Annotated in this window: 50 protein-coding genes, 3 tRNA genes and 7 pseudogenes; 26 read left to right on the forward strand and 34 right to left on the reverse strand. The window is 63.3% G+C overall.

Going from position 1 to position 51383, the window contains the following annotated elements:
- Positions 1 to 58 precede the first annotated feature (58 nt).
- Positions 59 to 829 (reverse strand): SH3 domain-containing protein, encoded by a 771-nt coding sequence (locus NMG70_RS25845; RefSeq protein ID WP_436798459.1) that lies wholly within the window; start codon positions 827 to 829, stop codon positions 59 to 61.
- 55 nt (positions 830 to 884) lie between these two features.
- Here NMG70_RS25845 and NMG70_RS25850 point away from each other — a divergent pair, with 55 nt between their 5' ends.
- Entirely contained in the window at positions 885 to 1157 is a 273-nt protein-coding gene (locus NMG70_RS25850; protein WP_254027367.1) for a hypothetical protein, read from the forward strand.
- A gap of 95 nt (positions 1158 to 1252) precedes the next feature.
- Here the strand turns inward: NMG70_RS25850 and NMG70_RS33055 are convergent.
- Both NMG70_RS33055 and NMG70_RS25865 read right to left on the reverse strand, forming a co-directional pair.
- A pseudogene (locus tag NMG70_RS33055) lies at positions 1253 to 2007 on the reverse strand (metallophosphoesterase family protein).
- Positions 2008 to 2078: 71 nt separating this feature from the next.
- The gene (locus NMG70_RS25865) at positions 2079 to 2435 is read right to left on the reverse strand and encodes an ArsR/SmtB family transcription factor (protein ID WP_027151146.1); all 357 of its coding nucleotides are present in this window, start codon (positions 2433 to 2435) and stop codon (positions 2079 to 2081) included.
- A gap of 192 nt (positions 2436 to 2627) precedes the next feature.
- Between NMG70_RS25865 and NMG70_RS25870 the strand changes: the two genes are divergently transcribed.
- Complete coding sequence (locus NMG70_RS25870; RefSeq protein WP_254027144.1) at positions 2628 to 3806, forward strand: MFS transporter; 1179 nt, start codon at positions 2628 to 2630, stop codon at positions 3804 to 3806.
- Positions 3807 to 3914: 108 nt separating this feature from the next.
- Here NMG70_RS25870 and NMG70_RS25875 read toward each other — a convergent pair whose 3' ends face one another.
- Both NMG70_RS25875 and NMG70_RS25880 read right to left on the reverse strand, forming a co-directional pair.
- Positions 3915 to 4568: a dihydrofolate reductase family protein gene (locus NMG70_RS25875; RefSeq protein WP_254027145.1), complete on the reverse strand. Its 654-nt coding sequence runs from the start codon at positions 4566 to 4568 to the stop codon at positions 3915 to 3917.
- A gap of 147 nt (positions 4569 to 4715) precedes the next feature.
- The gene (locus tag NMG70_RS25880) at positions 4716 to 5555 is read right to left on the reverse strand and encodes a protein-L-isoaspartate O-methyltransferase family protein (protein WP_254027146.1); all 840 of its coding nucleotides are present in this window, start codon (positions 5553 to 5555) and stop codon (positions 4716 to 4718) included.
- A gap of 82 nt (positions 5556 to 5637) precedes the next feature.
- Between NMG70_RS25880 and NMG70_RS25885 the strand changes: the two are divergent.
- The 4 genes and pseudogenes from NMG70_RS25885 to NMG70_RS25900 form a co-directional block, all read left to right on the forward strand.
- Positions 5638 to 5788, forward strand: a pseudogene (locus NMG70_RS25885) (manganese-binding transcriptional regulator MntR); the annotation flags it as partial.
- Between the two features lie 81 nt (positions 5789 to 5869).
- Positions 5870 to 6058 (forward strand): hypothetical protein, encoded by a 189-nt coding sequence (locus NMG70_RS25890; RefSeq protein ID WP_077379834.1) that lies wholly within the window; start codon positions 5870 to 5872, stop codon positions 6056 to 6058.
- Positions 6059 to 6260: 202 nt separating this feature from the next.
- A complete protein-coding gene (gene ypfJ / locus NMG70_RS25895) occupies positions 6261 to 7187 on the forward strand; it encodes a KPN_02809 family neutral zinc metallopeptidase (RefSeq protein WP_254027147.1) in 927 nt (308 codons plus the stop codon).
- Positions 7188 to 7415: 228 nt separating this feature from the next.
- A complete protein-coding gene (locus NMG70_RS25900) occupies positions 7416 to 8618 on the forward strand; it encodes a TCR/Tet family MFS transporter (RefSeq protein WP_367185594.1) in 1203 nt (400 codons plus the stop codon).
- A 1-nt stretch (position 8619) separates the two neighbouring features.
- Here the strand turns inward: NMG70_RS25900 and carA are convergent, their stop codons facing one another.
- Positions 8620 to 9837, reverse strand: coding sequence for a glutamine-hydrolyzing carbamoyl-phosphate synthase small subunit (gene carA, locus NMG70_RS25905; protein ID WP_254027149.1), 1218 nt, complete (start codon positions 9835 to 9837; stop codon positions 8620 to 8622).
- A 334-nt stretch (positions 9838 to 10171) separates the two neighbouring features.
- On the opposite strand from carA, the gene NMG70_RS25910 reads away from it, so the two are divergent.
- On the forward strand, positions 10172 to 10621 hold the full coding sequence (locus tag NMG70_RS25910) for a GatB/YqeY domain-containing protein (RefSeq protein WP_254027150.1): 450 nt from the start codon (positions 10172 to 10174) through the stop codon (positions 10619 to 10621).
- Between the two features lie 83 nt (positions 10622 to 10704).
- Here the strand turns inward: NMG70_RS25910 and NMG70_RS25915 are convergent, their stop codons facing one another.
- Entirely contained in the window at positions 10705 to 11160 is a 456-nt protein-coding gene (locus NMG70_RS25915) for a DUF1801 domain-containing protein (RefSeq protein ID WP_254027151.1), read from the reverse strand.
- 171 nt (positions 11161 to 11331) lie between these two features.
- Here NMG70_RS25915 and NMG70_RS25920 point away from each other — a divergent pair, with 171 nt between their 5' ends.
- Positions 11332 to 12222: an arginase family protein gene (locus NMG70_RS25920; RefSeq protein ID WP_254027152.1), complete on the forward strand. Its 891-nt coding sequence runs from the start codon at positions 11332 to 11334 to the stop codon at positions 12220 to 12222.
- A 13-nt stretch (positions 12223 to 12235) separates the two neighbouring features.
- Here NMG70_RS25920 and NMG70_RS25925 read toward each other — a convergent pair.
- The 3 genes and pseudogenes from NMG70_RS25925 to NMG70_RS25935 all read right to left on the reverse strand — a co-directional run bounded on the left by NMG70_RS25925 (position 12236) and on the right by NMG70_RS25935 (position 15918).
- A pseudogene (locus NMG70_RS25925) lies at positions 12236 to 12738 on the reverse strand (DUF1801 domain-containing protein).
- A gap of 178 nt (positions 12739 to 12916) precedes the next feature.
- Positions 12917 to 14098 (reverse strand): MFS transporter, encoded by a 1182-nt coding sequence (locus tag NMG70_RS25930; RefSeq protein ID WP_254027153.1) that lies wholly within the window; start codon positions 14096 to 14098, stop codon positions 12917 to 12919.
- Positions 14099 to 14253: 155 nt separating this feature from the next.
- Positions 14254 to 15918 (reverse strand): Na/Pi cotransporter family protein, encoded by a 1665-nt coding sequence (locus NMG70_RS25935; protein WP_254027154.1) that lies wholly within the window; start codon positions 15916 to 15918, stop codon positions 14254 to 14256.
- Between the two features lie 388 nt (positions 15919 to 16306).
- On the opposite strand from NMG70_RS25935, the gene NMG70_RS25940 reads away from it, so the two are divergent.
- The 7 genes from NMG70_RS25940 to NMG70_RS25970 all read left to right on the forward strand — a co-directional run bounded on the left by NMG70_RS25940 (position 16307) and on the right by NMG70_RS25970 (position 23489).
- Positions 16307 to 16672, forward strand: coding sequence for an RcnB family protein (locus NMG70_RS25940; RefSeq protein WP_254027155.1), 366 nt, complete (start codon positions 16307 to 16309; stop codon positions 16670 to 16672).
- A 156-nt stretch (positions 16673 to 16828) separates the two neighbouring features.
- Positions 16829 to 18820: a DNA primase gene (gene dnaG, locus NMG70_RS25945; protein WP_254027156.1), complete on the forward strand. Its 1992-nt coding sequence runs from the start codon at positions 16829 to 16831 to the stop codon at positions 18818 to 18820.
- Between the two features lie 385 nt (positions 18821 to 19205).
- Positions 19206 to 21227 carry an RNA polymerase sigma factor RpoD gene (rpoD, locus tag NMG70_RS25950; protein ID WP_254027157.1) on the forward strand — a complete coding sequence of 674 codons (2022 nt, stop codon included), beginning with the start codon at positions 19206 to 19208 and terminating at the stop codon, positions 21225 to 21227.
- Positions 21228 to 21434: 207 nt separating this feature from the next.
- Positions 21435 to 21728 (forward strand): GYD domain-containing protein, encoded by a 294-nt coding sequence (locus NMG70_RS25955; RefSeq protein WP_254021178.1) that lies wholly within the window; start codon positions 21435 to 21437, stop codon positions 21726 to 21728.
- A gap of 191 nt (positions 21729 to 21919) precedes the next feature.
- Positions 21920 to 22297: a thiol-disulfide oxidoreductase DCC family protein gene (locus NMG70_RS25960; protein WP_254027158.1), complete on the forward strand. Its 378-nt coding sequence runs from the start codon at positions 21920 to 21922 to the stop codon at positions 22295 to 22297.
- A gap of 120 nt (positions 22298 to 22417) precedes the next feature.
- On the forward strand, positions 22418 to 23089 hold the full coding sequence (locus tag NMG70_RS25965; RefSeq protein WP_254027159.1) for a PadR family transcriptional regulator: 672 nt from the start codon (positions 22418 to 22420) through the stop codon (positions 23087 to 23089).
- Positions 23090 to 23195: 106 nt separating this feature from the next.
- Entirely contained in the window at positions 23196 to 23489 is a 294-nt protein-coding gene (locus NMG70_RS25970) for an HlyU family transcriptional regulator (protein WP_065009209.1), read from the forward strand.
- Between the two features lie 94 nt (positions 23490 to 23583).
- On the opposite strand, the gene NMG70_RS25975 is transcribed toward NMG70_RS25970, so the two are convergent.
- Positions 23584 to 24225 carry an FMN-dependent NADH-azoreductase gene (locus NMG70_RS25975; protein ID WP_254027160.1) on the reverse strand — a complete coding sequence of 214 codons (642 nt, stop codon included), beginning with the start codon at positions 24223 to 24225 and terminating at the stop codon, positions 23584 to 23586.
- 107 nt (positions 24226 to 24332) lie between these two features.
- Between NMG70_RS25975 and NMG70_RS25980 the strand changes: the two genes are divergently transcribed.
- Positions 24333 to 25289 (forward strand): LysR family transcriptional regulator, encoded by a 957-nt coding sequence (locus tag NMG70_RS25980; RefSeq protein ID WP_254027161.1) that lies wholly within the window; start codon positions 24333 to 24335, stop codon positions 25287 to 25289.
- Here NMG70_RS25980 and NMG70_RS25985 read toward each other — a convergent pair.
- Positions 25222 to 25848 (reverse strand): TetR/AcrR family transcriptional regulator, encoded by a 627-nt coding sequence (locus NMG70_RS25985; protein ID WP_254027162.1) that lies wholly within the window; start codon positions 25846 to 25848, stop codon positions 25222 to 25224. The genes NMG70_RS25980 and NMG70_RS25985 overlap by 68 nt on opposite strands.
- A gap of 67 nt (positions 25849 to 25915) precedes the next feature.
- Between NMG70_RS25985 and NMG70_RS25990 the strand changes: the two genes are divergently transcribed.
- The gene (locus NMG70_RS25990; RefSeq protein WP_254027163.1) at positions 25916 to 26338 is read left to right on the forward strand and encodes a VOC family protein; all 423 of its coding nucleotides are present in this window, start codon (positions 25916 to 25918) and stop codon (positions 26336 to 26338) included.
- 103 nt (positions 26339 to 26441) lie between these two features.
- Here NMG70_RS25990 and NMG70_RS25995 read toward each other — a convergent pair whose 3' ends face one another.
- Positions 26442 to 27389: a S1C family serine protease gene (locus tag NMG70_RS25995; protein WP_254027164.1), complete on the reverse strand. Its 948-nt coding sequence runs from the start codon at positions 27387 to 27389 to the stop codon at positions 26442 to 26444.
- 174 nt (positions 27390 to 27563) lie between these two features.
- Here NMG70_RS25995 and NMG70_RS26000 point away from each other — a divergent pair, with 174 nt between their 5' ends.
- Together NMG70_RS26000 and NMG70_RS26005 are read left to right on the forward strand one after the other, a co-directional pair.
- Positions 27564 to 28436, forward strand: a complete 873-nt coding sequence (locus NMG70_RS26000) for a S1C family serine protease (protein ID WP_254027165.1) — start codon at positions 27564 to 27566, stop codon at positions 28434 to 28436.
- Positions 28437 to 28444: 8 nt separating this feature from the next.
- Positions 28445 to 29095 carry a helix-turn-helix transcriptional regulator gene (locus NMG70_RS26005; RefSeq protein WP_254027166.1) on the forward strand — a complete coding sequence of 217 codons (651 nt, stop codon included), beginning with the start codon at positions 28445 to 28447 and terminating at the stop codon, positions 29093 to 29095.
- 7 nt (positions 29096 to 29102) lie between these two features.
- Here the strand turns inward: NMG70_RS26005 and NMG70_RS26010 are convergent, their stop codons facing one another.
- Both NMG70_RS26010 and NMG70_RS26015 read right to left on the reverse strand, forming a co-directional pair.
- On the reverse strand, positions 29103 to 29492 hold the full coding sequence (locus NMG70_RS26010) for a type II toxin-antitoxin system VapC family toxin (protein ID WP_254027167.1): 390 nt from the start codon (positions 29490 to 29492) through the stop codon (positions 29103 to 29105).
- On the reverse strand, positions 29489 to 29755 hold the full coding sequence (locus NMG70_RS26015; protein WP_254027168.1) for a type II toxin-antitoxin system VapB family antitoxin: 267 nt from the start codon (positions 29753 to 29755) through the stop codon (positions 29489 to 29491). The genes NMG70_RS26010 and NMG70_RS26015 overlap by 4 nt, the downstream gene beginning before the upstream one ends.
- A 167-nt stretch (positions 29756 to 29922) precedes the next feature.
- Between NMG70_RS26015 and NMG70_RS26020 the strand changes: the two genes are divergently transcribed.
- Positions 29923 to 30789, forward strand: coding sequence for an SDR family oxidoreductase (locus tag NMG70_RS26020; RefSeq protein WP_254027169.1), 867 nt, complete (start codon positions 29923 to 29925; stop codon positions 30787 to 30789).
- A gap of 356 nt (positions 30790 to 31145) precedes the next feature.
- Here NMG70_RS26020 and NMG70_RS26025 read toward each other — a convergent pair whose 3' ends face one another.
- Positions 31146 to 33095, reverse strand: a complete 1950-nt coding sequence (locus NMG70_RS26025; RefSeq protein ID WP_367185587.1) for an OmpA family protein — start codon at positions 33093 to 33095, stop codon at positions 31146 to 31148.
- 260 nt (positions 33096 to 33355) lie between these two features.
- Between NMG70_RS26025 and NMG70_RS26030 the strand changes: the two genes are divergently transcribed.
- Together NMG70_RS26030 and NMG70_RS26035 are read left to right on the forward strand one after the other, a co-directional pair.
- The gene (locus tag NMG70_RS26030; RefSeq protein WP_254027352.1) at positions 33356 to 33802 is read left to right on the forward strand and encodes a YcgN family cysteine cluster protein; all 447 of its coding nucleotides are present in this window, start codon (positions 33356 to 33358) and stop codon (positions 33800 to 33802) included.
- Positions 33803 to 34060: 258 nt separating this feature from the next.
- Complete coding sequence (locus tag NMG70_RS26035) at positions 34061 to 34423, forward strand: hypothetical protein (RefSeq protein ID WP_254027171.1); 363 nt, start codon at positions 34061 to 34063, stop codon at positions 34421 to 34423.
- 163 nt (positions 34424 to 34586) lie between these two features.
- Here the strand turns inward: NMG70_RS26035 and NMG70_RS26040 are convergent, their stop codons facing one another.
- Complete coding sequence (locus NMG70_RS26040; RefSeq protein WP_254027172.1) at positions 34587 to 35294, reverse strand: SIMPL domain-containing protein; 708 nt, start codon at positions 35292 to 35294, stop codon at positions 34587 to 34589.
- A gap of 236 nt (positions 35295 to 35530) precedes the next feature.
- On the opposite strand from NMG70_RS26040, the gene NMG70_RS26045 reads away from it, so the two are divergent.
- Positions 35531 to 35606: transfer RNA gene (locus NMG70_RS26045), tRNA-Ile, on the forward strand.
- Positions 35607 to 35712: 106 nt separating this feature from the next.
- Here the strand turns inward: NMG70_RS26045 and NMG70_RS26050 are convergent.
- The 6 genes and pseudogenes from NMG70_RS26050 to NMG70_RS26075 form a co-directional block, all read right to left on the reverse strand.
- On the reverse strand, positions 35713 to 36903 hold the full coding sequence (locus NMG70_RS26050; RefSeq protein ID WP_254027173.1) for a site-specific integrase: 1191 nt from the start codon (positions 36901 to 36903) through the stop codon (positions 35713 to 35715).
- 12 nt (positions 36904 to 36915) lie between these two features.
- On the reverse strand, positions 36916 to 37131 hold the full coding sequence (locus tag NMG70_RS26055) for a helix-turn-helix domain-containing protein (RefSeq protein ID WP_254027174.1): 216 nt from the start codon (positions 37129 to 37131) through the stop codon (positions 36916 to 36918).
- A gap of 65 nt (positions 37132 to 37196) precedes the next feature.
- Positions 37197 to 37448: a helix-turn-helix transcriptional regulator gene (locus NMG70_RS26060; RefSeq protein WP_254027175.1), complete on the reverse strand. Its 252-nt coding sequence runs from the start codon at positions 37446 to 37448 to the stop codon at positions 37197 to 37199.
- A gap of 522 nt (positions 37449 to 37970) precedes the next feature.
- Positions 37971 to 38630, reverse strand: a pseudogene (locus tag NMG70_RS26065) (site-specific integrase); the annotation flags it as partial.
- Positions 38631 to 38939: 309 nt separating this feature from the next.
- Positions 38940 to 39251 (reverse strand): annotated as a pseudogene (locus NMG70_RS33355) (twin-arginine translocation signal domain-containing protein); the annotation flags it as partial.
- 576 nt (positions 39252 to 39827) lie between these two features.
- Positions 39828 to 40207, reverse strand: a pseudogene (locus tag NMG70_RS26075) (cytochrome P450); the annotation flags it as partial.
- 110 nt (positions 40208 to 40317) lie between these two features.
- Between NMG70_RS26075 and NMG70_RS26080 the strand changes: the two are divergent.
- A pseudogene (locus NMG70_RS26080) lies at positions 40318 to 40796 on the forward strand (aldehyde dehydrogenase family protein).
- Positions 40797 to 41146: 350 nt separating this feature from the next.
- On the opposite strand, the gene NMG70_RS26085 reads toward NMG70_RS26080, so the two are convergent.
- The 11 genes from NMG70_RS26085 to NMG70_RS26135 form a co-directional block, all read right to left on the reverse strand.
- On the reverse strand, positions 41147 to 42337 hold the full coding sequence (locus NMG70_RS26085) for a tyrosine-type recombinase/integrase (protein ID WP_254027176.1): 1191 nt from the start codon (positions 42335 to 42337) through the stop codon (positions 41147 to 41149).
- 212 nt (positions 42338 to 42549) lie between these two features.
- Positions 42550 to 42625 (reverse strand) — tRNA-Phe (locus NMG70_RS26090).
- A 197-nt stretch (positions 42626 to 42822) separates the two neighbouring features.
- Positions 42823 to 43026 (reverse strand): DNA gyrase inhibitor YacG, encoded by a 204-nt coding sequence (gene yacG, locus NMG70_RS26095; RefSeq protein ID WP_254027177.1) that lies wholly within the window; start codon positions 43024 to 43026, stop codon positions 42823 to 42825.
- Complete coding sequence (locus NMG70_RS26100; protein ID WP_254027178.1) at positions 43023 to 43649, reverse strand: Maf-like protein; 627 nt, start codon at positions 43647 to 43649, stop codon at positions 43023 to 43025. The genes yacG and NMG70_RS26100 overlap by 4 nt, the downstream gene beginning before the upstream one ends.
- A 25-nt stretch (positions 43650 to 43674) precedes the next feature.
- Positions 43675 to 43893, reverse strand: a complete 219-nt coding sequence (gene infA / locus NMG70_RS26105) for a translation initiation factor IF-1 (protein ID WP_006329283.1) — start codon at positions 43891 to 43893, stop codon at positions 43675 to 43677.
- 201 nt (positions 43894 to 44094) lie between these two features.
- Complete coding sequence (locus tag NMG70_RS26110) at positions 44095 to 44559, reverse strand: arsenate-mycothiol transferase ArsC (RefSeq protein ID WP_301555189.1); 465 nt, start codon at positions 44557 to 44559, stop codon at positions 44095 to 44097.
- Position 44560: 1 nt separating this feature from the next.
- Positions 44561 to 45046: a UPF0262 family protein gene (locus NMG70_RS26115; protein WP_254027180.1), complete on the reverse strand. Its 486-nt coding sequence runs from the start codon at positions 45044 to 45046 to the stop codon at positions 44561 to 44563.
- A gap of 5 nt (positions 45047 to 45051) precedes the next feature.
- Positions 45052 to 46344: a histidinol dehydrogenase gene (hisD, locus tag NMG70_RS26120; RefSeq protein ID WP_254027181.1), complete on the reverse strand. Its 1293-nt coding sequence runs from the start codon at positions 46342 to 46344 to the stop codon at positions 45052 to 45054.
- Positions 46345 to 46353: 9 nt separating this feature from the next.
- The gene (locus tag NMG70_RS26125; protein ID WP_254027182.1) at positions 46354 to 46788 is read right to left on the reverse strand and encodes a DUF2948 family protein; all 435 of its coding nucleotides are present in this window, start codon (positions 46786 to 46788) and stop codon (positions 46354 to 46356) included.
- A gap of 366 nt (positions 46789 to 47154) precedes the next feature.
- The gene (murA, locus tag NMG70_RS26130) at positions 47155 to 48447 is read right to left on the reverse strand and encodes a UDP-N-acetylglucosamine 1-carboxyvinyltransferase (RefSeq protein ID WP_254027183.1); all 1293 of its coding nucleotides are present in this window, start codon (positions 48445 to 48447) and stop codon (positions 47155 to 47157) included.
- 129 nt (positions 48448 to 48576) lie between these two features.
- On the reverse strand, positions 48577 to 48765 hold the full coding sequence (locus tag NMG70_RS26135) for a hypothetical protein (RefSeq protein WP_254027184.1): 189 nt from the start codon (positions 48763 to 48765) through the stop codon (positions 48577 to 48579).
- Between the two features lie 193 nt (positions 48766 to 48958).
- On the opposite strand from NMG70_RS26135, the gene NMG70_RS26140 reads away from it, so the two are divergent.
- A tRNA-Thr gene (locus NMG70_RS26140) sits at positions 48959 to 49033 on the forward strand.
- Between the two features lie 189 nt (positions 49034 to 49222).
- On the forward strand, positions 49223 to 50854 hold the full coding sequence (locus tag NMG70_RS26145; protein WP_254027185.1) for a site-specific integrase: 1632 nt from the start codon (positions 49223 to 49225) through the stop codon (positions 50852 to 50854).
- The last annotated feature ends 529 nt before the right edge of the window (positions 50855 to 51383 follow it).

The following is a 51383-nucleotide window of genomic DNA, read 5'->3' on the forward strand; positions in this document are numbered from 1 at the left end:
AGGGCAGTAGGGCCGGTTCGAGCGCCCCTTAAACATATTCCCCTACTCCCCTACTGCCTTATTCCCCTAACCACTGATCCGTGATCTCGAAGCGCTCGGAAACGCCGACACGGATCATGTTCAGGCTGCCCTCGCGGGTGTAGCGGAATTCACCTGATGCGTTCGAGCCGGCGGGCCGACCGGCCTGGAAGCTGATGACGCGGGTGCCGCCATCGGGCCAGGTCACGGTGACCTCGGCTTTGTCGCCCGTGCGGACAACGCCTGCCTTGCAGCTGGTCATCGGCTGGCCGACATGGCGCGCGCAAGGAATCTCGTTGCGGGCACCCAGGGCCGGCGCGGGCCTGCCTGGGGGCTGCAGCCGCGCGACGGTTTGCGCGTTGGCCGGAGGCGCCGCATTGGCGGCGCGCTTGCGGATGGGCTTGTCCGCTGCCGCGGGCGCCTGCGTCTCGCCGGCCGAAGGATTTTCGCTGGCAGCAAGCGCCAGGCGGTAAGCATCCTCGATGGCCGCCCTGCCGATTGCCTCAACGGCAGTCACCGTGGCTTCGCGACCGGTCGCGTCCAGGCGCGCCGTCAGGTCCGGCGGCGGCTGATCTGCAGTTGCCGGGTTCGAGGCCTCGGCTGCAGCGGCCGTGCTTTCGCCGGTCGCTTCGATATCCGCATCCGTAACGGCCGCCGGATTCTCGGGGTTCAGGTAGCGCGCGGGAGCCCATCCCGCCAGTTGCGGGTTGTCAATTTCTGCGACCTTGCACCAACGATAGCCATTGACGTCGTTGCAGCCGAGATTGTTGACGCTCGTGCCATTCGGCAGCCGAGCCTTGATCTTGCCCATCGCCGATGCCGTGGCGCGGACGTTCAGGAGATCGCCCGGAGCGAGGTCGGTCACGATGGAGACGAACGGCGCTTCCTCGGCCCTGGCCGGCAGCAGCGCCGTCAGCAGGAGAGGGGCGGCAATCAGCAGCGTCGTCCGGAGCGTAACTGTGCGCCTCATCATTTTGGCCGTGGGCGATAGAAGCATTTCCGAAGGCGCGGCCAGGCACCGAATCGCCACCGCATTCCAGGACGATTTTATAAGCGACGACATGGCGCTATGTAAGCCGGAAAATGCGGCTGGGGAATGGTGTTCGGTCCACGGCATGCGCAAGCTCAGCCGGGCATGAGCTCGTACCTCGCTCAGCCTGAGGCATGAACGCGTTGCGGGCAGCCGGACATGAATGCGTTGCGTTCAGCCGGGCGGCATGAACTCGTGCCTCGTTCAGCCTGGCATAAATCCGGTGCGCAGCGCGTAGGCCCATTCCGGCCGTCCTGCCTGCTCGGCCTGCCGTGCTGCCGCCTCATGGTCATAGTCGACGGCGATGGCTTCGAAGCGGTCGGGGCGGCCCGGCTCACCCAGTTCGACGATGCCGTAGCGTGCATGCGGAGAGCCTTGCTCGGAGACATGCGCCGGTGGCGTGTCGTCGCCATAAGCGGGGCAGCCGATGCTGCCCGGATTGAAGACCACCGGGCCGTCCGGGATACGGATCAGTTCGCTGCGGTGGCTGTGGCCACACAGCACGATGCGGCAAGCCGGATCGAGCGCGGCCAGCCGCCGCTTGATGGCGACCAGCGGCGCGCGCGCCAGCCGGCCGTCGGTCATTGTATCGGTCAGGTATTTTTCGTCATGGTCGGGTCGGGCATGAAAGGCGGTCACGGCTGGGGCGATCTCCAGCGTGAGCGGCAAGGTCAACAGTGCCTCGCGCTGGGCCGATGTCAGCCGTTCCTGCGCATATCGGTCGGACGGCCACATGGCATCGGGGTGTCGCGGGCGACGCGGCGGTCGTGGTTGCCGCGCACCGTCGGCAGGGCGAGCGCTTCAAGCCGCTCCATGGTTTCGCGCGGCCAGAGCGGGCCGGAGACGCAATCACCGAGATTGACTACAAGATCGGCGCCGCCGCGCTGCCGCAGATCGTCGAGCACGGCGTCCAGGGCGAGGACATTGCCGTGGATATCGGCGAGAACGGCAATGCGCATGGGAAGCTCCGTTGGGTCCACGAATGACTGGTCGGGAAGGGCGGACCTGGCAGGACCCAATTCCTGCAAGGCTATGCGCGGACTTCGATCTCGGAGGCGCCGACCGCGGGCAGAGCTGGGTCGTCGACGGCAGCGGCAATGACGCTATCGAGCAGGCCCGGAAAGCGGGCATTGAGATCGTCGCGGCGCAGCGTGATCAGCCGGCTGGTGCCGACGACCTCGGTTCGGGTGACGCCGGCCTCGCGCAATTTGGCCAGGTGGTAACTGAGATTGGTTTTTGAGCCGAGATCGAGGAACTGGCTGCAATTCAGCGGCACGCCTTCCTTGCTGGCGAGATAGCGCACGATGGCCAGCCGGGTGGGATCGCCGAGCACGGCAAGCACGTTCGGCAGGCTGATCTGGTCGGCGGTGGGGTGGGGCAGCGTCATGCCGGAGAACTAAGCGTAATCGGGGCCGATTTCAACGCATCTCCTTTTGGTGGATGCCCGCAGTTTCCACCTCCCGCTACCTTGTCCTGACATAGAGCTGTCAGCAGGGTTCGGCTATTCTCGGCTGGCCTCATTGACACCATGCCTCATTACGTACAATTGTTCAATAACTTTTGAACTAAGGATTTCACTATGGACACGCGCCTCTTCTGGCTTGCGCTCGGGTCGTTTACGATCGCGACCGAAGGCTTCGTCATCTCCAGCCTGCTGCCCGACATCGCGGGAGATGCCGGCATCTCGGTTCCACTCGCCGGCGCGCTGATCACCGCCTTCGCGCTCGCCTATGCGCTCGGCACACCGATCCTGGCGACGCTGACCGGCGAATGGGACCGGCGACGCGTCATCTTGTGGACGCTGGTGTTTTTCGTGCTGGGCAACCTGGCGGCGGCGCTCAGTTCCTCCTTCGAACTGCTGCTGATCGCGCGCATCATCATGGCGCTGTCGTCCGGCCTGTTTGCGGCGACGGCGCAGGGGACGGCCGTGGCGCTTGTCGATGATCATCACCGCGCCCGCGCCATTGCGGTCGTCGTCGGCGGCACCACGGTCGCGGTGGCGGTCGGCGCACCGCTCGGCGCGCTTGTCGCGACGGTTGCGGGTTGGCGCGGCACGTTCTTTGCCATCGCCGGGCTCGGCGCACTGGCCGGCGCAATCCTGTGGTACCGGCTGCCGCGCGGCATCATCGGCACCAAACTGCCGCTCAGGCAGCGGCTGGCCGCAACGCTTCGCCCCGGCGTGCCATCGATCCTGCTGACTACACTTTTGGCGCTCACCGGCGCCTTCACTGTCTTTGCCTTTGTCGCGCCGCTAGCCATCGAAGGCGGCGGCTTGAGCCCGATCGCGCTGCCCGGCATGCTGCTTGCGTTCGGTGTCGGCGCCGTCATCGGCAACATCGCCGGCGGGCAGGCTGCCGACCGCTTCGGTGCGACGCGCACCGTCAGCTGGTCGCTGGCGCTGAGTGCGGTCATGCTGGTGATGCTTTCGGTCATCCCGGCCTTCCTGCCGCACAGCATCGCCGGGCCGGCGCTGATGGCCATGATGGTGCCGTGGGGCATCGTCGGCTGGGCCTTCCCGCCGGCGCAGGCCAGCCGCATCATCAGGCTGGCGCCCGACGCAGCGCCCATCGTGCTGTCGCTCAACGGTTCGGCGCTCTATCTCGGCGTGGCGCTGGGCGCCGTCGTTGGCGGCGCGGTGCTGCGCTATGGCGCGCCGGCTGATCTCGGCCTGGTCGCAGCGGTGTTCCCGATCCTGGGTCTTGGCGTCATGCTGGCCGGCCACCGGGCCGCCCGGGCGGTGGCCATGCCGGCGGAGTAAAGGGAGATCGCAGAAGCGTGGCGCTGTCCTCATCGCGCTGCCGGGCAGAATTTGGGTTCCTCTCCCCACGCACATCTAGCGGAGCTAGGAACCCAGGTCCTCCCCACACTACTTCCAGGTCCGGCGCCTCTCGATCTCCGCTTCGGATGGCTGTTGCTGGGCGAAGGATCCAGTCTTGATCTCACCGGCGCGTTCATAGCTCGCTATGATGACCCCGGTGGTCGATGCCTGTGAACGGTTCAGCTTGAAAGCCGCCGGGATTGCGCCGCTGCCAAACAGCCGCTTGCCCTTGCCCAGCACCAGCGGGAAGGTCAGCAGGCTGATCTCGTCGATCAGGTCGTTGGCGAGCAAGGTCTGGATCAGCTCGCTCGAACCCTGGATGAGCAGGTCGGGGCCGTCCTCCTGCTTGAGCCGGCGCAGGGTGGCCACGACGGCGTCGCCAAGCGATTGGCTGTTTTGCCACGACAGCGTATCGGGCCGGTGGGTGGCCACATATTTGGTGACGGCGTTAAAACGGTCGGCGATCTGACTGCTCTCCTGGTAGGGCCAATGCGCGGCGAAGATGTCGTAGGTCTTGCGGCCGAGGAGCAGCGCGAAGGGTTTTGCGAAGATCTCACCGATGAAGGCGCCCCCGACGTCATCCCAGTAATGGAACGTCCAGCCACCGAATTCGAAGCCGCCGACCGGGTCTTCTTCCGGCCCGCCAGGCGCCTGCATGACGCCGTCGAGGCTGACGAATGTCGCAGTGATGATCTTCCTCATTGGATTCTCCCTTTTCACTATCTGTGCCGTCGGTGCCGGATTTCGGCCAAAGGACGTGCGAGCGGACGCCGGTCCGAGAGGGCCGGAAAATTTCTGGGCTCCGGCGCATGTCGAGCGGCAAGCACGGGACGCCTCGCCGCGGCGATGTCATTGCGACCGCCTGCCGCCAACATCTTGCGACGAGAACCAGACGTCGCCGATGACGGCGGTGGCGGTGCGGTCCGGTGCCTTGTCGGCCGTCAGCCAGATCTTGCGGCTGCGTGCCGCCTTGTCGCGGTGGATTTTCGTCGAGGGGGTTGCCGCCGAGGCGCCGATGCAAGGGATAAACCATGATCGCATGAACGGATCGCAGGCAAACCCCTTGTCCGTGCGCGTCACCATCACCGCGAGGCCAATGCGCTCGGCCGGACGCCACGGAAAGACCATGCGGCCGCCGGGCTTCAGCGCCTTCAGCCATTCGGCTGGGGGTGCCGCAACGCCGGCATTGACATAGATGATGTCGGACGGTGGCAGGCCGCCGACGACCGCATCGCCATGGATGGCGGTCACATTGCCATAGGCTTCGAGATTCTTGCTCGCACGGTCGGCGAGACTGGAATCCAGTTCAAAGGCGGTGACTGCGCCGCCCGGCGAAACCAGTTTTGCCAGCAGAGCTGTGTAATAGCCGCTGCCGGCGCCGACATGAGTGACGGCCTCGCCGGGTTTTGGCGCCACCTTGCCGATCCACATGGCATGCAGGAACGGCTCGCCATTGTTGATTCCCTTTTCGGCGTCGAGTGACACCAGCACGTTCTGATAGATGTGAACAGGATCGGCGCTCGGCGTTTCTACCTTGCCGTTGCCGGCGACGACCGTCCACGGCCCGGGCCCGAGAAAAGCTTCGCGCGGCACCGCGGCGAACACGTCTTCGAGACGCGGATCGGCCGAACCTGCATTGGCAGCCATCAGTCGTGCGTAGAATTTTCGGGCTTCGGCAATTCTGGTCATGTCGCGTGAGAAAATAGCGCGATTGGCCGAATTGTCGCGCTCGCCCAACGAACACACTCAATGCATGGCCGAGAAAACGCTCCGCCGAAGCGGCGAAGCGCGGCGCAGTGCGCTAGTAAGATTATGTCGAGCTTATCGCCGACCTGATCGAGGACGGCAACGAGGCCCGCCAGGTCGACATCGCTGCGCGGCTCGGCGTCGCCCAGCCGACGGGGGCCAAGATGCTGACGCGGCCGGCAGTCCTGCCGGAACCGCCGCGTTGCCGCTGCGTTTGAGATGGTGCCAGCAATTGGCGCGAGACCGAGGAGGATACTATGGGCGTTGAACAGGCACCGACAGCGAAAGGCAAGCAAGCGGCCAAGGGATTGAAGCAGGCTGCGGCGAAGGACGAACGCAAGACCGAAGCGGATACTGGACGCCCGCTCAAGAAGGGCGCGGCCCGCTTCGACGAGCGCTCGAAAAGCTCGGACGGCAAGAGCGCGGGCACCAAGCAGAAGATCTGAGCGTGACCCGACAAGTCCAAGACCAGAAAAAGCGGGCAGGGCTCTCAGCCGTGGGTGTCATCCATGGACTGACCCCAGAGCCGGCGGCCCCTTCATGCGAAAAATACTGTGACTTGGCGCAACCATTGGGATAATTGTTTGTTGGGTCGGATCGGGCCATGAGATCGGCAGGTTACCGATACGCGCGTCGCGGAGAGTCGCCATGCTCTGGAAGGGTCGTCGTCAGAGTGACAACGTGGAGGACCAACGCGGCCAGGGCGGCGGGTTCAACCTGCCGCGCGGCGGCCCCGGCCGTCTCCGCATCCCGATCGGCGGCCGTTCCGGCGGCGGAATGTCGCTGTCGACCATCATCATTCTCGTGGTCCTCTATTTCGGCCTGAAGGCCATCGGCATCGACCCTCTGCAGATCCTGGCCGGCGGTGGCGGCTTGGCGCCGGGCGGCGGCGGTCAGATCACCGACAACAGCGGGGAGGGCACCGGTGCGCCGGCCTCCGACGAGATGAAGCAGTTCGTCTCGACGGTGCTGGCCGAGACCGAGGACACCTGGAGCGGCATTTTCCAGGCCGAGGGCCTGACATACGAAGACCCCAAGCTGGTCCTGTTCAGCGGGCAAATCCGTTCGGCTTGCGGCTTCGCCTCTTCCGCGGCCGGCCCGTTCTACTGCCCCGGCGACCGCAAGGTCTATCTCGACACCACCTTCTTCCAGCAGCTCGACCAGCAATTCGGCGCTTCGGGCGATTTTGCCCAGGCCTATGTGATCGCGCATGAGGTCGGCCATCATGTGCAGAACCTCACCGGTATCCTGCCCAAGTTCAACCAGATGCGCCAGCAGATGGGCGAGGCCGAGGCCAACCACATGTCGGTGCAGGTCGAGCTCCAGGCGGACTGCTTCGCCGGCGTCTGGGCGCATTTCACCGGGCAGAAAGGCATTCTGGAACAGGGCGACATGGACGAGGCGCTAAACGCCGCCCAGCAGATCGGCGACGACACGATGCAGAAGAAGACGCAGGGCTATGTCGTGCCGGAAAGCTTCAACCATGGTACCTCGGAGCAGCGTCAGACCTGGCTGGCGCGCGGCTACAGGAGCGGCAAGCTCTCGGACTGCGATACGTTCAACACCCCGATCTGAGGTGGTTGGACTCTCGTTGAATGGCGTTGAAAGCGGCCGCGATGCAGCCGCATTCATGTCGACAGTTGATGTCAGGATCAAATTTCCTGACGCGTTCCCTTATTGTTCTGTGTGGCTGACTCGCCTCTAAATGGCCCTTCCGCCTTTGCTGCGAGGCGGCTCCAGGAGTCGATACCGTCATGATCGAAGCCAGAACCCAGGCGGGGCCTTGCGCTTGTTTTCACCACGCTGCTGCTCGACATCACCGGCATCGGCATCATCATGCCGGTGCTGCCGGCCTATCTGCAGGAGCTGACCGGCGTCGGTGTCAGCGAAGCGGCGATCGAAGGCGGCTGGCTGTTCTTCGTCTATGCGGCCATGCAGTTCCTGTTCGCCCCGCTGGTCGGCAATCTCAGCGACCGCTTCGGCCGTCGTCCGATCCTGCTGGCCTCGGTGCTGACCTTCGCCATCGACAATCTGATCTGCGCGGTGGCCTGGTCCTATTGGGTCCTGTTCATCGGCCGGGTGCTGGCCGGCATCAGCGGCGCCAGCTATTCGACAGCCTCCGCCTTCATCGCCGATGTCAGCACCGACGAGAACAGGGCGAAGAATTTCGGCCTGCTTGGCATCGCCTTCGGCGTCGGTTTCGTCATCGGCCCGGTGCTGGGCGGGTTGCTCGGCGAATTCGGGCCGCGCGTGCCGTTCTGGGGCGCGGCGGTGCTTGCTCTGATCAACTTCATCGTCGGCTGGTTCTTCCTGCCGGAAACGCTGGAGCAGCATCACCGGCGCCGCTTCGAATGGCGCCGCGCCAATCCTCTCGGCGCCCTGAAGCAGATGCGAAATTACAAGGGGATCGGCTGGATCGGGCTGGTGTTCTTCCTGATGACGCTCGGTCACATGATGTACCCTGCCGTGTGGTCGTTCGTCGGCAGTTACCGCTACGGCTGGAGCGAGCAGCAGATCGGCTTCTCACTCGGCGTCTTCGGCCTTGGCGGGGCACTGGTGATGGGTTTTGTCCTGCCGCGCGTCATCCCACGGCTCGGCGAATGGCGGACCGCCGCGATCGGCCTTGCTTTTACCGCGCTCGCCGCCTTCGGCTATGCCGCGGCGTGGAAGGGCTGGATGATCTATGCGGTGATCGTGGCGACCTGCCTCGAGGCGCTGGCCGACCCGCCGCTGCGGAGCCTGGCGGCGGCCAAGGTGCCGCCCTCCGCGCAAGGCGAATTGCAAGGTGCGATGACGAGCGTGTTTTCGATCACCAGCATCATCACGCCGCTGCTTTATACGGGAATCTTCGCCTGGTTCACCGGGCCGAGCGCGCCGGTGACGTTCGGCGGCGCGCCCTTTGTGCTCGGCGGCATTTTTCTTGCTTTGTCGCTGATCGCGTTTGTGCTCAGGGTCGAAAGACCGGTCGCGGTGAAAGACGTCACGACCGCGACGGTGCGAACCTGAATCAGGCGCGCTCCGCCAGCGCCGGCTCGCCGCGCTTTTCGCGGATGAGATTGACGAAGCGGCGGAACAGATAGTGCGAATCCTGCGGGCCCGGCGAGGCTTCGGGATGATGCTGGACCGAGAACACAGGCCTGCCTGTCAGTGTGATGCCGCAGTTCGAGCCGTCGAACAGCGAGACGTGGGTTTCTTCGACGCCGCTCGGCAATGAGTCGGCGTCGACGGCAAAGCCGTGGTTCATCGAGACGATCTCGACCTTGCCGGTAGTGTGATCCTTGACCGGATGGTTGGCGCCGTGATGGCCCTGATGCATTTTGGCGGTTTTGCCGCCGAGCGCCAGCGCCAGCATCTGGTGGCCGAGGCAGATGCCGAAGACCGGGATGTCGGTCTTCAGCAGGTCCCGGATGACCGGAACGGCATAGTCGCCGGTGGCTTCCGGATCACCGGGACCGTTGGAGAGAAAGATGCCGTCGGGCCGCATGGCGAGGACCTCCTCGGCGCCGGTTTTGGCCGGCACCACGGTGACCTTGGCGCCCAGGCCGGCAAGCAGGCGCAATATGTTGCGCTTTACGCCGTAGTCGATGGCGACGACATGCATGGACGGATCGGTCTGTTCGCCAAAACCCTCGTTCCAGACCCAGGGCGTCTCGCGCCAGACCGAGGACTGGCCAGAAGTGACGTCCTTGGCTAGGTCAAGCCCGATCAGGCCGGACCAGGCGGCGGCGCGGCGCTTCAGATCGTCGATGTCGAAAATGCCGTCGGGCGCGTGCGCGATGACGGCGTTGGGCATGCCCTTTTCACGGATCAGCGCGGTCAGCGCGCGGGTGTCGATGCCCGAAAGCGCCACGATGCCACGTTTCTTTAGCCATTGGTCGAGACCAGAAGCGGCGCGATAGCTGGACGGATTGGTGACGTCGGCCTTGAACACGGCGCCGACGGCGCCGGCTCGCGCGACCGGGTTCAGATCCTCGATGTCCTCGTCATTGGTGCCGATATTGCCGATATGCGGAAAGGTGAAGGTGACGATCTGGCCGGCATAGGACGGGTCGGTGAGGATTTCCTGATAGCCTGTCAGCGCGGTGTTGAAGCAAACCTCGGCGACGGCGGAGCCAGCGGCGCCAAGGCCGTGGCCCTCGATGACGGTGCCGTCGGCCAGCACCAGCAAGGCGGTCGGCTTCTCGGTGGCCCAAGGGGGGGTTGACGTGGCGGTCATCGTTGCCATGCGGCACTCCTAAAGGCTGCGCCTTCAATCGGTCCAGCGAACCATTCTGCGCAGCAAACCGCGCGCAGCGGCGACTTCGCAGCCAGCGGGCGCAAGCTTTTCGTGTGTGCACATCGTTGTCCCAAAACCGCTACGCGCTTTTGGGCGACGTGCACTAGAATTCAGTTCATGCAAGGCCCAGTACATAGGGGAAGGCGCCAGAGCGGTCAATGATGCCACGCCCGCAGGCGCGATTTATTTCGTCGAGCAATATCAGCGGTTTGCCGGGTGGCGTCGAATTTGCCTTGGGCATTCGGTACGGCTATTGTCCGTCGCATTCGAAGGAGAAAGCATCATGCGCGGCAAAATCGCCGAATCCCTGAAGAGCGCGATGAAGGCGCAGGACAAGCGTCGGCTGCCGACACTGCGGCTGATCCAGGCGGCCATTCACGACCGCGACATCGCCAATCGCGGCGCCGGCAAGGAGCCGGCCAGCGACGACGAGATCCTGCAGATACTGGCCAAGATGGTGAAGCAGCGCGAAGAGTCGGCCAAGGCTTTCGACGACGGCAAACGGCCGGAGCTTGCCGCGCAGGAGCGCGACGAGATGGCCATCATCCGCGATTTCCTGCCGACACAACTGGGGCAGGCCGAGACCGAAACAGCGATCCGCGCCGCCATCGCCGAGACCGGCGCCAGCGGCGTCAAGGACATGGGCAAGGTGATGACCGCACTCAAGGAGAAATACGCCGGCCAGATGGATTTTTCCAGGGCGAGCGGCATCGTCAAGGGACTGCTGCAGTAGGGATTTTTCCCGCTGCAGCCATGCTCAAAGGCCTCGAAAGAGGCCACCGCGAGGAGCCAGCGCTGGCCGGTTGTGGATGATCCTCAAGCGCACTTTGGTTTCTGAGAGCGCGGTGTAGCTCGCACCGACAGGTTCAGTGCCACGGCGGCGCGAATGAGCGCCTTCAGCGCCTCTTCATCGATCGTGTCTCCCTCATGGATATCGATGGCGCGCCTGGTGTTGCCTTCGAGGCTGGAGTTGAAGAGGCCAGATGGGTCCTCCAGCGTGGCGCCCTTGGCGAAGGTCATCTTGACGACATCCTTGTACGTCTCACCGGTGCAGATAATTCCGGCGTGCTCCCACACCGGAACCCCTCTCCACTTCCACTCCTCGACCACTTCGGGATCGGCCTGCTTGATGAGGGTTCGGATCCGAGCGAGCATCTCGCCCCGCCAATCGCTCAACTCGTTGATTCTCGCATCTATCAACTGAGAGGGAGTGTCTCCTCCTTCTCCCTCCTTCGAGCCGCTCTTCTTCATGGCTGTTGTCGCTTTGGTCATGATTGGTCCCAGTGGCTTTGTGCACGTCGGCGTTTGGCGTCTCACGACGGCATCGATGGGCAAGCCATTTGCCGTTCCGGCGCGTTCGACAAACTCTCGACATCGAGGAGGAACCTTCGTCGCTCCAGACCCGTTTTGCAACGAGGATCATACGAAAAACGGAGCTTCGATTTGGCGGCGCGTTTGTTGAACATTGTCGGCGCCGCCACCAGCGCCGGCGCCTATTCGCCAGGGCAGGAGCAAGCCCCCGCCGCCTTTCGGCGACATGGGCTCGCAGAGGCGCTTGCGAGCCGAGGCAGAACCATCAGGGATCACGGCGATGTTGCATCGTTCCGGTGGCGACCGGATCGCTCGCGGCCGCAGGCCATGAACCTGGAGGCCGTGCGCCACGTCTGTAACTTGGTCGCAAGCGAAGTGGCGACGGCGATCGCAGCGCAGGAGGACGTGCTTGTTTTGGGCGGCGATTGTACTGTGGAGCTGGGAACGGTCGCCGGAGCGAACGCGGCCGGCGCGCGGATCGGACTCATCTACATAGACTTCGACGCCGATCTCAACACACCTGACACGAGCGACGGCGCGCTGGACTGGACCGGTGTCGCTCATCTGCTCGATATTCCCGGGTGCGAGCCTTCACTCGCTACGCTCGGCCCAGCGCGTCCGATGCTCGTGCCTCAGCAGCTTCTCTATTTCGGCGTCGAGAACATCACTCCGCCCGAAGCCACCGCGATCAGAGATCACGCGATCAAGGTCATATCGCGTGAGGAAGCTTTGAGTGATATCGAGGCAGCGGCGGCGCGCGCGGCCGAATGGGCGGCGCGCTTTGACTGCGTGCTCATTCACTTCGACGTCGACGCACTCTCCTTTATCGATTTTCCGATCGCCGAGAATGTGCGCCGTTGCGATGGTCTCAAGCTGGAGCAGGCAGCCTTCGTGCTAAAGCAGTTAACCGCCCTGCCGCAGTGGCGCGGCCTGACCATCACGGAAGTTAATCCGGCTCATGCGCCAGACGAGCCCGCCGCGTTCGCCCGCTTGAATGAGGTGCTTGCGGACGCCCTTGGCTAATTCGCGATGCGTCTCACATTCGTTCGCCGGGCAATTGGCTGGCTTGCTTCACCCAGGCGGCAAACTGAGCTTCGTCGAGCTGGTCCTCACAAATGTCGAGGTAGCGCACTTCCTTGTGTTTGGATTCGCCGGGAGGCACAGGACGCAGTGACGTGCCCCGGAAGAAGGTCACTTTGACGTAGCGGGTGAAGACATGGAACGACAGGAACCAGCCCTGGCCCTCGATGCCGTAAAATGGCGAGTTCCATTTGACGGCCTTGTGCACGCTGGGGACAGTGCGCACGATGATTGCGTCGAGACGCCGTCCGACATCGCTTTTCCAGCCCGGCATGGCCGCGATGTAGGCCTGCACCGGAGCGTCGCCTTCAGCCTTCGCGATCTGGGGTTGCCGCCTGCGAGGAGTGCCGGCTTCGCTTCCTTGCCGGACTGCGGCTTTGCCGTCGCCTTGCGCGGTTTGTTTGCCGCGACCCGCTTGGCGGCGGCCTTAGCCGACTTCTCGGACCTGTGGTCGGCCATTGTGTTCACTCCAAAGTAGGTGGACCCAATCGATGACATTTGATTTTAGAAAGCCGCCCCTGAAGATCAACTTCGGAATCTTGTCCATCTCCGTCACCCAATAGGCGCACGGGTGGAGGCTTCTCCTCCAAAGGGCAGACGTCGCGGAGGCGACCCGGATGCCTGCCGGCGCAGCCGACTATTCGGCAGCGGCCGGCAACGGCGGCATCGTGTTTCGGCGCCACTCCCAGATATGCGAGGCAAGCGCGACCGCCACGGCGACCAGCATGGCTATTGCGCCAACCACCGGCAGGCTGCGATAGCCATAGCCGGCGTTGAGCATGGCGGCGCCGAGCGAGGCGGCCAGCGCGATGCCGACATTGAAGCCGGCCGGGATGAGCGAAGAGGCGAGATTGGAGGCATCCGCCGTCCAGGTCAGGATACGGGTCTGGATCGGGGTGCCGATGGCAAAGCTGAGACCGCCCCAGATAAAGATCGCCACCACCATCGGCACCGGGTACGGGCTGACGGCGTAAATGACGGCAAGTGTCACCGCCTGCATGAAAAGCATGGTGATGAGTGACGGCATCAGTTTCCAGTCGGCGAGCCGCCCGCCAAGGAAGACACCGATCGTCGCGCCGACACCGTTGAGCAGCAGCACCCAGGGCACCAGGTCCTCGTCGACGCCGGTGACTTCAAGCATCGTCGGCGTGATGTAGGTGAACAGGGCGAACTGGCCGATCATCAGCATCAGCATGAGGATCAGCGACGTCCAGACCTGCTGGCGTGCGAGGACGCGAACCTCGCTGCCAAAACTGACGGACTGGCGCGACGATCCCGTCTTGCGCGGCAGGAGGGTGGCCATGGCGGCGATGGAAACCATGCCAAGCGCGCACATCACCCAGAATGTCGCGCGCCACCCCCAGATATTGCCGATCGACGTGCCGGCCGGCACGCCGATGACATTGGAGACCGTGAGACCCGACAGGATGAGCGCAACGGCCATTCCACGCTGATCCTGGCGGACCAGGCCGACCGCAACCACCATTGCGATGCCGAAATAGGCGCCGTGCGCCACGGCTACCGCAATCCGCAGCAGCAACATGGAGGCGAAGTCGGGTGCAAGGGCGCAGGCGGCCTGGCCGATGGTGAAGGCTGCGGCAAGGCCAAGCAGCAACGCCTTGCGGGAAAGCGTCTTGGTGGCGAGCGTCAGCAGCGGTCCGCCGATCGCGATGCCGCCGGCATAGCCGGAGACGAGGTAGCCGGCGGTTGGGATGGAGACGCCAAGGCCGTCCGCCACCTGCGGCAGCACGCCGGCGATGACGAACTCGGTGGTGCCGAATGCGAACGCAGCGATGAACAGGGCGATGAGGGGAAGCATGGCGCGGAAGGGCGGTCCTTGAATGAGATGGCTCAAATCACGAACGAGAGCGGCGGGCAATCCAGAAATTGTCGACGCCGCTTCAGGTTTTCTTGATCGGGCTGATGAGGCGGTTTTTTCTTCCCCCCCCCCTTTGTTGTGGGAGAGGACAAGGATCACCCGGCCTTCAGCCGCGAGCCGGTGAGCAGGCCGCGTTCCTCGAGCACGGGGTAGGCCATTGAGGCGAGCAGCGAATTGATCTGCTTCAGGTCGCGGATAGTGTCGAGATGGATGGAGCTGGTCTCGACGCTCTTGGCGGTGCCATCGCGCAGCCGCACGAAATGGCTGGCGCTGGTCTCCTTCTCGCGGTCGCGCAGCCGATCCTTTTCCAGCACCAGCTGGCGGGCGGTCTCCGGATCGCGCGAGACCAGCACGTTGAAGGCAAGCCGTGCGTTGGCGAGCACCGAAGCGTGGAAGCCGCATAGCTCCCGCCAGCCCTCGGGCGTGAACTCCAGCCCGCGCTCGAGCTTCTTCCTGACATGCACCAGCATGTTGCGCACGATGATGTCGCCGACCTGTTCGAGCTTGACGCAGGCGCCGATCAACTCCTGGCAGCGCAGCGCCTCGTCCTCGCTCAGCGGGTTCCTGGTGACCTTGGCCAGATAGAGCTTTATCGACGCATGCTTCTTGTCGACGCGGTCGTCGAGCGCGGCCAGCGCCTTGATCTTGTCGGCGTCGGCGCTCTCATAGAGCTCGATGATGCGCTTCAGCATGATCTCGACCGTCTCGCAGACCCGCACCACCTCGCGGGTGGCGTTGGCCAGCGCCTGGCTCGGCACGTCGAGGGCGCTGTCGTTGAGCGCGGACAACTCGACGACGTCGAGCGCTTCTGCCGGCGCCGGTTTGGTGCCGAGCGCCACGATCTTTTCCGAAACGCGGTAGACGAGGCCGGCCAGTGGCAGGCCGGCGACCAGGATCAGGACGTTGAAGAGGATATGGGCGTTGACGATCTGGTCGGGCACGGCGGCGCCGATTAAGGCGACCGGCGGCTTCAACCACAGGAACAGGATCAGCATGGCCAGCGAGCCCATGCCGCGCATCAGGAGATTGCCGATCGGTACGACACGCACGCCCGGCTCCGCATTGCGGGTGAGCAGCGGCGCGATGATCGACGAGCCCAGATTGACGCCGAGCACCAGCACGATGCCGAGTTCGGGCGGGATGAAGCCGCGGCCGGCGAGCGTCACCATCAAAAGGACCGCGGCGATCGAGGAATGGAACAGCCAGGTGACCAGCGCCGCCAGCAGATAGGCGGTGACCGGATCGCTGGAGAAGTAATCGACGACGACCGGCATTAGTGTGCTCTGGCGCAGCGGCTCCGAGGCTTGGCCGACCATTTCCAGCGACAACACCAGCAGGCCGATGCCGACCAGGATGCGGCCGAACTGGCGCCAGTCGCGCCGCTCGGTGGCCATGAACATGACGGTGCCGGCGACAAGACAGACCGGCACCAGCAGCGATAGGTCGAAGGTGAGCAGCTTGACCACCAGCGCCGAGCCGATCTCGGCGCCGCGCACGGCAAGCTGGCCCGATATGCCGCTGACGATGCCGGCGCCGGCGAAGGAGCCGACCAGCAAGGTGACGGCGGTGGAGCTTTGCAGGGAGATCGCCAGGGCGCAGCCGGCCAGAACCGCCATGAAAGGATTGCGCATGGTCGCGCGCAGCTTGTGGCGCAGCACATCGCCATAGGCGCGCTCGACACCTGTCTTCACCAAGCGGGTGGCAAACAGCATCAGCGCCACCGCGCCGGCAAGATGCAGCAGAACGACCGAACCGCTCATGTCAGGCTCGCATTCCGACAGGCGCCAGCGATACGGGAGCCGTCACGGCAAAGAGGCAAAAGAGGGGGCGAATCAAGGACATTGCAAAGGTCGATACTACTCCGATTCCTTTTAGCCGGATAATAAATTTTGCCCAATTCGGCCGGCTGTTGGTGCGCGATAGGGCGTGTCGGAAATGGATGGATCGCAAAATGGTTGCATTGCCGGCCGGCTTCTGGATGGTCGCGCGGTCGAGTGCCGACGGCCCTTTCAGATCAGGTCTGAGGTGAGTGTTGAATTAGCTGTTATAAATATGTGAAATCATTACAAAAACGTAATCCGCGTGTTCAGTTTCGGTTCATTCTTCGGACTCTATTGCTTGGGCATCGACAACCAAGGAGTACCCGTCATGAAACGTATCATTCTTTCCGCAGTCGCCGTAACGATGCTGGCTGCGACGTCCCTGCAGGGCCAGGCAGCGCCGTTGAACGCGCCGAATGCACCGCAGTCGACCTATAGCCAGGTCGACTGGAAGAAGCCGGACAGGCACGTGAAGAAGCGCATCGTGGTGAAAAAGAAAGTCGTGGTGACGAGGAACCATTGGCGCAACGGCCAGAAATATTCGAGCTGGAAGCGCCACCAGCCGATCCGCGACTATCGCCACTATGGCCTGCGTCGTCCGGGCCGTGGCCAGGAATGGATCCGCGTCGGCAACGACTATCTCTTGGTCAGCGTCGTGTCCGGCATCATCTTCGGCGCGATTGCCGCGCACTGACCGTCAAAACGTCGACCTGCGCAATGCCGGATAAGAAGGAAGGCGGCTTGCAAAGGCCGCCTTCCTTTTTGCCCTGTGAAAACCGGGTATGTTCCGCTTTAGGAGTCGTCGGGTTTCGCCGGCGTGATTATATGGAGGGCAAACGAGCCGTTCCCGATGCGCTTTCCACCTGCCTTCCTCGACGAGATACGCGACCGCGTGCCGATTTCATCGGTGATCGGCCAGCGCGTTGCGTGGGACAGGAAGAAAACCAACGCGCCGCGCGGCGACTATTGGGCGTGCTGTCCCTTCCATGGCGAGAAGAGCCCGTCCTTCCACTGCGAGGACAAGAAGGGCCGCTACCATTGCTTCGGCTGCTCGGTTTCGGGCGATCACTTCAAATTCCTCACCGAACTCGACGGGATGAGCTTTCCCGAAGCGGTCGAGAAGATCGCCGATATGGCCGGGGTGCCGATGCCGGTTCGCGATGCCGAGGAGGAACGGCGCGAAAAGGAACGCGCCAGCCTGACCGAAATCATGGAAATGGCGACCGCCTTCTTCCAGGAGCGGCTGCAGGGACCAGAAGGTGCAAAAGCCCGCGCCTATCTGCGCGACCGCGGGCTGACGCCGGCGACGCAGCAATCGTTCCGGCTCGGCTATGCCCCGGACAGCCGCAACGCGCTGAAGGAGCATCTTGCCGCCAAGGGCGTGCCCAAGGCCGATATCGAGGCATGCGGGCTGGTGCGCCATGGCGACGACGTTCCGGTTTCCTACGATTGGTTCCGCGACCGCATCATGTTCCCGATCCCGGATTCCAGAGGCAAGATAATCGCTTTTGGCGGGCGGGCGCTGGCAGCCGATGCGCTTGCCAAATACATGAATTCGCCCGACACCGAGCTCTTCCACAAGGGCAATGTGCTCTACAATTTCGCCCGCGCGCGCCAAGTACTGGGAAAGGGGACACTGGGAAAGGGGGCGCTGGCCAAGGGCGGCACGGTGATCGCCGTCGAGGGCTATATGGACGTGATCGCGCTGGCGCAGGCCGGTTTCGAGAATGTCGTGGCGCCGCTCGGCACCGCGCTGACCGAAAACCAGCTCGAACTCCTGTGGCGGATGGCCGGCGAGCCGGTGCTGTGCTTTGATGGCGACCAGGCCGGACTGAAGGCGGCATGGCGCGCCGCCGACATGGCGCTGCCGGCGGTCCAGGCAGGCCGATCGGTGCGCTTTGCGCTTCTGCCCGAAGGCAAGGACCCCGACGATCTGGTCAAGGCCGAAGGGCCGCACGCGTTTCGCGCCGTGCTTTCCGAGGCGCGGCCGCTCGCCGACCTTTTGTGGATGCGCGAAACGGCCGGCGGAATCTTCGACACGCCGGAACGGCGGGCGGCACTGGAAAAGACGCTGCGCGAACTGACCAGCCGCATCCGCGACGAGAGCTTGCGCTATCACTACCAACAGGAAATGCGCGAGCGGGTGCTAAGCTTTTTCGGCGCCCAGCGCAGCGCGCGCCAAGCTTATCAAGGGGGGCGCCAGGATGGGCGGCCCGGCGGGCGCTTTCAGGGCAAGGGCTCAACTCCCGGCGGACAGTTCGCACGCGGCGGCAATGCCGGCGGACGCACCGCGATCACCGAAAGCCTTGGCCGCTCGGCGCTGGTCAAACGCGGCAGCGAGGGGATGTCGGTGCGCGAGGCGACGATCATCGCAGCTCTTGTCAATCATCCGGCGCTGATCGATGAGAATTTCGCGCATGTCGAGTTTCTCGACCTCGCCAACACCGATCTGAAGCGGCTGCATGCCGCGATCCTCGATGCGATGGCGCATGACATGGCCAACGACCGCAACGCGGTGATCGCGACGATCGAACGGGCCGGTTGCGGCGAGATCTGGGCACGCGTGGTGGCGCTGATCAAACGGGCGCGGCAATGGCCGGCGCTGGAAACAGCCGGACTTGACGATGCCCGCGACGCCTTCAGCCAGGCGCTCCACTTGCAGCGCAGCGCGCGCACCTTACATAAGGAGCTGAAACAGGCAGAAGCGGCGCTCGCCAGCGATCCCACGGACGAAAATTACCGGCATCTCGTGGAGATCCAGGCGCAATTTCGTGATGTGCAAGCAACGGAAGCGCTGATCGAAGGGTTCGGCGTGTCATCGGGCCGGGCTGGGCGGGTGTAGGTCGAAGCTTACGAAAGAGTGAAAGTGCAGACCCTGCTTGCGCGCCGAATCAGCCGCGGCGCTTTAAGTCGGGTAAATGATTCGCTTTTTTCATGCGAATCATGCGAGAGGCGCTTGACCTTCTGGCAGAATAACGGAATCAGGACGATTCGAAACGTTAACCCGCGCCGGCGTCGACGGAAATGCAGCGATGTGAGGTACCGGTCACTGGACAGGCAGTCAGCCTGACACAGATACCAGGGTTAATCTGGACTTAACGAGAGATGCAGTTACTGGCCCGGGGAAGCGCGTTCCAGCGCGAGCGCATCTGATTTAACCGGTACGGCAGCTTACGCGGCTTGATACTTATGCGGCTAGATACTCGGCCGCTTGGAGAAAATATAGAATGGCGACAAAAGAAAAGGAAGAGGTCGAGACCGAACGTGAAGGCGCCACCGATGGCCCTCTGCTCGACCTTTCCGACGATGCTGTCAAGAAGATGATCAAGGCCGCCAAGAAGCGCGGCTATGTCACCATGGACGAACTGAATTCGGTGCTGCCCTCGGAGGAAGTGACCTCCGAGCAGATCGAGGACACGATGGCCATGCTCTCCGACATGGGCATCAACGTGGTCGAGGATGACGAGCAGGGCGAGGAGCCCGAAGCCGCCGATGCGGCTGCCGACGCCGAGGAAGACGCCAACGAACTGGCCGAGCAGACCGGTACCGCCGTTGCTGCGACGACCACCAAGAAAGAGCCGACCGATCGTACCGACGATCCGGTTCGCATGTATCTGCGCGAAATGGGCTCAGTCGAGCTTCTGTCGCGCGAGGGCGAAATCGCGATCGCCAAGCGCATCGAGGCCGGCCGTGAGACGATGATCGCGGGCCTGTGCGAAAGCCCGCTGACCTTCCAGGCCATCATCATCTGGCGTGACGAGCTCAACGAATCGAAGATCCTGTTGCGCGAGATCATCGACCTCGAAGCGACCTATGCCGGACCGGAGGCCAAGCAGGCGCCGGTGGTCGAGCGGATCGAGGAAGCCAAGACCGAGGACAAGCCGCGCCGTTCGCGCGAGGACGAGGACGACATCACCAATGTCGGCGGCGACACGCGCGGTCTGACTGATGACGACGAGGAAGACGAGGACGAAGCCAGCCTGTCGTTGGCGGCGATGGAAGCGGAGCTGCGCCCGCAGGTGATGGAGACGCTCGACGTCATCGCCGATACCTACAAGAAGTTGCGCAAGCTGCAGGACCAGCAGGTCGAGAACCGGCTGGCAGCCGCCGGCACGCTGTCGCCCAGCCAGGACCGCCGGCTGAAGGAGCTGAAGGACCAGCTGATCAAGGCGGTGAAGTCGCTATCCCTGAACACGGCGCGCATCGAGGCGCTGGTCGAGCAGCTCTACGACATCAACAAGCGCCTGGTGCAGAACGAAGGCAAGCTGTTGCGGCTGGCCGAAAGCTATGGCGTGCGCCGCGAGGAATTCCTGAAGGAGTACCAGGGCTCGGAGCTCGATCCGAACTGGACGCGCTCGATCGGCAATCTGACCTCGCGCGGCTGGAAGGAATTCACCAAGAACGAAAAGGACGCGATCCGCGACCTGCGCGCCGAGATCCAGAACCTCGCCACCGAGACGGCGATCTCGATCCAGGAATTCCGCAGGATCGTCAACCAGGTGCAGAAGGGCGAGCGCGAAGCCGCGATCGCCAAGAAGGAAATGGTCGAGGCCAATCTGCGCCTCGTCATTTCCATCGCCAAGAAATACACCAATCGCGGCCTGCAATTCCTCGACCTGATCCAGGAAGGCAATATCGGCCTGATGAAGGCGGTCGATAAGTTCGAATACCGCCGCGGCTACAAGTTCTCGACCTATGCGACGTGGTGGATCCGGCAAGCGATCACCCGCTCGATCGCCGACCAGGCGCGCACCATCCGCATTCCGGTGCATATGATCGAGACGATCAACAAGATCGTGCGCACCTCGCGCCAGATGCTGCACGAGATCGGCCGCGAGCCGACGCCGGAGGAACTGGCGGAAAAACTCGCCATGCCACTCGAAAAAGTGCGCAAGGTGCTGAAGATCGCCAAGGAGCCGATTTCGCTCGAAACTCCGGTCGGTGACGAGGAGGATTCGCATCTCGGCGATTTCATCGAGGACAAGATGGCGATCCTGCCGATCGACGCGGCGATCCAGGCCAATCTGCGCGAGACGACGACGCGGGTGCTTGCTTCGCTCACCCCGCGTGAAGAGCGCGTGCTCAGAATGCGTTTCGGCATCGGCATGAACACCGACCACACGCTGGAGGAAGTCGGCCAGCAGTTCTCAGTCACCCGCGAGCGCATCCGCCAGATCGAAGCCAAGGCGCTGCGCAAACTCAAGCACCCGAGCCGCTCGCGCAAGCTGCGAAGCTTCCTCGACAGCTGATGCCGGGCAACGAATAAGCAATTTAAAGGGCGCTGCGGCGCCCTTTTTTGTGCGTGCCGCAGAGATGGTCTGGCGACGGTGAGGTTGTTGTTGCAGCACACCTGCTGTGGGAGGATAATCGCGTGTCGGATGCAATTTCTGGGCGACAAACCCGGATGCCCGCCCCGGCAGTGACGCCGTGCTCCGAGGCCCCGGAGGGAGGTGTGCATGACAACTTATATCGTGCTGATCAACTGGACGGAGCAGGGCGCCAAAAATGTGCGCGAGTCGCCGAAGCGGCTCGATGCTGCCAAGAAGCTGCTGGGAGACATGGGCGGCTCGTTCAAGGCCTTTTATCTCACCATGGGCGAATGCGATATGGTGGCAGTCGTCGAAGCGCCCGACGATGCGGTGCTCGCTCGTTTCTCGCTGATGCTGGCGACAGGCGGTAACGTGAGGACGCGGACGCTCAAGGCTTTCCCGGAATTGGCCTATCGCGAGATCGTCGCCTCGCTCGGCTGAGGCGTTGCGCGGCTCGCGCAAGCTGCCGGACATCGGACGGTCAGGCGCCGCTTGACGGCGCCCGGCCAATCTGGCCCGAAGGTGGCTGGCCCGGAAGCGTCTGGCCCGAAAGTGGCTGGCCCGAAATGTTGCGGGGCGAAGGTATTTCCCTGATAGTCAGCGCAGCCACTTCAGCTCGCGTCTCGAGACACATGCCCAAGCCCCTGCTGACCATCTGGTACAATACCCGTTGTCCGGTTTGCGATGCCGGCATTAGCCGGCAGAAGCGGCGGCTGGTCGAGGCGATCAAGGCCGGGCGAATCGCGTTTCGCGACATCAATGCCGAACCGGCGGCGCTGGCCGGATACGGCGTGTCGCTGGACGACATCCGCCGCCGGCTGCACGCAACCGCGGACGGCAAGCTGCTGGTCGGCGCCGACGTCGCAATTGCCGTCTGGCTGAGAACGCCGGGCGAGGGCTGGCTGGCGGCGCTGTTCGGCAACCGCGCCGTGCTGCCGCTGACGCGCTATGCCTATGATCGCTTCGCTGATCTTCTCTATGCCTGGAATCGGCGCAAGGGCCGCTGGTAGCCGGTATTTCGTCCGCAAAGCCGATGCAGCGCACCAGATACATCGTAAGATATATCTTGACTCAATCGCTTTACGCGCTTAGCTAAGATATAACGTAAGACATATCTCAAGGAGCAGACGATGCACCGACATCATCATTTCGGCAAGCATGCCGAGCGCGTTTTCATGCATATGGCCGGCAGGTTCGGCGGCCGTGGCGGCGGCTTCGGCCCATTCGGCCACGGCATGAGGGGCGGCGGGCGCGGCGGGCCGGGCGACATGTTCCGCGCCGGGCGTATGCTGGCCGACGGCGATCTCAAGCTGATCACGCTGTCGCTTCTGGCCGAGGCGCCGCGCCACGGCTATGACATCATCAAGGCGCTGGAGGAACGCACCAGCGGCGTCTACAGCCCCAGTCCCGGCGTGGTCTATCCGACGCTGACCTTCCTGGAAGAGGCCGGCTATGCCGTCTCGTCGGCGGAAGGCAACAAGAAGGTGTTTTCGATAACCGAGGCAGGGCAGGCGCATCTCAATGACAATCGCGAGATGATCGACCACGTGCTCGATCATCTCGAGCGTTTCGGCCGCAAGATGGCTAAGGCGCGCGACTGGTTCGGCTGGAACGACGACGGCGAGGATGGCGGACGGCGCGGCCGCGGCGGTTCGGAAAGCCGCGACGAATTCCGCGCCGTGCGCCGCCGGCTGCGCGCAGCCCTCGACGACATCGTCGACGCGCCCGCTGAAAAACAGGCCGAGGCGATCGCGATATTGAAAGGGGCGGCCGAAGCCCTAGAAGCGCTGTCGCGCGACTGACGTCCGGGCCGGATGCGGCCCTTGCCCGTTTGCCTAAGGACCGCTAGTGAAATCATCCTGCACCACGCTATTTGATGCAGGACGATTGCCGTTGGAGGGCGCGCCCATGTCTTTTCTGAAACGTCTTTTCGGCGGTGGCGGCGGTGACGCGGGCGAACCAAAGAGTGCTGCACCGGCAAAGCAGATCGAGCACAAGGGATTTTTGATCAGCGCCACGCCCTACAAGGCGGAGGGCCAATACCAGACCTGCGGCGTGGTTTCCAAGGAGATCGACGGCGTGATGAAGGAGCACAAATTTATCCGCGCCGATCGTTTTGCCGGGCTCGACGACGCTGTCGACATCTCGATCAAAAAGGGCATTCAACTGGTCGACGAGCAGGGCGAGAAGATGTTCGGGTGAGACCCCGTTCGGTCTCCGGCACATCTACCTAAAAGCGAAATAGGGCAAGCGCCGTATCAGGCGCCTGCCTTTTAATTTACCGACGGCTGGTGGACTACGCCGCCGCCGCGGCCTGTTTGCTTTCGGTCGAGGCCACCAAGGCATCCACCTTGGCCGATGCCTTGGCCAGAGCGCCGGTGACGGCCTCGGGGCCCATGCCGACGCCTTCGATGCGGATGACTTCGACATCGGCAATGCCGATGAAGCCAAGCACGCTGCGCAGGTAAGGGATGGCGTGATCCATCTGCACGGCAGCGCCCTCCGAATAGATGCCGCCCGAGGCAAGGACGATGTAAACTTTCTTGCCGGTGACAAGGCCCTTCGGGCCATTCTCGCCATAAGCGAAAGTCTTGCCGGAGCGGGCGACGTGATCGACCCAGGATTTCAGGGTCGACGAGATGCCGAAATTGATGAAGCCGGTGGCGAGGATGATGGTGTCTGCCGCAAACAGTTCATCCAACACGCCGTCGGAAACGCCGACGACCTCGGCCTGGCGCTGGGTGCGGGCCTCGACGGGCGTATAGATGCCGGTCGAATAATCGGGATCGATATGCGGCAGCGGGTCGGCGACGAGGTCGCGGACGACAAGCTTGGCCGAGGGATCGGCGGCAAGCAGTTTCTCGGCGAGCTCGGTGGCGATACGGGTCGAGTGCGAGGCATTGCCGCGCGGGCTCGATGTGACAAGAAGGATAGACATGGCGGGTCTCCAGGGATGAGTTGAATGTCCCGCAAATATGGGGCTGCCAGCCCATTTGAAAAACTGGTATATTTTTCGTATGATCCATCTAAATTATGGATGGAACGATGCAACCCAACCCAACAATCGACCAACTGCAGATCCTGGTTACGGTGGCCGACACCGGCAGTTTCTCCGCCGCCGGGCGCAAGCTCAACCGCGCGCAATCGGTCATCAGCTACGCCATCGCCAATCTGGAGGCGCAGCTCGGGCTGAAACTGTTCGAGCGCGAGGGCACGCGCGAGCCGCAACTGACCGATATCGGGAAGGCGACGCTTGAAGATGCGCGGCGCATGGTCGGCGTGCTGCAGCGGATTCGCTCGCGTGTCGACGGCCACCGGCAAGGTCTCGAGGCCGAGGTCGTCATGTCAGTGGAGATGACCTTGGCTTTGCCGGTGCTGGTGCGGGTGTTGAAGGCCTTCGAGGTGCAATTCCCGACCGTGACGTTGCGCCTGCATACCGGTTCGCTGGGCCTGATCGTCGAGCAGGTGGTCAACGGGCAGGCCGATTTTGGAATCGGCGGCATTCCGGGCGATGCCGACGTGCACCTGCTGCGCATCGGCTTCACGTCGATGGTGCCGGTTGCGGCGCCCGATCACCCTTTGGCGCGACTGCCAGGACGGGTGCCGCTGGAGGAGGTGCGCGAGCACACCCAACTGGTGGTCAGTGATCAGTCGGAGCGGACGCGCGGGCGCGATTACGGCGTCTTTGCCTACCGCACCTGGCGGCTGACCGACGTGCGCACCAAGCATGCGCTGATGCGTGAAGGATTAGGCTGGGGCGGCCTGCCGCGCTGGCTGGTCGCCGACGATCTGGCAAGCGGCCGCCTTGTCGAGCTCGACCTCGAACCCTACAGCGAGGTGCGGGCGCCGCTTTATGCCATGCATCGCGCCGACCGCAGCCCGAAGCCCGCGGCAGCCTGGCTGATCGACGAATTCAAGCGCCAGCTTGGCTGCTTCAACGAATTTGAGCCGGGTGAGGTGCCTGAGGAGGAGGCGGAGTCAGTCCGTCGATCAGCGCCATGAGAACCGTGCGATAGTCCTCGGCCGACGCTCCAGCTTCAATGGCGAGTGCCGCGCGATCGAAAGCGGCGGCAAGCAAAGTCGTTAGCGCTTCCACAGGCAATTTCGTCATCGAGTGGGAGCGCATCGCGGCAACGAGACCCTCGCGCAGCGAGCGGTTGCCGTGGCGGTTGTCGATCTCGTCCATGGCGGCGCGGCCGAGAACGGCCGGTCCGTCGAGCAGCAGCAGCCGGGTGCGGCCAGACATTCGCATGGCGGCAAGATAGGCATCCGAGCCGGCGACCAGCGCGTCGCGGGCAAATAGCGAGGGCGGCGAGGCGCGCTCGATCTCTTCCGCCACAGCAGCCGCCTCCTGCTCGACCACCGCGGCGAACAGCGCCTGCTTATCGGCAAAGTGATGATAGAGCGCGCCGCGCGTGACGCCGGCCGCAGCCACGATCTCGGGCGTGCCGGTCTCCGCATAGGACTTTTCGATGAACAGTTTTCGCGCCGCGGCGATCAGGTAGGCGCGCGTCGCTTCGGTACGATCGCGGTTGGAACGGCGCGCGGATTCCTGTTGCATACATGCAGCCTGTATGTTAATACGCATTTACATGCAGACTGTATGTTATTTGACGGGAGAAGGAAAGATGAAGACGACAAGCTATTACCCGGTGCTGATGACCGGCGACGTTGCCGGCACGAAGGCCTTCTATGTCACGCACTTCAGCTTCAAGCCACTGTTCGAGAGCGACTGGTACGTGCATCTGCAATCCACCGAGGATCGCCACGTCAATCTCGGGATCGTCCAGGGCGATCATGACACGATTCCTGAGGAAGGGCGCGGCCGTACCTCCGGCCTGTTGATCAATTTCGAGGTCAAGAACCCGGATGCGGTCTACGAGCGGGTCACCGCCGCCGGCCTGCCGATCCTGCGAACGCTCCGCGACGAAGCCTTCGGCCAGCGCCACTTCATCACCAAAGACCCCAATGGCGTGCTGATCGACGTGATCAAGCCGATCCCGCCCAGCGCCGAGTTCCTGGCGCAGTTTGTTGAAGGGGCGGCGGGCTGAGACGAGGAGAGTTCGCTAGTCGTCGGCGGCGACTGCGCGGTCCTGCTTGGCACACTGGCTGGTGGTTTCGCTGCTCGTCCGGATCTTTGCGCCGCAATAAAGGTCAGCTTCGCGCCACCGGCATCAGCGTGACCTGAGCAATGCCGGAGCGGCGCACCACCGTGCACTGCGTTTCGCGGCCGATGCGCTCGGCATCGAGCATGCGCACCAGATCGTCGACGCCGGTGACCGGGCGGCCGTCGATGGCGGCGATGATGTCGCCTTCCCTGAGCCCGGCCTTGGCCGCCGGGCTGTTCGCCTCGACGCTGCGCAGGCGCACAGCCGTGCTGCTCGACACTTGCGACAGCAGGGCGGCGCGGCGCGGCAGGTTTGTCGTATCGGCCGAGACACCGATGAAGGCGCGGCGCACGCGGCCGAAGCGGATGATCTCGGAAATGACGAAATTGGCGGTGTTGGAGGCAACCGCGAAGGCGATGCCTTGCGCGCCATGGATCATGGCGGTGTTGACGCCGATGACCTCGCCCGCCGACGACACCAGCGGTCCACCGGAATTGCCGGGGTTGAGTGCTGCGTCGGTCTGGATGACGTCGTCGATCAGCCGGCCGGTGGAGGCGCGCATAGAGCGGCCGAGCGCCGAGACGACGCCTGATGTGACGGTCCATTCGAATCCGAGCGGGTTGCCGATGGCAATGGCGATCTGGCCGCGCCGCAGGCGCTTGGAATCGCCGAGCGGCGCGATGTCGGCAAAGTTGCCATCGGCACGCACCAGCGCGATGTCGGTATCGGGGTCGCGGCCGAGAACACGGCCTTCTCTGGAGACGCCGTCCGGCATCGTAACACGGACGGTGCGGGCATCGCCGACGACGTGGAAGTTGGTGACGACCAGGCCGTCCGGCGTGATGACGAAGCCGGAGCCTTGGCCGCCGGCGCCACCGACGCGCTCGATGCGGCAGACGGCGGGACCGATGCGGTCCACGGCATCGGCGACCGTTGCCGAATAATCATCAAGCAGCGCATCATCGAACTGCAATTGCTGGGCGGGGAGGGACATGGCAGGGCTCCGTGTCTTTAGAGCAAGATGAAGGACGCCTATATGTGCGGAGCAGCCGGATCGGCCGCGACCTGACCAGATGGCCAGTCGAACGCCGAACTAGCCGTCAGGCGAGTATCCGCGAGCGCGCTGCCGAGCGATATCTGGGGTATGAAAAAGACCCAGGAGACCAACATGAGCGACTTCAATCTGAGCGCATTTTCCGACGCCATCGCCGATATTGGCACGGCAGCAGCGCCGGCGACGGCGAGCTTCGCCACGCATCAGCATCGCACCGCGACCGCCTTCCATTGGCGCGACGGCTATTTTATCGCTGCCGAGGAGGCGGTGGAGGCCGGCGAGGAGATCGAGCTGGCGCTTGCTTCGGGCGACAAGGTGAAGGCTGAGCTGGTCGGCCGTGATCCATCCACTGGGACGGCCCTTCTGAAGCCGGCCGGCGCGCCGGACGTGCCGCCGCTGGCCAAGGCAGGCACGGTGCGGCCGGGCCATCTGGCCATCGCCGTTGGCAATAGTGACGGTGCGGTGCTCGCCGCATTCGGTACGGTCGGTGAGGTTGGTCCGGCCTGGCGCTCGATGCGCGGCGGCATGATCGACCGGCGCATCAATCTGGCCGTCAATGCCGGCGGCCGTTTCGAGGGCGGCCCGGTGCTCGACGCCAAGGGCGCACTGATCGGCATGCTTTTGTTCGGGCCGCGCCGGCGTGCGCTGGTCATGCCTTACGAGACGATCGAACGGGCGGTGACGACGCTGCGCGAGAAGGGCCATGTCGCGCGCGGCTATCTCGGCGCCGGCCTGCATCCAATCCGCAACGGCGACACGCATGGCGCGATGGTGATGAGCCTCGACGACAATGGCCCGGCGAAGGCGGCCGGCCTGCATCTTGGCGACATCATCACGTCTTGGAACGGCGAGGCCGTGCTCGGCCCGCGCGAGCTGATCCGCAGGCTCGGGCCGGACAGCGCCGGCGCGTCGGTGACGCTCGGCGTGGTGCGCGGCGGCGAACAGCGCGACGTCGCGCTGACCATCGGCGAAAAGCCGCTGAACTGAGAAGATCGATGGCAAGTAACGGGATCACGGGGCGGCGGCTGACGGTGCTGATCGCGCTCGATGACGTCGTGCGCGCCGAGCACCTGTCCACCGCCCTTGCCGCGACCGGCGATCTGCTGCCGATCGTGGCCGGCAGCAGCAATAGCGCCGACAGAGCGGATGTCGCGATCATCGATGACGTTTACCTGGAAAGAGGGGGCCTGGAAGGCGGGGCCAACGATCCCGTCATACCCCAGGTGCTCCTGTCGCAACGAGCGAGCCGGCAGCGGCCGGCCGATACCGTGCTTGCCGTGCTGCCGGCGGCAGCGGACGATCTGCTGATCGCTGCCGCCGCGCGACTGGCGGCGGCTGGCTATCGGATCTCGGGCGAGGGCCGCCCCTTGTCCGATCGACATGACGATTTCGCCTTCCATGACGACGACCTCTCCGACGAGGAGCCGGTCGACGACAGGGCCGGCCGGCCGGCGCTTTCGCCGCGCGAGAGCGAAGTGCTGGCGCTCTTGGCCGAAGGCGCGCCCAACAAGGTGATCGCCCGGCGCTTGAACATTTCCGTGCATACGGCGAAGTTCCACGTCGCGGCGATCCTGATCAAGCTCGGTGCGGCCAACCGCACCGACGCCATCGCCATCGCCATGCGGCAAGGCCTGGTGCTGGTGTGACGGTGGACTACACGGCCGGTTCGATATCCGTCAGCCGGAAATCGTCCCCCTTGAACAGCAGCGGCATGGCCTCGAGACGGGCCGTGGCATAGGCGATGCAGTCGCCGAAATTGAGAGCGGCCGGATGCCGGCCCTTGCCGTAGCGCAGGAAGGCCTGACGGGCCACAGCGGCGTGGTCGGCCGTAAAAGGGATCGTCTCGATCGATGCGGTGCGCAAAAGGGCTTCGAAGCGGTCGCCGATCTGGTCTTGCCAGCGGCCGACCAGCACCATCGTCGTCTCGAGCAGGGTCGGTGCTGCGAGCAGCCGCCTTTCAGCCCGAGCGATCGCCAGCACGAAACGATCATAGCCTGGTTCTGTGCGCAAAATAGCGACGAGGGCAGAGGAGTCGATGATCATCGCGTCGGGATTCCGAGTTCGTCGTAGCCGAGGATTTCGTCTTCGGTCATCGCATCTTGGCGTTTCGGTATCTGTGCGGCTCTTTCGGCGATTGCCATCAGGCGCTGAAAAAGGTCGTCGGCCTCGTCGCGCGGCACAAGCCGCTCGCGCGCAACTTCGCGCTCGAGGCTTTGACGGATCGCTTCCGTCACCGACACGCGACGGCGGCGGGCAAGTTCCCGCGCCAATTGCTCGACTACCCTGTTCTTGATCGACAGCGCCATTCTATATTCCACCTCTTTTTATAGAATATATATTTGCTCCGCTGGCGAGTCCACGCATTTCAGGTCGCCTCCGCAGCGTCACCACCACTCGCTGCTCGCCGCTCTTGTGTCTGGCGACGGCACGGGCAAGGATCGCGACCAACAGAATTGCAAGGAAGGCGGAACACATGTCGCTCAAGGGAAAGACGCTGTTCATCTCCGGCGGGTCGCGCGGCATCGGGCTGGCGATTGCGCTGCGCGCTGCGCGCGACGGTGCCAATGTGACCATCGCGGCCAAGACCGCCGAGCCGCACCCGAAGCTGCCGGGCACGATCTATACGGCCGCGCAGGAGATCAAGCAGGCCGGCGGCAAGGCATTGCCGATGCTGTGCGACATACGCGAGGAGGGGCAGGTGGCCGAGGCGGTCGCCAGGACCGTCGAGAAATTCGGCGGCATCGACATCTGCATCAACAATGCCAGCGCCATCCAGCTCACCGGCACGCTGGAAACCGACATGAAGCGCTACGACCTGATGCACCAGATCAACACACGCGGTACGTTCCTGGTTTCCAAAATGTGCATTCCGCACCTGAAGTTGGCTGACAATCCTCACATCTTGAATCTGGCGCCGCCGCTCGACATGAAGGCCAAATGGTTCAAGAACCATGTCGCCTATACGATGGCCAAATTCGGCATGTCGATGTGTACGCTGGGCATGAGCGCGGAGTTCGCCAGGGACGGCATCGCCGTCAATTCGCTGTGGCCGATCTCGACGATCGATACGGCAGCGGTGCGCAATCTTCTGGGCGGGGCGACAGTGGCGGCGATGAGCCGTTCGCCGGATATCATGGCCGATGCCGCGCATGCGATCCTGCTCCGGCCGTCGCGCGAAGCGACCGGCAATTTCTACATCGACGAGGAGGTGCTGCGCGCCGAGGGCGTCAGCGATTTTTCGATCTATGCGCCTGATGCGACAGGCCCGCTCGCCGGTGATTTCTTCGTGCCCGACGAGGTGTTTGCAAATTCGAAAACCAACGTCAAAAATATCTACTGACTGGCACCGGACGCCGTTCTCACTCCTCAGCCCTGCTTGGCTTCGAGGCCACCGCGAGGAATTGTCTAGGCCCCGCATAGGCCTCGGTTCTCCTCCGAAGCCCGGAAACAAAAACCCCGCCGGCGAGGGGGGTACCGGCGGGGCTCATGTGTCCCGCTGGAGTCGGGACAGGGCAGGGAAGCCCTAGCCAGAATCTGGGGTGGACGACCTCGCGATTCAATGCCGGGTTAAATCGCGACTTACATTCTCCTTCAACCTCGGCTCATTGCCGAAATTGCCCATCCCGGTGAAACCGGGGTGGGCTACGTCTTCCCGTATAGATTCCAGAAACCAGTTCTGGTTTCTGGAACTGCGAGTTAATTCGCGCTGGCCACCGGCGCCACCAGCGAGGTGATGCGGCGGATGGCGACGCGACGGTTCTCGCGCTCAGGCTCCGACGTATCGACCTTGAGATACTCCTCGCCATAGCCCTGTGTCGTCAGGTTCTCCGGCGGGATGCTGAAGGCATTGCTCAGGGCTTCGGCGACCGCCTCCGCGCGACGGTCGGACAGAGCGAGGTTCGCCTCCGGCCTGCCGACGGCATCGGTATGGCCTTCGATCAGGAAGGTTTCCGCCGGGTTCTTCTCGAGCAGCTTCTCCATGGCGCTGGCGACGCCTTCCAGTTTCTGCACCTCGGTCTCGGGGATTGAGGCTGAACCGAATTCGAAGTTCAGCGTGTCGAGGTCGATGCGGCGGGCGATGTCGCGCACGCGGGCCGAGCGCTTGACCTCGTCGATCGAGTAGAGGCGCTGCACCCTCTCCACAGGCGGCTGTTCGAGGAAGGCATAGTAGTCGTCCGGATCCTCGACCTCTTCGGAATCCAGAATGTACTCCTCGCGTGGAATGTCGATCCGGATCGGCGGCAGGTCGTCACCCGGATCGCGCCAGTCGCCATCGTCCTCATAGTACCGCTCGTCGACATAGCTCAGCACATATTCGCGTCCGTCGGGCGCGATGCGTGAACGCCGGACGACATCGCCGTAGCGGTTGCGGATGGTGACGATCTGGATTCCGTTATCACGCTCGACGATTTCCCGGGTGCGATCGCCCGACAGCTCCTCATAGTAGACGTTTCGCGCGCCACGGTGCATGCGCGGGGCGTCGTCGCTTTCCACGATCGTCTGGTTGTTGAACTGGAGGATAACGCGGTCGCCGAGTTCCCTGACGACGTCGACCCCTCGCGGACGGGGACGGCGGCGAATGTCCTCGACGTCGGGCGCGCGCTCAACGCGTTTGCCCTTTTCCTCGGTCACCGGAACCATCTTCTCAAGCCTGATCGCCTGCTGGGCTGTCCTGTCGTCGGTGGGCGGCGGTCCCTGGTCGACCGGAGCCGGCTTCGGAGCTTCCGCCTGCTCGCCGTTCTGCTGGGTGGGCTGACCACCCGCGTCCTGGCCGACAGTCTCTTGCGCGTTGTCCCTGCCGCCCTTGCGCTTGCGCTTGGCATCTTTCTGACTGTCGAACACGGGAGCCTCGCCTTGTGCCGGAGCTTCGCCTTCGGCGGGCGCGGCCTGTTTGCGCTCGGCGGGCTGCTCGCCGGTTGAGGGCTGCTCTCCCGTCACCGGCTGTTCGTCGACAGGATTCTTGCCACGTTCCTTGGCCTGATCCCGGGGCTTGTCGCCCTCAGCGGGAGCCGTTTGCTGGTCGGTCGGAGGCGGCTCGGTCTGCTCGCCGGCTTCCTTCCTGGCTGGCTGTTCGGATGGTGCGGCTTCCTCCTGCTGCTCCCGCTCCCGCTTCTTTCTGCGGGGTTCGGGCTGTTCGTCGCTCGCAGGCGCGGCCTGCTCGGCGGGCTTTTCGGCCGGTGCGGCTTCCTCCTGCTGCTCCCGCTCCCGCTTCTTTCTGCGCGGTTCGGGCTGTTCGTCGCTCGCAGGCGCGGCCTGCTCGGCGGGCCGTTCGGCCGGTGCGGCTTCCTCCTGCTGTTGCCGGTCGCGCTTCTTTCTGCGCGGCTCGGGCTGTTCGTCGCTCGCAGGTGCGGCCCGCTCGGCGGGTGCGGCTTCTTCCTGTTGTTGCTGCTCGCGCTTCTTCCTGCGCTGGCTGCCCTGCTGCTCCTCGCCGGAAGGCGCGGCCTGTTCCACGGGCGCCGATTCAGCCTGCCGCTCGCGCTTCTTGCGAGGCTTCTGCTCCGGTTCCGCCTGCGGGGCGCAGCCTTCCGCCGACTCGCCTTCGGGGCAATTCGATTGCACGGGGATCAACGGCGTGGCGGTACTCTGCGGTGGGTCAAGCGCGGCGCTGCCCTGCAACGGGAATGCGCCCAACGGCGCGGACGCCATCAGCAGGCCAAGTGCCGTGCCTGCCAGAATCCGTGGTTGGCGTTTCATTAAAAAATCCTCCTTTGGCGTCCCATCCCGGCCCAAACTGTTCATCAACCGGATTGGTTCCGGTTAGTGGGCATTAACGGCTACGAAGGGCAATTGGCCGGCGTTTTGAAGGCGACTTCGTGTTATTCCTATGGTGCCGGCCAATGGTGCTGGCCGGGTCTGCGTCTGTTGCGGAGCTTGACCTTCACCCGGCCAGGGGCCACATCCCGTCGATGGAAACGCCGTTCTGGAAAATCAAGACGCTCGAGGCTATGACCCCGGCCGAGTGGGAATCGCTTTGCGACGGCTGCGGCAAATGCTGCCTGTCGAAACTCGAGGACGAAGACACCGGCGCGATCTACTGGACGAGCGTCGGCTGCCGGCTGTTCGACGCCGAAACTTGCCGCTGCTCCGATTATGCCAACCGGTTGGCGCGGGTCCCGGACTGCGTCGGGCTGACGCCGCAGAATGTGCGCACCATCAGTTGGCTGCCCAAAACCTGCGCCTACCGGCTGGTCGCCGAGGGCCACGACCTCTACTGGTGGCACAGGCTGGTGTCAGGCAGTGCCGAGACGGTGCATGAGGCCGGCATCTCCATGCGCGGCCGGGTCAGCGCCAGCGAGACCGATCTTGCCGAGCAGGACGACTATTTCGAGCACATGCTGGACGACGAGCCCTAGGGGCCTGGCCTTCAGGACCCGGAACCGGCTGCCCGACAGCGCGTTTTCCACCCAAATGGTTCAGAACCGACCGGATTGTTCAGAACCCGGAAGCCGAGAAGACTGCGCAATTGCTTGTTGCTGCAACATGAACGCGAAATGAACGGCCGGTTCGTAAAAAGTTCAGATACACAAGCGCATTCTCCTGGCCATAGGTTCGACCAAGACATGATTGGTTCGATCAAAGGCGGGCGGAAGCCCTGAACAAGGAGAGAAGACATGTTCAACACGATCAAGACGGCGGCCCTTTCGGCGCTTATCGGCCTCGGCACGCTTGCCGCTATCCCCGCCACAGCCCATGCAGACAGCATCTATCTCGGCTTCGGCAACAACGACGATCCGCGCGTCGGCGTCTATTCCGGCGATGACGATGGTTACTACCGCGAACGCCGCCGCGAACGCGACTGGCGCCGGTCCTGCTCGCCAAACCGTGCTCTCGGCAAGGCAGAGCGCATGGGTCTGCGCCGCGCCCGTATCGTCGACGTCAGCCGCCGCACTGTGAAAGTGGCGGGCCGCCAGTATGGTGACCGCGTCCTGGTCGTGTTCGCCAATGAGCGCGGCTGCCCGGTCCTCTACCGGTAAGCGTTCGCACGTTATCTATCGGCAACGGCCCGGAGTAATAGGGACCCTTTCCGCTGGGATAGAAGGGTGCGGCTCGAAAAAACCCCGGAGGACCAGTCCTCCGGGGTTTTCATGCAGCAAAGTCAATGTTGCCGCAGCAAGGCCGAACCGATTCCGGTGGCGGTCACTTCAACTCGAAAGTGACGGTGACCTGCACCGTGTAGGAATTCTCGCCAGCCTGCACCGGAACCGATTCGCGGGCCGCGTCGAAGGCCTTGGCGTTCATCGGTATCGGTGGCGGCACGACGTTCTGGTCGGTGATTTCCAGCACCCGCCCGATGCTGACCCCGGCAGCTTCGGCCAGCGTCCTGGCCTTGGCCATGGCGTCGGCGACCGCCTTCTTGCGGGCTTCGGTGACAGTTGCCGTTGGATCCTCGTTGGAGAACGAGATGCCGCCGCCCTGGTTGACGCCGAGCGACACCGCCTTGTCGAGAATCTCGCCTGTCTTGTCGATGTCGCGGATGCGCACCGAAAGCGTGTTGGTCACCTGGTAGGCGATGAGTTCGGCTTCCTGGCTGCCGTCCGGCTTGTTGGTATAATTGTAGCGCGGGCTGATCTGGATGCCGGCTGTCTGCAGGTCGCGCTCCTTGATGCCGGCTGACTTCATCGCGGCGATCACCGAAGCCATGGCGTCGTTGTTGGCATCGAGCGCGGCACGCGCGGTCTTGGCCTCGCGCATGACGCTGAGCGTCAGCAGCGCCAGATCGGGGGCCGCGGTCGCTTCGCCTTCGCCAGTGACGACGATGCGGGGCGGCGGCGAATCGGCCGCGCCGGCGATCGCCGGAAAAGCGATTGCGGCGGCGAGCGCCAAGGGCAAAAGATGTCTGGTCATAAAAATCTCCTCGGTCTGCGATCCAGTCGCGCCTGTCGACTACCGCATCCGCCCAAGAATCGGAATCGATTTCGGGACGCACGATGCCTAGATTCAAAGCGTTAGAGCGTAGTTTGCGCGTCAAGTGGACGCTGGTCGCTCTAATGTCTGAATATGGGCTGATTTGGACGATTTCGGCCAGCCCATCCGGAAAGCCTTGTGCGATTCGGGGAAAAACATTAATCCAGCCGCGTGTGGGGCCTGTAGCTCAATGGTTAGAGCCGGCGGCTCATAACCGCTTGGTTGGGGGTTCGAGTCCCTCCGGGCCCACCATGACCTTTGATTTCATTAATAAAAAGTGCCCTCGGCCCAAAACGTTTTGGGCCCATTGTGGGCCCAAGGCAAGGCCGTGGCCCCGGTTTGTTCCGACTCGATTTGGTTATTTGACAATGCGGAGGTTTGTCCGCCGCTTCATGGCGTCGCGTTTGGCCTCGCGCTCGTTGATGGCACGAGCAATATCAACCGCGATCCGCTTCTTATTGGCCTCGCGGACATACTCATCCGTCACGGCCATTGAGGAATGGCCCATCGCCTCCATAATGGCCCGCGCTTGGATGTTGCATTCAGCGAGGTAGGTGCCGAAGGTGCGGCGCAGGCCATGGAGCGTGTAGCCGCTAGGAATTCCCGCCTGCCGCGTCCAGTGCTGCATCATGCCGGTCAGGCTCTTTTCCGAGAATGACCTGCCATAGGCGTTCTTTAAGACAGTGCCGCCTTTCGAGCGATCGAGCGGGTCCAAGGCCGCTGCTAGTTTGTCTACGACTGGAATGAACATCTCCCGCCCGCCATGGCGGTTGCGGTTCTTCTTCTGGCGGAAATCAAAGGCCTCGATTAGCACCAGCGAGCCGTCGAACAGTTCGATCTCTTCCGTTAAAAGATCGTCCCACTCAAGAGCAGCGATATCGCCGCGCCGATTTCCAAGCCAGAAGCCGAGTGCATAGCAGGTGCGTGCGGCTGTGCCGATTGGGTGTCGCTCCTCGAACCTTTCGCGCATCGCAATTGGCCAAGCTGGGTTCTTGGTCGATTTTGGCACCCGCACACGGATAGATAGCGATGGATCATCCTGCGGCTTGATCCATTTTTCGACATCGGTCGCAACCCATAGAAGCTTCTTAAGAGCGACCAACATGTGTTTGGCAACTGTGCGGTTTGTCCTGAAGATGCCTTCAATTATGGCGCGAAGCCGATCCGCGTCGAGATGTTCGACAGGAGTATCGCGCCAGGTGAGTGGGTAGTTGGGATCGACCCGCAGGTTGAGAAAACGCTCAATCAGTCGCGCATTCTTCTGCTGCGTGGCTTCATCAAAATCCAGCCACTCCATTGTCGTTTCAAGCCGGCGCGCGGCATGGCCAAAGGTTTTTGGCAGTCCCCGACTGGGCAAATCGACGATAACTGCCTTCTTGGCTTGACCCTGCGTGGCCTTCTCGTAAGCCGCGTCGAACTCGGCCTCTCCGGGCTTACCGGGAAGGCGGATTTCCGGCATGCCTTTTGCGCGGTAGCGATAGATTAGCTTGCCGTTCTTGGGTCGCGAAGATACCCCAGGGTAACGGGCATCCTTAAATGGCCGAGCCATCAAATGCTCCTTTCAGTCCGGGGACCCTTTCAGAATCGCCCGTAGCGAAAGGGTTTTGCTTTTGATGGCAACGCGCAGGAGCACCGGGTAAGGAAACCCTCTTCCTTGCTCTATGCCTTCGAATGTGCGTTTCGGTATTCCCAGCACCTTGGCCGCGGCTTCGGCAGTAAACCCTTCCTTGGCCCGCCATGCTTTCACGTCTTGCGCAAGTTTCTCATTCTCGTTCACGTCATGCCTTCCGCACGGGCTATCATCGTACTACGCCTGCAGCGTATACGCAACGAGCGTAGTTGCTATCTTTTGTCTACGCCCCGTTTGCTTCGTTCCAACAGCTCTTGAAGGCCGCTGTCTTTGTCCGGCAACGAGGTGAAAGCGATATCCAGGGCTACACGATCCCAGACAGCGCGGCTGTTGATGCGCTTGGGCTTTGGCATACGCCCATCGGCAACCATCTCGTCAAAAAGCGTCGATCCGACACCGATGTAACGAGCTGCTTCCTCACGAGATAGCCCTCGTGGGGGATACGAGATTGCGTCACTCTTCATGGACGCTGCCTCGGTCTTGATACTCCGGGCGTGTTGGTGTCGAAGCACAAAGCCGCATCCTAGTTGCCATTTCGCAGCGAGGAGATCGTGTTGGGCTAAACTAAGAAGAGCCTCGTTAAGCGGAAGCGGCCTGACTAGCTCGTTCGGCGTAAACTGGCAGCAACGTGTGAACGGGTGGATTCCGGCAGGAGAACAACCCGTGGGGCAGGACGGCTTTTCGCCGAGCATGGCAATCAGCGAGCCACTACTCAGCGTCGCGTTTGGGCCGGGGAACGAACCCGCTGCGCGGGCTGGGCGCCGCGGTAAGGTAGAGGGCACAGGCCGGCCGTCGCGCCTGCATTGAGCGTCGTCCGACAGCGGCAGAGCATGACGGGCTTCTTCAATAAGGGAGCCTGACCATGCCTAATCCCGTTCCGATGCCCCTATCAGCCCGCTGCGCCAACGGTTGATTGACGACATGACCATGCGCCGGTTCGGCCAGGAGACGCAGCGCAACTACGTCCGCGATGTCGGACGGTTCCCGACCTTCCTATAGAGCTGCCGCGTGCTGATTGGCTTCATCCGCGTGTTGTCCCGGGAACAGCCAGCCGTCGCGGTGCATCACTCCCTGCTGCCGTCCGACCTTCCACCACTGGCGCAGCAGAGTGAGCAGGTCTTCGGATAGCATCGCATTACGATATCGCCCTTGCCTCGCTCGACACGCAGCAGCATGCGCTCGCTGTCGACGTCGGTGACCTTCAGCATCGACACCTCCGCGACGCGCAGGCCCGCGCCATAGGCGACCGAGAGCGCAGCCTGGTGCTTGAGACACGTGGTGGCGTTGAGGAGCCGGGCCACCTCGTCGCGGCTGAGCACCACGGGCAGCTTGCGCGGATGCGCCAGTCGGACGAGCCTGCGCGCCAGGTCCGGGCGGTCGAGCGTATGGGTGAAGAAGAAGCGCAGCGCCGACACGATGCTGTTCATGGTCGGCACCGGAACGCCGTTCTCCTGCTGCTCGATCTGGAACCGGCGCAGGTCGTGGGCGGTCGCAGTGTCTGGTGAGCGGCCAAGGAATGTCGCCAGGCGTCCGATGTCGCGGAGATAGTTGCGCTGCGTCTCGCCTGACAAACGCCGCATGTTCATGTCGTCGGTCAGCCGCTGGCGCAGCGGACTGATAGGGGCATCGAGAACGGGATTAGGCATGGTCAGGCTCCTTGTTGAAGAAGCCCGTCATGCTCTGCCGCTGTCGGACGACGCTCAATGCAGGCGCGACGGCCGGCCTGTGCCCTCTACCTCAACCGCAGGCGCCCTCCCGCGCAGCGGGTTCGTTCTTCGACCTATTGCGGTGATTGTCGCTGTTCGGCGACAGCTCCGGTTCTTCCAGTTAGGTGATGATCCTACGGCTTCACGTTTCGCAGGAGCGAGTGTCGCTACGACGCACTTGAAGTTCCTTCGCTGACGTTCCTCGCGATAACGCTAAGCGCCTGATCATATCCACGACCTTGATATAACCGTCAAGGACGTCGCCGGATCGAGACTGTCGGCTGCCCCAGCACCACTAAGGCCGATGACACCGCCGCGGACCGGCCCCTCAGCCCCTGATTTCTGAGTGATCTGCGCCATGTGGCCCAGCGGGGTCAGTACAGGTTTCTCGTAAACGCGCTTAACTGGAACAGTACGCATAGATGCGCGCGCAGCGCTGGCGAGGATCGAATTGGCGACCGTGGCTGAAACGCCGAGCGCCGTCGCACGGCCGAGAAATTCACGTCGGCTCAGCCGACCCGCAGCGACGTGACGGCTGAGATAGTCGAGTTCCTGCGACATGAGATGTTCCTTCTCCCATTCATTGTTCCTGGAGAATTGCGGCTCGTTCACGAACCGACTTTCTTCCCCAGCCCGCTAGGCTGTCTCGTGCTAATGTCAGCGCTTTATCAAGATCAGTGGAAGCGAGCGGCCAAAGAATCCCTTTTCTATGGTAGTGGTCAAATACAGATTGTCGTCCCACATGATCTCGTTTCAAGATCGTTCACACGCAGGGCGGATCTGGTTCCGAGATGCGCGAGAATCGATACTTGACGAAATGATGTGTGATCGAACAATCAGCAGCAGGCCAGTCTGGCGCGGCCGGTCTCCGCAGCCCGGAGGCGACCTCGTCGCCGCGATCGAGGATGATCATGGAGGATTTGCGATCTACGGGATCGCCGCGTGCATGCGGTGCTGCGCAGAAAGGGCGCTGTCACATGATTGAGCGGTAAGGAAAGAGGTGCAGCGCGCCCATGACTGTGAGTGCGCTACTACGGGCGACCAAACGCCATGCCGAACGTAGAACACTGCTCTCATAAGGCTTGAACAACCGGGCGGAGCATACGGGAGCGAACGCGACAGGATTTCCGGTCAGTCGCGCCGCAGGTCGGCGGGCTGGGGCTGGGCCGCCAGCGTCTCGAACAACTGCGCGGCGATCGCCTCGACCTGCTGCGCGAGCAGCTTCACCCTGCGGTTGCTGAAGGCCGGCGCCACGATCGTGCGTAACCGGGCATGCTCGCCCCCTCGTGCGAGACCAGCCACCCCGGCGAACCGAGAATCACCGAATCCGGGGTGAATGCCGCCGGCGGCATTCCCGCGGGCCGGAACGCCGCGTCGGACAGCGCCGCCTTGGCCTCGTCGTAGCCTGTCACCCACCAGCCTTCGTGCCCGGACGGGAAGCGCACGCGGTGGATCGGACCGTTGGCGCGTAGCGCCAACATCTCGGGCGAGGGCTCGATGTGATCGACGCGCCACATCGCTTCGGCAAAGCTCGAGCCGATCCTGATCACTACAAGCCGAACGGAGGCTAGATCATGCTTCAGAAGACCAGCCATCTCATGCGCGAGGCTAATCTCATCAATGGCGAATGGGTGCAGGCCGACAGCGCCAGACGGTCGACGTCAACAATCCGGCCACCGGCCTCAGGATCGGCACCGTGCCGAAGTCGGGCAAGGTCGAGACGCGCCGCGCCATCGAAGCCGCCGACGCCGCCTTCCAGACATGGCGCAAGACCACCGCGCTCGAGCGTTCGAAGCTGTTGCGCAAGCTGCATGACGCGATGATGGACAATCAGGATGTGCTGGCCGAACTGCTGACCATCGAGCAGGGCAAGTCGCTGTTCAAATCGAAGGGCGAGATCGGTTCGGCCGCGTCCTACATATTGTGGTTCGCCGAAGAAGGCCGCCGCATGGCGATGTCGTGCCGTCGCCCTGGGCGGACCGCCGCATCCTGGTGACCAAGGAGCCGGTCGGCGTCATCGCCGCCATCACGCCATGGAATTTCCCGTCCTCGATGCTGGCCCGGAAGCTCGGCCCGGCGCTTAGCCACACGAGGCGCGCCAGCTGACGTGTTGTTGTTGGTGTGCGCCTCGGCAACCGCTTCATTTTGTCAACCAGCCGCTCCAGCGATCCGGCGCGTTCCAACTCCGCAAAGAAATGATGCTACCGAGCCGGTGCATCTCGGCCAGGTTCCACACATACGGATACTCGACCATGAAATCGGATCGAGGCGAGGCCTTGGACGGTTCAGTCTTGGTTAGGATACCGCCGCCTACGATCCGATCAGCCTTCTCCCTTGGTGCCATACACGGCCTTCAGCGCAGTCGCCTGCGACGTCAGCTTTCAGGAAATGGCAAAGCTGAACTATACGGCCGAAATTGCGACGCAAAATGGACTGCCCCGCATACTTGATCGAAGTTACCCGCACGTTCCGGCGTTCTCAATCTTTTCCAGGTAATCTGCCCACCACTGCATCATCTTAACACGCTCTTCCCAATGCTCCGCCCGGGCATAGGCGCGCCGAACGTTGTTACTTTCAATGTGAGCAAGCTGTCGCTCTACGGCGTCTGGATGCCACTTGCCGCTTTCGTTCAACAGAGTTGATGCCGTTGCTCGAAAGCCGTGCGCGGTAGCTTCTTCCTTGCCGTAGCCCATACGGCGCAGGGCGGCGTTAAGCGTGTTGTCGGAAATCGGACGCGAACCCGATCGAACACTAGGAAACAGCAGCAACCCACCACCAGAGATTTCTCTAAGTGAGGTCAGGACGCTGAGGGCCTGCTTTGAAAGGGGGACGCGATGCGGCCGTCGCATCTTCATGCGTCCTTCAGGGATGGTCCACACCGAGCTTTCGAAATCAAACTCGTCCCATCCGGCCGCGCGCAACTCGCCGGGGCGGGGAAACAGCAGCGCCATCAGCTTCAGGGCGGCCCGGGTTATAGCCTGTCCGTCAAATGCATGGATCGCCCTCAGCAAGCCTCCCAAGGCCTTCGGATCGGTAATCGCGGCACGCGACGTGACTATCGGGCTGATGAGTGCGCCCCTCAGGAGGATAGTCGGATCTGCTTCGGCGCGTGCGGTCGCGATTGCGTATCGAAACACGCTGCCGATGGTGGAGCGCAGTCGCCTGGCCGACTCGTATCGACCGCGAACCTCCACGCTGCGGAGAGCGGCAAGAATTGTGGCCGAATCGATCTCGCGAACACTATTGTCTCCAAAGGCTGGATAGGCAAAGTCGAGCAACCATTTGACCTTGGTGATGGTCCGGTCTGCACGTCCTTCCTTCTTCAGCTTGTCGACATATTCCTCGGCGATTGAGCGAAAGGTGTCCTTTGCCGAGTCGGCCTTTTGCAGCTTACGCTCCTGTGCGGGGTCAATGCCACGTAGGAGGAGACGTTTGGCGGTATCGCGCGCCTCGCGTGCCTCAGCGAGGGAGATGAGGGGATAGCTCCCCAAGGCCAGAAGCTTCTGCTTGCCGCCAAAACGATAGGCGAGGCGCCATAAGCGAGATCCGGTAGGCTGAATCCAAAGCTGGAGCCCGCCAGCGTCAGACAATTTCACAAGCTTGGAAGCGGGTCGGGCATTGCGGCATTTCACGTCGGAAAGGGCCATTTTCGGGACCTTCATTTGGCTGCATCGATACCATCAGGATCTCCAATACCAGCGAAAATACCAGCCCCCCGCCGCGTTTGACCAACTACGCCGAAGTTCCACAAAACCCGACCATCCGCGCCTTTCGCGCCGAAATCGCTAAGGATTTCAGTCGGTTGAAGGAACAGAAGCGTAGAAGCTTCGGCGAAAGAGACTGTCGGGAGAAGAGGGGATGGTGCCCAGAGGCGGATTCGAACCACCGACACGCGGATTTTCAGTCCGCTGCTCTACCAACTGAGCTATCTGGGCCTGTTCCGGCACGCGGGCAGTTCTGCACGCCGGATTTCTTGAAAGCGCCGCCGGCGCCCCTTGAAAGCGCGTGGGTTATAGCACGGGAATCCGGCCTGTCCAGCGCTTAAGCGTTGATTTCAAGCGGGAAGCCAGCAGTTGCTGGACAGGTCGATTCATGGGACCCGGTCGAAGTCACCAAGCCGTGCCGAACAGCTTCATTTAGGAGGGTCGTTGTCCGTTTCGTCCTCGTCGTCGCGGCCCGGAATGACATAGGCGCCCTTGAGCCAGCGGTTGAGGTCGATGTCCTTGCAGCGCACGGAGCAGAACGGGTAGGTCTCGCGCGCCGACGGCTTGCCGCATTCGGGGCAGGGCCGCTTGGGGCGCAGCGGCGTGACCTTGTCGTCCGAACCCGAACTCATGGCCGAACTGACTCCCAGTTGGCATGCACTTTGAACCCCTCGCCGGTCAGCAGCGCCACCGTCTCATAGAGCGGCAGGCCGACGACGTTGGTGTAGGAGCCGACAAGCTTGACCACGAATGCGCCGGCGAGACCCTGGACGGCGTAGCCACCGGCCTTGCCGCGCCATTCCCCCGAGGCGACATAGGCGTCGATCTCGGCGCGCGGCAGCCGCTTGAATCGCACCCTGGTTTCGACCAACCGCTGGCGCAGCTTGCCGGCCGGCGTGATCAGGCAGATGCCGGAATAGACCCGGTGCGAACGGCCGGACAGCAGTCCGAGGCAATTGACGACGTCGTCGAACGTTTCGGCCTTGGGCAGGATGCGCCGGCCGACGGCGACCACCGTGTCGGCGGCCAGCACGAAGCTCGGCGCATAATCCTCTTCCGTCTGCAGCGACGCCAGCGCCTTTTCGGCCTTTTCCTTCGACAGGCGCTTGGCCAGCGAGCGCGGATGCTCGGCGCGCAGCGGCGTCTCGTCGACACCGGCCGGCAGCACGCGGTCCGGCTCGATGCCGGCCTGCTGCAACAGCTCGATCCGACGCGGCGAACCCGAGGCAAGCACGAGCTTCGGCAAAATGCTCATCGCGATCCCGGGAGCTCTGACGATCTTACTTGAAACGGTAGGTGATGCGGCCCTTGGTCAGGTCGTAAGGTGTCATCTCGACCAGGACCTTGTCGCCGGTCAGCACGCGGATGCGGTTCTTGCGCATGCGGCCGGCGGTGTGGGCGATGATTTCGTGTTCGTTTTCGAGCTTCACCCTGAACATCGCGTTGGGCAGTAATTCCGTGACGATACCCGGAAACTCGAGGACTTCTTCCTTCGGCATTCGATACCTTTGCTTGGATGGATTCCCAGCGCCTAGAGCATGATGCCGAAAAGTGTGAAGCGGTTTTCGGACGACATCATGCTCTACTTCTTTGATTTAGAGTCGGATGATTTCAGGTCGAACAGACCTGAAATCATCCGACTCTAGCCGGAATTTGGGCGGAACCTATATGATAATCGTGCGCTTGTGAACATGCTTAAATCAGCGCGGTTTTCCTGCTTCCGGCGCCAGAAAACGGCTGCCGATCCGCGCCTTCAGTCGTTCGCGCACCTCGCGATAGGCGGCCATGATCTGCTCACGCGTGCCGCCGACGCCAGTCGGGTCTGGCATCGGCCAATATTCGACGTCGACGGCAAGCGAGCGGGTAAGCTCGAGCGCGGTGTGATGGGCTTCCGGCGACAGCGTGATGATCAGGTCGAAATAGTCGTCCTCGAGGTCGTCCAGCGTCCTCGGGCGCCGGTCGCCCAGCGAAAGCCCGTCCTCGGCCAGCACGGCGTCGACGAACGGGTCGCGTTCGCCGCCGCGCACCCCGGCCGACGCGACGAAACTGGTGGCCGGAAGCACTTGGCGCGCCAGCAGTTCGGCCATCGGCGAGCGCACCGCGTTCATGCCGCAGACAAACAGGATCGAGCGGGGCAGGATCGAGCTGGGCAGAGCGGCTGACAGGTCAGCCTCGCCAGTGCAGCACGCAAACCAGCGTGAACAGCCGGCGCGCCGTGTCGAAATCGATGTCGATCTTCCCGGCCAGCCGGTCCATCAATGTCTGCGAGCCTTCATTGTGCAGACCGCGCCGGCCCATGTCGATCGCCTCGATCTGGCTGGGCGTCGAGGTGCGGATGGCGTCGTAATAGCTTTCGCAGATCATATAATAGTCCTTGACGATGCGCCTGAGCGGCGTCAGCGACAGGATGTGGGTGACAACCGCCGCGCCGTCCTCGCGGGCCACCGCGAAGACCAGGCGGGATTCGGCCAGCGACAGTTTTAGCCGGTAGGGCCCGGCGCCGTCGTCATTGACCGGCTGGAAGCTGTTTTCCTCGATCAGGTCGAAGATCGCCACCGCCCGCTCATGCTCGACGTCGGGCGTCGAACGGCCGATCGATTCGTCGAGTTCGACATCGATCAGCCTGGCACGGGTTCGATCGTAGTCCGCCATGTCAGCTACATATTCAGCCGGATGGCGACGGAGCGTCCATGCGCGTCGAGGCCTTCCGCTGTGGCCAGCGCGATGGCCGCCGGCGCTAGCGCCCGCAGCTGCTCAGGCCCGAGCTTCAGGATCGAGGTGCGCTTGACGAAATCGAGCACTGAAAGCCCGGACGAGAAGCGCGCCGAGCGCGCCGTCGGCAGCACGTGGTTAGAGCCGCCGACATAGTCGCCGATGGCTTCCGGCGTGTGGCGGCCGAGAAACACAGCGCCGGCATTGCGCATCCGCGCCAGGAAGGCTTCCGGCTCGTCGATGGCAAGCTCGACATGTTCGGCCGCGATGCGGTCGACCAGCGGCAGTGCTGCCTCGATTCGGGGGACGTGGATGACGGCGCCGAAATCGCGCCAGCTCGCCGCCGCCGTCCCGGTGCGCGACAGGTTTTGCAACTGGCGTTCGACCGCCTGTTCGACTGCGGCGCCGAAGGCGGGATCGTCGGTGATCAGGATCGACTGCGCCGACACATCATGCTCGGCCTGGGCAAGCAGGTCGGCGGCGATCCAGTCCGGATCGTTGCTGCCGTCGGCCACGACAAGCACTTCCGAAGGCCCGGCGATCATGTCGATGCCGACCGTGCCGAACACCTGGCGCTTGGCCGCCGCGACATAGGCATTGCCGGGGCCGACGATCTTGGCGACCGGCTTTATCGTCTCGGTGCCATAGGCAAGCGCTGCGATCGCCTGCGCGCCGCCGACGCGGTAGATCTCGGATATGCCGGTCAGGTCCGCCGCCACCAGCACCAGCGGATTGACGATGCCGCCAGGCGCCGGCACCGCCATGACGACGCGCTCGACGCCGGCGACCTTGGCCGGCACGGCGCCCATCAGCACCGAGCTTGGATAGCTCGCCGTGCCGCCCGGCACGTAGAGCCCGACCGCCTCGATTGCCGTCCAGCGCGAGCCGAGCTCGACGCCGGCAGCGTCGGTATAGCGGTCGTCATTGGGCCGCTGCCGCTCGTGATGCGAACGGATCCGGTCACGGGCGAATTTGAGCGCGTCGATCGTCTGCGGGTCGGCCGCATCGTAGGCCTTGGCGATGTCGTCTTTCGACACGGCCATGCCGAGGCCTTTCAGGTCGGCCTGTTCGAATCTCTGCGTGTAGTCGATGAGCGCCGCGTCGCCCTCGGCGCGCACCCGCGCGATGATCGCGCGCACCACGGCGTCGACGTCCTCCGAGACCTCGCGCTTGGTCAAAAGGAACGCGGCAAAACGCTGCTCGAAATCGGCATCGGACAGACGAAGCGTGATGGCCATCTTGTGTGCTCAGGCTCGGTGGAAGGGGCGCGACGTCGCTTCCCAGGCGCCGCCAATGTCAGCCAGCCGCGCCTCGATGCACTCGACATCGAGCATGATCGCGCCGCCGCCTGAAAAGATCAGCTCGATGATGCCGGCCGGCTTGTCGAGGGCGACGAAGCTGATCGCCAGCAGCGACAGCACCTCGTCGGGCTCGTCGCGGGCAATGCCGCTGGTCTTGGCGCCCAGCACCCGGTCGAAATGCAGCACGCTTTGCCGCCGCTCATTGTGCTGGCGGAATAAACCGGATTTCGCTTCCCAGACGAAGCGGTTCATCGTCATCACAAAACGCTTGACCGCCGGCATGTATTCGAGGTCGCCGACCTTCAGCACGGCGTCCTGGACATGGGCCGAGACAATGCTCAGATCCTGATCGTCGAGCGCGACAAGCTTGAGAAGGTTCATGCGGAGTTCGCACCTGCGAAGGTTTACAATCGAGTTTCTGTTAGGCGGTCTTGGCGATCCGTGCAACCGCGCCACGGATTCCGACCAGGCATCGCATTTGGATTCTTGCAAAAGTGGACCCCCACCCTAACCCTCCCCACAAGGGGGAGGGAACGCTGCCGCGCAACTTTAATTTCCACTTGGCGCCGAAAGGCAATCTGCCGAGGTCGGCGCCAACGGAAGTCTCCCTCCCCTTGTGGGGAGGGTTAGGGGTGGGGGTACATCGTAGAGCGAAAGCCTCGGCTTTCCACCGGCAATAGCCCTGGTCCAGACGGAGAGAAGATGCCGAACATGCAAGAGGCAGCGCCCACCTCAGGCCCGCTACCTCTACCCCGAAATCCGCTCGATCACCGCGCCGCAGCCGGACAGCTTTTCTTCCAGCCGCTCAAAGCCGCGGTCGAGATGATAGACCCGGTTGACCGTGGTCTCGCCTTCGGCCGCCAGGCCGGCGATGACCAGCGACACCGAAGCGCGAAGGTCGGTCGCCATCACCGGCGCGCCCTTCAGCTTCGGCACGCCGTCGACGATCGCCGTCTGGCCGGACAGCGTTATGTGGGCGCCGAGCCGGGCAAGTTCCTGGACGTGCATGAAGCGGTTTTCGAAGATCGTCTCGGTGATGCGCGACTTGCCCTTGGCCATCGTCATCAGCCCCATGAACTGGGCCTGCAGGTCGGTCGGGAACGCCGGGAACGGCGCTGTTGTCACGTCGACCGGCGCGATGCCGGCGCCGTTGCGCCTGACGCGGATGCCGGAATTGGTCGGCGTGATCTCGGCGCCGGTTTGGGAAATCACGTCGAGCGCGGTCTGTAGCAGGTCCGCCCGCGCGCCTTCGAGCATGACGTCGCCGCCGGTCATGGCGACGGCCATCGCATAGGTGCCGGTCTCGATGCGGTCGGGGATCACCCGGACGCGCGCGCCCGACAGCGCCTCGACGCCGTCGATGGTAATGGTCTCGGTGCCGGCGCCGGAAATCCTGGCGCCCATGGCGTTGAGGCATTCGGCGAGGTTGACGATCTCCGGCTCGCGGGCGGCGTTTTCGAGCACCGTCTCGCCCTTGGCCAGCGACGCCGCCATCATTAGCACATGGGTGGCGCCGACCGACACTTTCGGAAAGGCGTAGCGATTGCCGACAAGACGGCCGTTTCTGGTCTTGGCGATGACATAGCCGGTGTCGACGTCGATATCGGCGCCCAGCACCTGGAGGCCATCCAGGAAAAGATCGACCGGCCGCGTGCCGATGGCGCAGCCGCCGGGCAGCGACACCTTGGCCTCGCCCATGCGGGCAAGCAGCGGGCCGATCACCCAGAAAGAGGCGCGCATCTTCGACACCAGCTCGTAGGGTGCCGTGGTGTCGACGATGTTGCGGGCGGAGAACGTGACGGTACGCGAGTAGCCCTCCTGCTGCTTTTCGCGGCGTCCGTTGACCGAGTAGTCGACGCCATGATTACCGAGGATGCGGATCAGCTGCTCGACATCGGCCAGATGTGGCACGTTTTCCAGGGTCAGCGTGTCGTCGGTGAGCAGCGAAGCGATCATCAGCGGCAGCGCGGCGTTCTTCGCGCCCGAGATCGGGATGCTTCCGGCAAGCTTGTTGCCGCCAACGATTCTGATGCGATCCATTTGAAGAACGTCCCCTCGGCCGAAAGGCCGGTTTTCCATCGGTTGAGTCTGTTGTGGCCGGTCTAGACCATTGGCCGGCTTGGTTCAAGAAACAGGAATCCTGCGCCCTGGCCAGCCTGTTGATATCGGTCAATCCTTTTGCGTTTCCCCCAAAACGCCGAGTCCGTCCGTCCGCGTGTCAGCGTCGCCGGTGCGCCGCGAGCGCGACTGCGCCTTGCGCTTCTGCAGGTTGGCGCGCAATTGCTCGGCAAGCCGGCTCTTGCGGTCGGCCTTTTTCGGTGGGCTGTCCTTGTCGTGTGGAGTTGTCTTGTCGTCCATGGTTCGGTCCCGGCTGACGATTAGAGCGACGTGCGTCCGAAAATCGAATCCGAATTTCGGGCCGATGCGCCAGCCCGCCATTCAGGGATAGCCAACATTGTGGCGCTGCCATGTCCGCAAAAGCCGTCGGAGCGGGCTTTCACAGATGGCTTGCGCTTGCCGGTTCGATATGGCAGAAGCCCCGCCATCAGCGGCTGCGGTAGCTCAGTGGTAGAGCACTCCCTTGGTAAGGGAGAGGTCGAGAGTTCAATCCTCTCTCGCAGCACCATTCATTTTCGAAGCAGCATCAAAAGCATAGAGTTTTCCGTGGCTTCCGCCCATGCGGACTGTTATGGGAAAGTGCTCTGATATGGCCGGGAAGCGATGGCGAATGCGAGGTCTGTCCAAACGCAAAGGCTCTGAAGTATGGCAGGGCAAGTTCCGGGTCCCTCAAAGGCTGTGGGATCGGCGTGACGATTTGAGGTCTCTGGGCGTCTCCGACCTGGGGAAAACTCAAGAGTTTACTCAGTCCCTCGGGGAATATGATCGGGATCGGGCTGGCGAAGTCTACCGCAAGCGCCTCGCTGTGTGGGACCTCAAGCTCGGGGCGTGGGCGGCGCTCCTGGAGCACGGTCCTCGGGGTCTGACCCAGAAGCAACGCTTCGCACTCGCGGGGGAATACGCCAAGGCCTTCCTGGCGGCGCATGAGGAAGAGCCGTTCTACGCTCCCCCAAGTCTCCCCGCCCCTGAGGCCCGTGCGGACGATGGTGGGGTGCTGGCCAGGGCGGTGGCCTCAATGGCTCCCGGCGACCGTGCCGAACTTCGAGGTGCTCTTCTCGCCTACTTCAGGGCCGGGGACCATGAACGGGTCCGGTTGGCCCTCTCCCTATTCATCAAGTTCCCAGCACTCCAGGAGAGCCTGGGGCCAGACTTTGTGGCTGCTCTGGAAGGAATGCATGGGGCTGAGGCTGATGCGGCCCTCGCGGCTCGTGGGCTCCTGGTCACGGAGGAGGCGCGGCGTCTCCTGACCTTCGACATGGCGGACATGATGGGGGCTGCTCGACGGGGCCTAGTGGCGCGGAGCGGGGGCGACTACAGGCCGGTTCCTGAGCTTGAAGGTGCTCCCGGCTTCGTCTTGGAGTCCACACCTGTAGCAGCCGCGCCAGGCCCCGTGGTCACATTCGCCGCTATCATCGATGCTCAAGCCACCAAGCGCGGTGCGGGGCAAGGCTCCAAGTCGATGCCGGACAAGTCGGTGAAGAAGTACAAGCGGATTGCCGATGCCTTCGCTCGACACCGGGGCTCATCCAATGCAGCAACCGTGACAGTGCTGGAGGTCGAGGCTTGGCTGGACTCAATGCAGGCGGAGGCGGAGGTCTCTAACCGCACCATCGCGGACAGGCTCGTCAACCTCGGGACCATCATCAACTGGGGCAAGCGACTGCGGGAATACCGGGAGGCCATGGCGGCGGCGGAGACGATCTCGGGCAAGGTCGAGTTGCCAAGCTATATGGAGAAGCCCGGTGGTGAGACCGCATACAGGCTCGAAGAGGCCCGCACGGTTCTCAAGGCAGCACGGAGCGAGACCGACCCAAGCAAGCGATGGTTGCCCTGGCTGTGCCTCTATGCGGGCCTGCGGATAAGCGAAGCGAACACGCTGAGGAAGGCTGACTTCTTTGAGGCGGAGGGATCGTGGTTCCTCAAGGTGACAAGCGCCGGTAAGCGCTCCCTCAAGACGGCTAGCAGTGAACGGCGCATTCCTGTCCACCCTGCCCTGGAGGCTGAGGGTTTCCTTGAGTGGGTGAGGGCGGCTCCTTCTGGTCAGCTATTCAGGGACGGCGCTACGTCGCTCATCGGGCGGTGGGTGAAGGGCAAGGTGGTTGGCCTGGTACGGCTTGGGGTCGCCCCTAATCACGGGCTGCGCCACCTCTTCGTTGACCTTTGCCGCCGCTACGGAGTGGAGGACAGTGCTCGGGAGTATATGGCGGGGCACTCGTCCCCATCGGTTCACACCAAGTACGGCTCCTCGGACGCCATGTTGCCAGGCCTTGCTGCGGAGATGCTCAAGGTTGTGCCTGTGCTTCCGACGCCTACCAACAGTGCCAGATAAGGGGGACTACGCATGGAAAAGTTTCTGGTACCGGGAGCCATCATTGTCGCGGCCATCATCGGCGCGGCTACGTTTCGCTATGATGTCCTAGTAGGCGGTGCGAGTAGTCAATTTGTCCTGATACGGGACCGCTGGACGGGCGAGGTCAAATACTGTGGGGGTTCGAGTGGGACGTCTATGTGCTTTGCATATCTGTCACGTGGCATGGCCCCAATTAGGAAGGCTGAGAACGGGGATAGGCAAACAGCATTCCATGGCGGGATGGCGGGCCACTGAGGGTCTTGCCCTAGGCGGTGGGATTGGCCCTCCCGTCAGCCCCTAGCCCGCTGTCGGGGTCTTCCCTGAGTCACTGAGCGGCCATCATCCCGGAATCGTACCCGGGGTCGATCACCTGAGCGCTCCAATTTACGTGGCAGCGGGCGGACTTCCCCCCCTGGGGGGGTACGGTGGTCACGATGGGGAGACAAGCGGCCGCCACCTCCAGGCTCGGCCCTTGCGGCCGCCACCTCCAGGCTCGGCCCTTGCGGCC

This window comes from Mesorhizobium ventifaucium, assembly GCF_935822925.1.
GTDB lineage: Bacteria > Pseudomonadota > Alphaproteobacteria > Rhizobiales > Rhizobiaceae > Mesorhizobium > Mesorhizobium ventifaucium.

Bases quoted from the DNA above. Each gene is read 5' to 3' on its own strand.
- NMG70_RS25845 (WP_436798459.1), bottom strand. From the start codon at position 829: ATGGGCAAGATCAAGGCTCGGCTGCCGAATGGCACGAGCGTCAACAAT.
- NMG70_RS25850 (WP_254027367.1), top strand. From the start codon at position 885: ATGGAGACGAACGGCGCTTCCTCGGCCCTGGCCGGCAGCAGCGCCGTC.
- NMG70_RS25865 (WP_027151146.1), bottom strand. From the start codon at position 2,435: ATGACGCTGCCCCACCCCACCGCCGACCAGATCAGCCTGCCGAACGTG.
- NMG70_RS25870 (WP_254027144.1), top strand. From the start codon at position 2,628: ATGGACACGCGCCTCTTCTGGCTTGCGCTCGGGTCGTTTACGATCGCG.
- NMG70_RS25875 (WP_254027145.1), bottom strand. From the start codon at position 4,568: ATGAGGAAGATCATCACTGCGACATTCGTCAGCCTCGACGGCGTCATG.
- NMG70_RS25880 (WP_254027146.1), bottom strand. From the start codon at position 5,555: ATGACCAGAATTGCCGAAGCCCGAAAATTCTACGCACGACTGATGGCT.
- NMG70_RS25890 (WP_077379834.1), top strand. From the start codon at position 5,870: ATGGGCGTTGAACAGGCACCGACAGCGAAAGGCAAGCAAGCGGCCAAG.
- ypfJ (WP_254027147.1), top strand. From the start codon at position 6,261: ATGCTCTGGAAGGGTCGTCGTCAGAGTGACAACGTGGAGGACCAACGC.
- carA (WP_254027149.1), bottom strand. From the start codon at position 9,837: ATGGCAACGATGACCGCCACGTCAACCCCCCCTTGGGCCACCGAGAAG.
- NMG70_RS25910 (WP_254027150.1), top strand. From the start codon at position 10,172: ATGCGCGGCAAAATCGCCGAATCCCTGAAGAGCGCGATGAAGGCGCAG.
- NMG70_RS25915 (WP_254027151.1), bottom strand. From the start codon at position 11,160: ATGACCAAAGCGACAACAGCCATGAAGAAGAGCGGCTCGAAGGAGGGA.
- NMG70_RS25930 (WP_254027153.1), bottom strand. From the start codon at position 14,098: ATGCTTCCCCTCATCGCCCTGTTCATCGCTGCGTTCGCATTCGGCACC.
- NMG70_RS25935 (WP_254027154.1), bottom strand. From the start codon at position 15,918: ATGAGCGGTTCGGTCGTTCTGCTGCATCTTGCCGGCGCGGTGGCGCTG.
- NMG70_RS25940 (WP_254027155.1), top strand. From the start codon at position 16,307: ATGAAACGTATCATTCTTTCCGCAGTCGCCGTAACGATGCTGGCTGCG.
- dnaG (WP_254027156.1), top strand. From the start codon at position 16,829: ATGCGCTTTCCACCTGCCTTCCTCGACGAGATACGCGACCGCGTGCCG.
- rpoD (WP_254027157.1), top strand. From the start codon at position 19,206: ATGGCGACAAAAGAAAAGGAAGAGGTCGAGACCGAACGTGAAGGCGCC.
- NMG70_RS25955 (WP_254021178.1), top strand. From the start codon at position 21,435: ATGACAACTTATATCGTGCTGATCAACTGGACGGAGCAGGGCGCCAAA.
- NMG70_RS25960 (WP_254027158.1), top strand. From the start codon at position 21,920: ATGCCCAAGCCCCTGCTGACCATCTGGTACAATACCCGTTGTCCGGTT.
- NMG70_RS25965 (WP_254027159.1), top strand. From the start codon at position 22,418: ATGCACCGACATCATCATTTCGGCAAGCATGCCGAGCGCGTTTTCATG.
- NMG70_RS25970 (WP_065009209.1), top strand. From the start codon at position 23,196: ATGTCTTTTCTGAAACGTCTTTTCGGCGGTGGCGGCGGTGACGCGGGC.
- NMG70_RS25975 (WP_254027160.1), bottom strand. From the start codon at position 24,225: ATGTCTATCCTTCTTGTCACATCGAGCCCGCGCGGCAATGCCTCGCAC.
- NMG70_RS25980 (WP_254027161.1), top strand. From the start codon at position 24,333: ATGCAACCCAACCCAACAATCGACCAACTGCAGATCCTGGTTACGGTG.
- NMG70_RS25985 (WP_254027162.1), bottom strand. From the start codon at position 25,848: ATGCAACAGGAATCCGCGCGCCGTTCCAACCGCGATCGTACCGAAGCG.
- NMG70_RS25990 (WP_254027163.1), top strand. From the start codon at position 25,916: ATGAAGACGACAAGCTATTACCCGGTGCTGATGACCGGCGACGTTGCC.
- NMG70_RS25995 (WP_254027164.1), bottom strand. From the start codon at position 27,389: ATGTCCCTCCCCGCCCAGCAATTGCAGTTCGATGATGCGCTGCTTGAT.
- NMG70_RS26000 (WP_254027165.1), top strand. From the start codon at position 27,564: ATGAGCGACTTCAATCTGAGCGCATTTTCCGACGCCATCGCCGATATT.
- NMG70_RS26005 (WP_254027166.1), top strand. From the start codon at position 28,445: ATGGCAAGTAACGGGATCACGGGGCGGCGGCTGACGGTGCTGATCGCG.
- NMG70_RS26010 (WP_254027167.1), bottom strand. From the start codon at position 29,492: ATGATCATCGACTCCTCTGCCCTCGTCGCTATTTTGCGCACAGAACCA.
- NMG70_RS26015 (WP_254027168.1), bottom strand. From the start codon at position 29,755: ATGGCGCTGTCGATCAAGAACAGGGTAGTCGAGCAATTGGCGCGGGAA.
- NMG70_RS26020 (WP_254027169.1), top strand. From the start codon at position 29,923: ATGTCGCTCAAGGGAAAGACGCTGTTCATCTCCGGCGGGTCGCGCGGC.
- NMG70_RS26025 (WP_367185587.1), bottom strand. From the start codon at position 33,095: ATGGCGTCCGCGCCGTTGGGCGCATTCCCGTTGCAGGGCAGCGCCGCG.
- NMG70_RS26030 (WP_254027352.1), top strand. From the start codon at position 33,356: ATGGAAACGCCGTTCTGGAAAATCAAGACGCTCGAGGCTATGACCCCG.
- NMG70_RS26035 (WP_254027171.1), top strand. From the start codon at position 34,061: ATGTTCAACACGATCAAGACGGCGGCCCTTTCGGCGCTTATCGGCCTC.
- NMG70_RS26040 (WP_254027172.1), bottom strand. From the start codon at position 35,294: ATGACCAGACATCTTTTGCCCTTGGCGCTCGCCGCCGCAATCGCTTTT.
- NMG70_RS26050 (WP_254027173.1), bottom strand. From the start codon at position 36,903: ATGGCTCGGCCATTTAAGGATGCCCGTTACCCTGGGGTATCTTCGCGA.
- NMG70_RS26060 (WP_254027175.1), bottom strand. From the start codon at position 37,448: ATGAAGAGTGACGCAATCTCGTATCCCCCACGAGGGCTATCTCGTGAG.
- NMG70_RS26085 (WP_254027176.1), bottom strand. From the start codon at position 42,337: ATGGCCCTTTCCGACGTGAAATGCCGCAATGCCCGACCCGCTTCCAAG.
- yacG (WP_254027177.1), bottom strand. From the start codon at position 43,026: ATGAGTTCGGGTTCGGACGACAAGGTCACGCCGCTGCGCCCCAAGCGG.
- NMG70_RS26100 (WP_254027178.1), bottom strand. From the start codon at position 43,649: ATGAGCATTTTGCCGAAGCTCGTGCTTGCCTCGGGTTCGCCGCGTCGG.
- infA (WP_006329283.1), bottom strand. From the start codon at position 43,893: ATGCCGAAGGAAGAAGTCCTCGAGTTTCCGGGTATCGTCACGGAATTA.
- NMG70_RS26115 (WP_254027180.1), bottom strand. From the start codon at position 45,046: ATGGCGGACTACGATCGAACCCGTGCCAGGCTGATCGATGTCGAACTC.
- hisD (WP_254027181.1), bottom strand. From the start codon at position 46,344: ATGGCCATCACGCTTCGTCTGTCCGATGCCGATTTCGAGCAGCGTTTT.
- NMG70_RS26125 (WP_254027182.1), bottom strand. From the start codon at position 46,788: ATGAACCTTCTCAAGCTTGTCGCGCTCGACGATCAGGATCTGAGCATT.
- murA (WP_254027183.1), bottom strand. From the start codon at position 48,447: ATGGATCGCATCAGAATCGTTGGCGGCAACAAGCTTGCCGGAAGCATC.
- NMG70_RS26135 (WP_254027184.1), bottom strand. From the start codon at position 48,765: ATGGACGACAAGACAACTCCACACGACAAGGACAGCCCACCGAAAAAG.